This is a genomic window from Shewanella vesiculosa, assembly GCF_009994065.1.
GTDB lineage: Bacteria > Pseudomonadota > Gammaproteobacteria > Enterobacterales > Shewanellaceae > Shewanella > Shewanella vesiculosa.
Genome location: NZ_JAACSD010000007.1, coordinates 173,015 through 230,685 on the forward strand (window position 1 = coordinate 173,015; position 57,671 = coordinate 230,685).

Here is a 57,671-nt window from a genome sequence, read left to right on the forward strand (position 1 = left end):
CATCGATGTGTTATCTAGCAAACATGTTAAACGGGAAAATTTTGTTGCTGAAGTACGCAAACAAATTCCTGAGCTGATTCAATTTGTGAATGACAAGCAATTGGTAACACTTGATCCTAATAAGCCATTGGTTGTTCGTGAAACCCCTGAGTATATGCGTGGTTTTGCTGGCGCATCTATCAGTGCCCCAGGGCCTTATGATCAAGGTGGTAACACTTATTATAATGTGACGCCACTTGATAATATGAGTGCCGAGTCTGCTGAAAGTTACTTACGTGAATACAATCATTGGATCTTACAAGTGCTTAATATCCATGAAGCGATCCCAGGGCATTACACCCAATTGGTGTATTCAAATCAGTCGCCTAGTTTAGTCAAAAGTCTATTTGGTAACGGTGCCATGATAGAAGGTTGGGCTGTCTATGCTGAACGCATGATGTTAGAAGAGGGCTATGGTAATTTTGAGCCAGAGATGTGGTTGATGTATTACAAGTGGAACTTACGCGTTATTTGTAACACTATTTTAGATTACAGTATTCAAGTCAACGGTATGGGCGAAGAGCAGGTGATTGATTTACTTGAAAATGAAGCCTTCCAGCAACGTGCTGAAGCTGAAGGAAAATGGCGCCGAGCAACATTAAGTCAAGTACAGCTAACCAGTTATTATGCTGGTTATCGTGAGATCTATGATTTCCGTGAACAGCTAAAAGCCAATCAAGGCGATGATTTTGATTTAAAACAGTTCCATGAACAGTTTTTAAGTTACGGCAGTGCCCCGGTTAAATTTATCAAGCAGTTGATGCTAGAAAAATAGCTTAGCTTCTGCTGATTTGTGTGGCAAATATCTCAAGGCCTGAATTTTCAGGCCTTTTTTTGTTAATCAAACGGCGGCAACAAAGATTACATCTAGTTATACACAAATCAATATGATAATCTTAATGGTAATCGTTATCATTAAGTGATTTATCATGAACAATATCCTACTCATTGAACATAGCCTCTCCGATAAAAGCGACTTAGGTCAACAACTAAGTGAGCAGGGTTATAGTGTTCATCGCGTCAATAATGCCTTCGATGCATTGGTTTATATGGAAACCACTCAGCTCGAAGCGATATTATTAGACTACTCAGTGCCCAAAATGGATTCCTTTTGGTTACTCGTTACCAGAAAACCTTCAACGGCTATTATTGTGCTCGCAGACAGTCGCTGCGAACTAGAGCGCATTAATGCTCTTGAGTTAGGTGCCGATGATTATCTAGCAAAACCAATCAATATACGTGAATTACAATTGCGTCTTAATGTGCTTCATCGGCGCCTCCAAGCACCAATGAATGATAATTTTAATCATGATATTAGCTTTGATGACACCAGTTATACGATTCGTTTTGCTGAAAAGTCCCTGGTGCTGACTCAAACAGAGTATCGCCTGTTTAAATATTTGTTTGATCGCCAGGGTGAGGTGATCACTAAACAAGAATTACAACGCAGAGTATTACACAAAGAGTTGGGTCGATTTGACCGTAATTTAGATATGCACATCAGTAATACACGGCGTAAATTAGTTAAACGCAATTTGCCACGTGAGCTAATTAATACGGTTCGCGGTCAAGGGTACAGCTTTAACTTTTAAAGGTTCACAGCAATTGCCGCATTTGATAAGCTATGGCGCATAAAAAAGGCGATTACTCAGCCCAAAATAAGTGCAAGCACATTAAAGGATAATCTAATGCGGATTACAGCAAACTTCGACGGCGGCAACATTAACGTCATTAATATTGATAAACATGACGATATACAACTCGCCATTCGTCCCGACTTCGGCGGTGAGTTTTATCAGTGGTTTAACTTTCGTCTAGAAGGTGAAGTTGGCCAGACATATACCCTTAATATTATCAATGCAGGTGATGCCTCATACCCGAAAGGTTGGGAAGATTACCAAGCGGTTGCCAGTTATGATCGCCAAACTTGGTTCAGATTGCCAACCCAATATGTTGATGGCAAGTTAACCATTCACGCAGAGCTAGATTGTGAAGCGATTCAAATTGCCTATTTTGCTCCTTATAGCTACGAACGTCATTTAGATTTAATCAGCGAAGTACAATTGCATCCAGCTGTCAGTCTTGAGCACCTTGGCTTAACCCTCGATGGTCGTGACATGAGTTTGCTTAAAATTGGTGATGCTAATCCTGATAAGAAAAATATCTGGATCACTGCGCGTCAACATCCTGGCGAGACCATGGCTGAATGGCTAGTCGAAGGCTTGTTAAATCAATTGCTTGATAGTGATTGCCCAACGTCCAAAGCTTTGTTAGACAAAGCCAATTTTTACATTGTGCCTAATATGAACCCAGATGGTAGCGCTCGTGGCCATTTACGGACTAATGCCGTTGGTACCAATCTCAATCGCGAATGGCAGACTCCGAGCTTAGAGAAAAGTCCTGAGGTGTATTATGTTGTCAATAAAATGCACCAAACTGGTGTTGATTTGTTTTACGATGTTCATGGCGATGAAGGTCTTCCTTATGTGTTCCTAGCGGGCTGTGAAGGTGTACCAAACTACAACGATAAAATGGCCGCATTACAACAACAATTCCTGAGTGCATTAACGATTGCCAGTGCTGATTTCCAAACAGAGTTTGGTTACGACAAGGATGAACCGGGGCAAGCAAATTTAACCGTAGGGTCTAACTGGGTAGCGAATACATTCAGTTGTTTATCAAACACGTTAGAGATGCCATTTAAAGACAATGCTAATTTAGCCGACCCATTTGTGGGCTGGTCTCCAGAACGTTGCGTATATTTAGGTGAAGCGTCTTTAGTCGCGATGTTAGCTGTTGTTGAGCAGCTATAATTTCCACATAAACGCTAAATTTAATGTTAGATGATCAGCAGGTAGAGTAAATTATGGCCTTAGTTGCATGCCCTAAATGTCAAAAGCGTATTTCAAGTCTGGCTAAACAATGTCAACATTGTAAAACAGCCTTGGATGGTAATACTGAGTCTTTAAAAATTATCAGTCATATTGAGCGTTCTAATCGCTTAATGACCCAAAGCTTTATTTTTCTGACATTGTTTATCGCAGGGGTTGTCGTGTGGTTTTGGGGAGGAGAGCCTGCTCAGGGCACAACTTCTTATCTCGCGATTGCAAGTTTTGTTATTGGCTTTACGGGCTATCTTATTACCCGAGTCAGAATAGTGTTACATAAACGGAAATCAGTATGAACGATATCAATAAAGTCATTGATGAAATGCCTGAAGAAGTATACCTGCGCTTATTGTCTGCGTCTGAGCTAGGTAAGTGGGATGATGGTACAGTATTAACTCAGCCTCAGCGTGAATCGACTTTGCAAGTAGTGATGTTGTATCAAGCACGTAAGCTTCAGCAAACTGAACATTTTACTATTGGTGCGGGTGGGAATATTAATGAGTTGTCTAAATCAGAGCTGAAAAAACAGTTTAAAGGCGATCCTATCGCCGAGTTTAAAGAAGCTGATTTATAAACTCATTCAAAAAACGAGTTATAGTCAACAAAAATGCGAGCTACAGAGCTCGCATTTTTGTTTTCAGATTTTGCTATTAGGCTGCAGACAAGGCAACTTAATCGACTGTTAGCTCACCAATAAGGTTTTCCTGCATGCGTTGTTTGATTTGCGCTGAGGTTAATCCGATTGAAAGCAAATAATGCAGTTTTGCTAATGCAGCTTCAATGGTCATGTCTGCACCGCTTATCACCCCAGCTTGAGCTAAAGCATTACCGGTAGCATAACCGCCCATATTCACTTTGCCCTGAAAACACTGGGTTAAATTGACCAATATGATGCCGCGTTCATCAGCTTGTTTGAGGGTATCAAGCAACTTTTTATCTTGTGGCGCATTGCCCACTCCAAAGGTTAATAAAATCAGTGCTTTTACCGGTTGTTGTAAAATGTTATTAAAAATGTCCGTAGAAATACCAGGGTAAAGCGTAACCACACCAACGGGTTGCGGACTAATGGTCACAACCTCTAAAGGCTCTCCTGTTGGCTTACTAATTTTACCTGCTTTGAGGTTAATTTTAATACCTGCTTCAAGCAACATAGGGAAGTTAGGCGATGCAAATGCATCAAAGCCATCAGCATGCGCTTTCGTGGAGCGATTACCACGAAACAGCTTGTTATTAAAAAATAAACACACTTCAGCAACAGGATAATTGGCGGCAATATACAGTGAATTGAGCAAGTTAGTTTGACCGTCTGAGCGCAATTGCGCCAATGGAATTTGGGAACCGGTGACGATGACAGGTTTAGACAAACCTTGGAGCATAAATGACAAAGCCGATGCGGTATAAGCCATGGTGTCAGTGCCATGCAAAATAACAAAACCGTCGTACTTCTCATAGTTTGCTTGAATATCGTTTGCTATCATTTGCCAATCGGTTGGCGCCATATTAGATGAGTCAATCAGTGGACTGTATTCATGAATCACGAATTCAGGCATTTCGTTATGATAAAACTCCGGCATAGACTGAACACAATCGGTTAAGAACCCAGACACAGGCACAAAACCATTGGCTGTTTTTTGCATTCCGATGGTACCGCCTGTATAGGCTACGTAAATCGATCGTTTTGGCATAAATATAGGACTCTTATTTAGCGATAATTGCAGATTGTGTAAATTATACGAGCTTATTTAACGATCCCCAATAAAAAAGCCTGCTAGGCAGGCTTTTTTTGAATAATCTTCATATTACGGTGATGCAATAGGTTAATAATTACAGTTTTCGCAATACAAATAAGCATGGTTAGGATCATCAAACATTGACAATGTTTCAAATGCACCAGCCCACTGACTGACAAACTTTTCAACTATGCTGGTCTGACGAACGCTGTCTGGTACATAAGCGGCCACAGCCCCCATGAATTGCTGCATAATTTGTTGTTCAGCGCTGAGTTCTTGTTCAATCACTTTCACATCAAATTTGTCCATTTTAGCTAAATCAGCCGCTTTGGCTAATGCAATATCCATGTCACCTAGCTCATCAACTAGACCTAAGGTTAATGCGCGTTTACCTGTCCAAACACGGCCTTGAGCAATTTCGTCAACTTGCTCAAGCGTCATATGACGCTCTGTAGCCACAAGAGAGATAAACTCATGATAACCACGTTCAATATGGCGTTGAATTACCGCTGCAACTTGAGGGCTTAGTTCCCGAACCGGCGACAATCCAGCCCATTCAGAGGTTGCCACGCCATCAGAGGTCACCCCAAAATGGCTCAGTGCTTGTTCAAATGTAGCAAACATACCAAAAATACCAATCGAACCGGTTAGGGTAGTTGGGGTTGCGACAATATAATCGGCACTGGCTGATATCCAATAGCCACCAGAAGCCGCTAAGCTACCCATGCTTACCACTACAGGTTTACCTGCCGCTTTTAGCGCTAACACTTCTTGACGAATTTGCTCTGAGGCAAATGCACTGCCGCCAGGGCTATCAACTCTCAGTACGACGGCTTTGACTTTGTCGTCAAAGCGAGCTTTCATCAGCAGTGCAGAGGTACTTTCGCCACCAATTTGTCCAGCAGGTTGTTTACCGTTAAGGATGGTACCTTTGGCAACGATAACCGCTACAGAGTCATGCTCAATAAATTGAGGCATTGGCGCCGTTAATTTGCGGTAGTCATTAAAACTAATTTGTTTAAAGTTTTTACCTTCTTTATCACTACCAACACGCTCAATCATGGCAACGCGAAATGCATCTGCAGAAACCAGCTCGTCGACCCATTTCATGTTTATGGCCATTTTAGCACTGTCACCTTCAGCTTTATCAAGCTGAGCCAAGTACTCATCAGTGGTTAACACTAATTGGTCGGGGGCAATTTGACGGTTACTAGCCACAATGGTTGAGTAGCTCTGCCAAATATCATTTAGTAATACCTTGCTGGCTTGTTTATCCGCATCAGACATATCATCACGGATAAAGGGTTCTACAGCAGATTTAAACGTACCAACTCTGAATACATGAGTCGTAATTTTCAACTTGTCCAATGCCGCTTTGTAATATAAACGGTAACGACTTAACCCATCAAGCGACACCATACCTTGGTTATTAAGGTATATTTTGTCCGCAAAGCTGGCTAAAAAGTATTGGTTTTGATCATAGCCATTGGCCATGGCTATCACCGACTTATCAGCCGCTTTAAACTGATTTAATGCTTCACCTATGGCGGTCATTTTACTGATGCCAGCATCTTGAAGATTGGCCAAATCCAACACTATGCTATTAATACGTTTATCTTCAGTGGCGTTATTAATAGTATAAAGAATATCTGCTAATAACATTTCACCTTCGGGATCATTAGCTTGTCCCTGTTTTAATGCCATTTCAATCGGATCAACATAATGTTTTTGATCGACTATGCTGCCAGATAAGTTTAGTACCAAGGCTGTTTGATCTTCGATGACAATCTCATCTTCGCTATTGAGCAATACCACAGCGATGACGGCTAACAAACCAAAAAATATGATGTTGATGATTAACTTGCGGATACCGTTTACTGTATTCCATAACAGTAAAAACATCCTTTTTAAAAACGAGGGTTTAGCGGACATTTGCCACTCCTTTATCAGTCTAATGTAGTCATCCTAACTGAAAATCAATATAAATGTGAAATTCAATTGTAAAGGTTTTTAACAAGGGAGCGTTTAAATGATTGAGCAAAATTTACTGTCAGGGTATGCTGATTTAAATCACTTGTTTAAAAAGGATGTTTGAATGTCGTTTCCACACTTATTAGAACCTTTAGATCTCGGCTTTACAAAGCTGAAAAACCGCGTGTTGATGGGCTCAATGCACACGGGTTTAGAAGAAGAAAAAGGCGGATTTGAGAAACTGGCAGCTTTTTATAAAGAGCGTGCTCAAGGTGGCGTAGGGTTAATCGTTACCGGCGGTATCGCACCTAATTTGCGCGGCCGTCTTGCGCCACATGCTTGTCAATTAAGCTTTTCTTGGCAAGTCGGTAAACATAAAATCGTCACCGATGCCGTGCATGAAGCGGGCGGTAAAATCTGTATGCAAATTTTGCATGCGGGCCGTTACAGTTATCATCCTTTTAGTTTAGCGCCGAGCAAAGTTAAATCACCTATTACCCCTTTTACTCCTTCAGCGATGTCTGCACGCCAAGTGCGCTCAACCATTAAGGATTACGCAACCAGTGCCGCATTGGCAAAAAAAGCCGGTTATGATGGTGTTGAAGTGATGGGCTCTGAAGGGTATCTAATCAATCAATTTATCAGTTCGCGTACCAATAAACGCAGTGATGAATGGGGCGGCAGTTATGAAAATCGGGTTAAATTCCCGATTGAAATCGTCAACGCTATTCGACACAAGGTTGGCAGTGATTTTATTATTGTGTTCCGCTTATCGATGCTCGACTTAGTCGACAATGGCTCAACGTGGGACGAAGTGGTACAGCTGGCTAAATCCCTTGAACAAGCGGGTGTGAGTATTATTAATACTGGCATAGGTTGGCATGAAGCGCGTGTTCCGACAATTTCGACCAGTGTGCCGCGTGGTGCATTCTCTTGGGTGACTGAAAAACTCAAACAAGAAGTCAAAATACCGTTAATCGCCACGAACCGAATTAATACCCCAGAAATTGGCGAGGCAATTATTGCCTCGGGTCAAGCTGACATGGTGTCAATGGCCCGACCATTTTTAGCTGATGCTGAGTTTGTGAATAAAGCTGCTGCCAATACCCCTGAATTGATTAATACTTGCATTGGTTGTAATCAGGCGTGTTTGGACCATACCTTTTCGATGAAACGAGCAACCTGTTTAGTTAATCCTCGCGCTTGTTATGAAACCGAAATTAATTTTCTACCTACCACCCATAAAAAGCGCATTGCTGTTATGGGGGCGGGCCCAGCAGGTATGGCTTTCTCTGTTTATGCTGCGTCTCGTGGTCATGAGGTCGTATTATTTGAAGCCAAGTCAGAGGTCGGTGGTCAGTTTAATTTGGCCCGTAAAATACCGGGTAAAGAAGAGTTTAACGAAACCATTCGATACTTTATGAATCAAATTAGGCTGCATAAGGTTGAATTGCGTCTTAACACTAAATTAGATGCAGCGGTATTAGCTACTGAGAAATTCGATGAAGTGGTCATTGCTTCAGGTGTTGTCCCTCGCGCTTTAAAACTACCGGGTTTTGATAATCCTAAAGTGGTCGATTATCAACAAGTATTAACTGGCCAAGTTGAGATCGGTAAAACCGTAGCGCTAATTGGTGCTGGCGGTATCGGTTTTGACATGGCGCATTTCTTATGTGAATTAGAATCGAGCACCTTGCAACCCGATAAATGGTTAAAGCAGTGGGGCATTGATAAGAGCTATCAACACGCTGGCGGATTAACTGCAGAAGCTGAACATGTCCCTGGTCGTGAAGTGTATTTATTGCAACGTAAAACCACCAAAATGGGTAAAGGCTTAGGTAAAACAACCGGCTGGATCCATCGTAGTGTGTTAAAACAGCATCAGGTTCACATGAAAACCGGTGTAAGCTACGAAAAGTTTGATGAGCAAGGGCTGCACATTAAAGTCGGCGAACAATCTGAAATTCTGGCTGTTGATAACGTGGTGTTGTGTGCAGGACAAATGTCTAACCTCAGTCTGGTTGATGAAATGAAGAGCAGTGGCTTGCCAGTGCACTTAATTGGCGGGGTAGATGTGGCCGCAGAATTAGACGCTAAACGGGCTATCCGTCAAGGCGCTGAGCTTGCCATGAGCATCTAATCATTGTGAAATGCGAGTATTTACCTGATTGCATTGAGAGCACTTTCATAACGTGAATTAAATAAAAAGCCTTCTGTGTTGCAGAAGGCTTTTTAATACGCTGACGAGGTTAGCTCATCAGCTATTATTTGTGGGCTTAGATTAAGGCTTTAATGCTAATACGGCATCAATGTCTGCTACGCTGTGACGATTTGGTAACATTTCCCATGGTTCGCCCCATGAAGTGTTGACTATTTTGCCACGTTGAACAGCCGGGCGCGCTAATACTTCATTAGCCCAACGAGTTACATTCTTATAGCTGGCAACATCTAAAAACTCAGCGGCACTGTATAAATTACCTAAGACTAAGTTGCCATACCAAGGCCATATGGCGATGTCTGCAATGGTGTATTCTTCACCGGTTACAAAGGTGTTACTTGCCAGTTGTTTATCCAACACATCTAATTGGCGTTTCACTTCCATTGCAAAACGGTTAATCGGGTATTCCTGCTTTTCATCGGCATAAGCGTAAAAATGACCAAAACCACCGCCAAGGAATGGGGCAGAGCCTTGGGCCCAGAACAGCCAGTTAAATGTTTGCGTTCTGGCTTTGCCATCTTTAGGCAGGAATTGGTCAAATTTCTCTGCTAGATGAACCAAAATTGAAGCTGATTCAAACACTGTCACATCTTCATCAGCAGATTTATCCAATAAAGCAGGAATTTTTGAGTTTGGATTGACTGCAACAAACCCTGACGAAAATTGATCTTTTTCTCCGATGTTAATCAGATAAGCATCGTATTCCGCTTCTTTAATACCTAATGCAAGTAACTCTTCTAACAAAATAGTCACTTTTTGCCCGTTGGGTGTACCAAGAGAATAGAGTTGTAAAGAATGCTTACCGACAGGCAGTTTTTTATCGAATCGGGCACCCGACTCAGGGCTATTAATGCTCGCCCACTTGTTAGCTCCATTGGTATTATTTTGCCAAACTTTAGGTGGAGTATATTGGTTAGTCATAAAATATCCTTGTACAACCTGATAGCAGGTTATGTAAATTTATAATGCGCTTAGCACAATATTATGAGTGTAGCGTGTATCGCTGTAATGTATTAGCATCAACGCGTATGAGTTATGCTTTTATTGTTTAAATGCAACATGTTAGTTATTTATTACCTGGCTTTTAACTGTTCACTTAATTCGATTAAATTGCTGACGGTTAAGTCAGGCTCAATGCCCCAGGGATCAAATACTTTTTTACTGTCGCGTTGGATCCAAGCTGTGTTAAGTCCAGCAGCTTTTGCACCAATAACATCCCAGGGATTGCTCGATACCATCCAACAATGAGTGGGATCAGTTTGAGTGCGGTTGATTAAATAATGGTAAACCGCAGGATTAGGTTTAAAGGTCTGTAGGTCGTCCACGCTGATGACATCATGTAATTGAGGTAACACGCCAGCATTATGCATTAAATTGCGCACGGCTAGTTCTGGACCATTTGAAAATGCGACTAGGGTATAGCCTTGATTGCGCAGTAATGCTAGGCCAACAATAACATCCTCAAAGGCCGATAGTTGACTAAATTTTGCCAGCAGTTGCTGTTGTGCACTTGCTGTGAGGGTAAGGTTGTAAACCGTCAAACAATATTGCAGTGCTTGTTGAGTACAAACTGCAAAATCTGCATATTGCTGCATTAATCCGCGACGGAACGCATACTCGACTTTTTTATCGTGCCACAGTTGCGCAAACTCTAGCGCTTTATCGCCAATCAGTTGTTGCAGATGTTGGCCCATCTCTAGCGGATCCACTAAGGTGCCATAAACATCAAATCCAATGACTTTATTCATGATTATTGCTCTGTGAGTGTATGGTCAATGCTGAAGCTCTGAGTAAGTAGCCAAGCTAGGTTGTTAATATCCACATCTATGCGGTGTTTATTTTGCTAATGATACCCAAGTTCCCTTGACTATAAACTAACTGTAACATTCGTTCAAATATGATTTTGAGCGTTCGTTAAAATTAATAAATAATTAAAGGTGTTTGTTATACTTATCAGAAATTGGGTTGAATGATAAGCTTTGATACTAAGTTAATTCATTGTATTATATTGATTAAAAATCATTAAAGGTGATGTAAAATGGAATGTCCTCGTTGTCAGGGTGTGTTTGCCCGCAAGGCACTTAAACAAGTACGCAAAGGTAAACATGGCGTTGAAACACAATGTCCTAAATGCGAACAATGGCTGATGTTTGAGCCTAAAATGATGATGATCAAAAATATTGGTTTATTGATTTTACTGGTATTTAGTGTGGCTAATTTCTTTATCGACAACAATGACTATCGTCTGGTGTGTTCTTTCTTAGGTTTTGCAGGTGCCTGCATTGCCTTTTACGGCGTGTTTAAAAGCAAGCTTGTCGCGGCAGAATAATTTATCCGTTTTAGCTTGGTGATGCTTCGTGATAGTTCGTGATAGTGAGGCTATGATATTCGACGCACCAATGAGTACCTGAGACTGTGTGACCCAGTGTTTTAGCCATTTACCTACACATAGTCAACATTAATAAGCCAAAGGAGCAAGGCGATGTTTGCTCGGGATAAAATCATCACAAGCGTATAAAAACGCCGACAACATAGTGATATTATTTTCACTGGCCAATTGATGTCTATGGCTTTACAGAGAACAGCACAAAGCATAGCCCGATAAAGCCAAGTTTGAATGGTGTTTGTTTGGAAGTGGGAGTTAGGCGTTCTATTATGCTGATTGAGATGGCTAAATCTCATGTGCTACCGTGTCGTGTATTTAAAAAGAGAGGTGATGTTGATGACCTCTCTAAAGTGATATTGATTATTATCCCGAGCAGAGATTATTTAGACTTTCTCATCATTTCACGATGAGATTGAAACTCTTCAGCATCAATAAACTTATTGTGATCCAAATCGATACGTTCAAACATACCATCACGTGAGGCATTTTTTAACATGCGCCCTTCAGATTGATGCAACTCTTGCCGTGCTTTTTGAAATTGCACAAATTCCTCTTCAGATATCAATTTGTCTTGATTCTTATCAAAATCGGAAAATTCAGGCATCTGAGACATTCTCATGGCTCCATTTTCATTTCCAATAGCAGTAACAGGCAAAGAAGTAGTAAGACAAACGAGTAATACTGATACAACATGGCTATTCATAATATTCTCCTTGTTAACTTTCAATCTTATTATACACCTAATTAACCATGATAAAAGTAAGGTTATGTAAGGCGGGTAAATTGATTATTTTGGCTGTGTGCCAAGGGCAAGGTTCTCTGCTGACTATGATCTGATTTAGCCAGTAACGACATTATTGTATTTGTTCGTAATAGGATTAGCTATGGTTGCACAAATCGGAAGAGTTTAGGCCGCTAGCGTTTATATTTACACAACTTGCTGCTTAATTAACAAGGGGGGCGTACGTGATTCTGCGTTTTCATTAGGGCTAAAGAATAGGGAGACATTAACCAGACTATATCTTCTATAAAAGCTTCGATAATTTGTCCGTACGTCTCCCTAAGTATTCACATGAATGAACTATCGATTTAATACTCGTCGTTGTTCGCTTCGCTCATGCGCTCGCGTCTTTCTTGAGCTTCTTCAAAAGCAGCGTTGATTTCTTCTAATACAGAATCGACATCAGCGGCTGTGGTGTCTTCTTCAAACAAACCGGTTAACTGTGTTTCGGGTGTTAATTCACCTTGTTCATATAAGGCCCACATTTCTTTAGCGTATTTTGTCGCGGCTAATTCTGGAGCAAATTGTGAATAATAGTCAGTCATATTATTCACATCACGAAATAACATTGCTTTGGCATTATTGTTGGCTGAGGCATCAACAGCTTGCGGCAAGTCAATGATCACTGGACCATCCTTGTCGACCAGCACGTTAAACTCAGACAAATCGCCATGCACAATACCCGCACATAGCATACGCACAACATAACCCATCATAATGTAATGCTGGCTTTGTGCTTGCTCGACACTCATCTGTGTTACGTCGTTTAATCGCGGTGCAACATCACCATGAATATTGGTGATCAACTCCATTAATAGCACACCATCAAAGCAGCCATAAGGCACAGGTACTCTAATTTTAGCCGCCGCGCATTTGTATAATGCGTCGACCTCGGCATTTTGCCAGGCTTTTTCTTGTTCTTCTCGACCGTATTTAGAGCCTTTTTCCATGGCTCGACCACGACGACTGTTTTTGGTTTTTCGACCTTCTTGATATTGTGCTGCTTTTTTAAAGCTGCGTTTAGTGGCTTCCTTATACACTTTCGCGCAGCGGATCGCATCGCCACATCTGATCATATAGACCGTAGCTTCTTTGCCACTCATGAGTTGGCTTATCACTTCATCGACGAGACCATCGTCAACCAGTGGTTGTAATCGTATAGGCGTTTTCATAGCGTCGTTATACCTTACTTGCGCGCTGGATGATATATCTAAGGAAATAATTTTTACTTGCAGATGGATCACTGATTAAATGAGGCATATATTACTGAATTTGTCGTTTGTATACTCTTGTCTAATGAATCAAAATCCTGTAGCAACCCACCTAAATATAGCTGATGTTATACATTTCCCCCGAGTGAGTCCCATCGGCTGAGTTCGGAGTTATCATCAATATTAACCACTGAATATGCTATATTAGCAGGCATTATGAACACTAGTGGTATCATTGACGTAAATGATGCCAAATAGAGTATGTCTACAGTGATGCTTGAGGAAGAGATAATGGTTAAACTCTGACTCAAATAAGCGTTATATTCAGTAAGGCTTCAGTTTTTATTCAGTTAGCATTGAGTGATAGCGAGGATAATACTTGAAGATTTGATCGTTATTGAATTTGAAACCATTGTATCGACAACAGCTTTTACCTCTCAGCATTACGGAGCCAACTAATACAAGCTTGATTCAATCATTGGCATGGAAGTCATCATGCAAGCCTAATTCTTTTTACATTTAATAGAGTTTTTATGAAACGGACCTTACTTTTAGCACTATTTATTTTTTCTAACGCCGCCAACGCAGTTGAACCTCTTTTTGAAACCCCCAAAGACATGCAACCCACATGGATTGATAATATTTTGTCTGTGTTTGGTGCGGATGGTGAGTTTGATGACACTAAAGCCATTGATATGAGCTATTTGCCTACGGCTTATTACACCCCAGAGAAGAAGTTTGGTGTAGGGCTATTAATGGTGGGGTTATATAAGACCGATAATGCATCCAGTGAAGAGCAGCCCTCATCATTAGTATTGAACTCGTTTGCATCAATGAATCAATCCTATGGCGTTACAGTCGAGAACATGACGTTTTTAAATCAAGGTAAGCAGCGACTGCTGCTTGATTTAGAGCTGCACAATGAAGCTGCTGTGTATTATGGTGTTGGGATTGAACAAGGCGATCAAGACCTTAATCATCACGAATTCAAAGAACAACTGTATAGTTTTAAACCGCGCTGGATGACCGAAGTCGCCGATAACTATTTTATTGGCGTAGGTGCTGATTTTATTTATACCACAGCAGACAGTCTAGAATTAGTTGCCACCCAAGCCCCTGTTGATGCAAATAGCCTTTTGCCAGATAATTTTAGCTCAGGTGTTGTGATCACCAGCATTTATGATTCAAGAGATTATCGTTTAAATGCCACAAAAGGTTGGTTGTTTCAGCTGGATGCTGGATTATATCAAAATGACCAATTCGATTCGTTTTCTACCTATAATATTGAATTAGCGAATTATATCGATTTAGGGTCAACACCTGGATTAATCGCTTGGCAAGTTCAAGGTCACCTTACTAGTGGTGACGTGCCGTGGAATCTTTTACCTGACCTTGGCGGTTCAGATGCGATGCGCGGTTACATTAGAGGCCGATATCGCGATGAGCAAATGATGATGGGACAGGTTGAATATCGGTTACCAATATTTCAGCGCTATGGCATGGTATTTTGGGGATCGGTCGGCAGTGTTGCGCCTAAAGTCAGTGAGTTAACGGATACTCTATTAACCGCCTACGGCACTGGATTCCGCTTTAAAATTAAAGACAATATTAATTTACGTTTTGACGTTGGGGTAGGTGAGAATGACACTAACTTCTACTTAAATGTAAATGAAGTTTTTTAAGTCGATATTTCCTAAGGTCTTATTATTGCTTATAAGGCCTTCATGCGATTCCTATTTTTAAAGGAAAAGAAAACCGAAATGCTTTTTCTAGTAACATCAATGGCACCAATAAGACCGATACTGACAAGGTATTGTCATATTAATGTATCAACCACAGCTTGTTTAGCGGCAACGAGAGTACTGATGATTCTCGGTTTTTCAAGTGGATTGCTGCACAGTAGCAGTGCCATGGCCGCTGAGGTTGAGCAAGAGTGTCAGCGAAACTTTAGTTACTCTATTTTTCTCAGTGGTCTGCACATGGGCAACATGACCCGCACCGAGAACTGGCAGGGTAAATCAGCCGTTATTACCTCAACAAGTAAAGCCAGTATTTTAGGTATTGGCACTCAATACCAGCAGCGCACTGAGTTATCCTGGTCAAATTCCACTCATGAATGGCTAACGCATAAGTTTCATCAACAAGTGACTGGCTTTCGTGCCCGAGACATGCAAGTCACTCTAGACCATCACGGTCTCGGCTCTCGTGTTGATGTTGATGGTGAAGTCAGCCATTACCAATCAAATAGCATACCGCTCAGAGATGTTGATACCTTAGCCATTCAAATTCGTGAGTATTTACTCAACGGGCGACAGCAATTTGCGCTGATAAGACAAGCCTCTGATGCGGTTGAATCCTATCAGTACTATGTTAAAGACTCACTCACCTCTAACATCGCACCCTGGGGAGAATTACAACTTATACCCGTTGAGCAAACTGGGGCGGAAGAGGTGACTTACTATTTTGCGCCGAGCATAGATTATCAACTGGTAAAAGCACATTACCATGGGATTATTTTACAAGGGAATATTGAGTTAGACAGTTACGTGTCATCTTGCGACGCTTTGAGCAATAGTTAATCGCTAACGTAAAGAGGTGATAAGCGATGTCCTCTGAATAGCTTGTTGTCACCGATAACAAGCTTAAATGCCGCTCATTGATCCCTTCATGCTCCATATTATGGCGATTCAGTTTCAGTTATCAGTGTTAGTCATAGGGTTAAGCTGACGTTAGGTATATCAGTCGCGCTACAATCCGCTTTTTGCCTGCCCTATTTAACATCACTCCTTCAGGCTTTTCTTGTCCAATGCTTATCCCGAGTTCAGGTTAAATAGACAGTGTTACTGCTAAAAATAACCAAGTTGATGAAGAGACATATGTGCTTAAGAGGATAGTGTTAGCGGCGTTAAAACATACCGCGATCTGCTGTTATGGAGATAACTGAGGTTAAGATTATATTAGCATTAGATTAGCATTAGTGCTGGAAGGTTTAGATTCAGTTGGGTAAACAAATACCATTCATTTTCGCCCTGAATATCAGCGATTAGGTTAAACCTCAATAGTTAAATCCCAACAGTTAAGCCGTAATCCTAACCTTTGTATGTAAAGTTCAATACCGCCGCTGCAATCCATTTACTGCAAGATATTTGCTGAAGTCGCTTAACTGAACAGATCAACTGAAATACAAGAAACCGTACTGAAGAATTTATCGATTAACCTTCGTGAGCTAATTTTGGGGTTATCTGTAACTGCTGGGTTAATGCTGTTGTCTGTTTATGGCTACTATTTTCTGCCGCATATTGACGTTTAGCCACAATTTGTACGCCCTCAGTGGATAATTTGAGGTTTAAATCGCTTTCAGGCACACAGCAGCAGGGCAGACATTCGTTAGACTTAAGCTCTGCCAGAGGTTTGGAGAGGTAGCTGACTTCTCCTGATATGACTGTGGTTTTACAGGCGCCGCAAAAACCGTTGCGGCACTCTGAAAATACTTTTACTTTTTTCGCTTCAAGCGCTTCTAGTAAGCTTGAGTGTTGGCCGTCAAATAAAATAACCGGCTGTCCTTTCAAGCTTACAATAGGCGCTTTTTTGAAAAATGTTTTATAGGTCAAAATCTAAAAACTCATCGCCATCAACAGAAGAATCAATTTGTCCTACAAGGTATGAAGACACTTCAACTTCTTGTGGGGCAACCTGTACTGCATCACTTTCTAACCAGTTTTTCATCCACGGAAGAGGATTTGACGATTCTTCGTATGGCTGTGGTAAATGTACCGATTTCATCCGCTGATTAGTAATAAATTCAACATACTGGCACAAAATCTGTTCGTTAAGACCAATCATTGATCCGTCTTTAAATAAATACTTGGCCCATGCTTTTTCTTGTTCTGCCGCTTTGACAAATAAGTCGTAGGCTTCTTGCTTACATTCAGCTGCAATCTCGGCCATTTCAGGATCGTCTTTGCCGCCTTGCATTAAGCTTAATATGTGTTGCGTACCGTTAAGGTGCAAGGCTTCATCACGGGCAATCAGGCGAATGATTTTAGCATTTCCTTCCATGACGCGACGCTCAGCAAAAGCAAATGAACATGCAAAACTGACATAGAAACGAATCGCTTCTAAAGCATTAACCGACATCATGCACAAATATAATGACTTTTTCAGTATGCGTGAGTTAACGGTAATTTCTTTGCCGTCGATCACATGAGTGCCTTCACCTAACAGGTTATTAATCTGGGTAAGGTGAATTAAATCATCGTAATAAGCCGCAATATCACCGGCACGCTTTAAAATTTCATCATTTTGCACAATATCGTCAAACACCACAGAAGGATTGTTAACAATATTACGAATAATATGAGTGTACGAACGCGAGTGAATCGTTTCAGAAAATGACCAGGTTTCAATCCAGGTTTCTAATTCAGGTAGCGATACTAACGGTAAAAACGCTACGTTAGGTGAACGCCCTTGAATTGAGTCGAGCAAAGTTTGGTATTTAAGGTTTGACAGAAAAATATGTTTTTCATGGTCAGGTAAATCACCGAAATCAATTTTGTCGCGACTGACATCAACTTCTTCTGGGCGCCAGAAAAAACTTAATTGCTTTTCAATCAGTTTTTCAAAAATTTCATATTTTTGCTGATCGTAGCGTGCCACATTCACGGATTGACCGAAAAACATAGGTTCTTTGGTCGAATCGTTAGGTATTTGACAAAATGTTGAGTAAGCCATTATTTAGGTGTCCTGAAAACGCATTTTCCAAAAGCGGGGAAGACCCCCGCTAAATATACATAAAGTGAAGATTAAATTTTACACGCACCGCCACCGCAGCCATCGTCTTCTTCTTCGACAGCAATAATGTCGTCAAATTGATCAGAAGCACCGTCGCGAGTGTTATGATAATACAATGTTTTAATCCCTAGCTTGTAGACACTTAACAGGTCTTTAAGCAAGGTTTGCATTGGTACACGACCGCCTTCAAAACGGCTTGGGTCATAATTGGTATTGGCTGAAATCGCTTGATCGATAAACTTCTGCATTAAACCAACAAGCTGGATATAACCATCATTGTTTGGCATATTCCACAGCAGTTCATACTTGTCTTTAAGCAACTCAAAGTCTGGTACTACTTGCTTTAACTGCCCGTCTTTACTGGCCTTAACGCTGATCAATCCACGTGGAGGCTCAATACCATTAGTCGCATTTGAAATTTGCGATGAAGTCTCAGAAGGCATTAATGCAGACAAGGTCGAATTACGTAAGCCGTACTGCTTAATATCGCTACGTAAACCTTCCCAATTCATGTGCAATGGTTCGTCACAAATTTTATCTAAATCGCGCTTATAGGTGTCGATAGGTAAAATACCTTTCGAATAAGTTGTCTCGTGGAATAACGGACATGCACCTTGCTCTTTAGCTAAGTTCATTGACGCTTTGAGTAAATAGAACTGAATTGCTTCAAAGGTTTTATGAGTCAGGTTATTTGCTGAACCGTCAGAGTACTTTTTACCATTTTTAGCCAAATAGTTGGCAAAGTTAATCACACCAATACCTAAAGTACGGCGATTCATTGAGCTGGTTTGCGCGGCTTTGATTGGGTAATCTTGATAATCAAGTAAGTTATCTAATGCACGCACAGCTAAATCTGCTAAAGGCTCAAGTTCAGATAAATCCTTAATCGCACCTAAGTTAAGCGCTGATAAAGTACATAAGGCGATTTCACCGTCTGGATCGTCAATGTTAGTTAACGGTTTAGTCGGCAAGGCAATTTCTAAACATAAGTTAGATTGCTTAATCGGTGCTACTTTAGAGTCAAATGGACTGTGCGTATTACAATGGTCGACGTTTTGAATATAGATACGGCCAGTAGAGGCACGTTCTTGCATCATCAGTGAAAACAATTCAACTGCTTTGATCTGCTTTTTACGTATGCTGCTGTCTTGCTCATACTGCAGGTATAAACGTTCAAATTCGACTTGGTCTTCAAAGAAAGCATCGTAAAGGCCAGGCACATCAGATGGACTAAATAAGCTAATGTAATCGCCTTTGATTAAACGTTGGTACATTAATTTGTTTAGCTGCACGCCGTAATCAAGATGACGCACACGGTTGTCTTCAACACCACGGTTATTTTTCAGTACTAGCAGTGATTCAACTTCTAGATGCCATAACGGGTAGAACAGTGTTGCTGCACCACCACGGACTCCGCCTTGGGAACAAGACTTAACCGCTGTTTGGAAATACTTATAAAACGGTAAACAACCGGTGTGGAATGCTTCACCGCCACGAATAGGGCTACCTAAAGCACGAATACGGCCTGCATTAATACCAATACCTGCACGTTGGCTCACGTATTTAACAATAGACGATGCCGTAGCATTGATTGAGTCTAGGCTGTCATCACACTCGATGAGTACACATGAGCTGAATTGACGTGTCGGTGTACGAACACCCGCCATGATTGGCGTTGGAAGTGAGATCTTAAATAAAGACGTCGCGTCATAGAAGTCTTTAATGTACTTCAAACGAATTTCTTTTGGATAACGAGCAAACAAACACGCTGCGACTAAAATGTATAAAAACTGTGCGCTTTCATATACTTCGTGAGTCACACGGTTTTGAACCAGGTATTTACCCTCTAGCTGCTTGACTGCGGCGTAAGAGAAATTCATGTCACGCCAGTGATCAATGTAGCCATCAAGGATATCTAACTCTTCACGGCTGTAATCCGCCATGATGTGCATGTCATATTTACCAATTTCAACTAACTTGGTGACATGATCGAATAGCTTAGGCGGTTCAAATTGGCCAAACGCTTTTTTACGTAAATGGAATACCGCTAAGCGGGCTGCCACAAATTGGTAATCAGGTGACTCAGGAGAGATCAAGTCAGCCGCGGCCTTAATGATCGTTTCATGAATGGCTTCAGTTGGAATGCCATCAAAAAACTGCAGATGAGATCGAAGTTCTACTTCAGATACTGAGACGTTTTTTAATCCCTTGGCTGCCCAAGTGATCACGCGATGAATTTTATCTAAATCGATCGATTCACGTTCGCCACTGCGTTTAGTGACTGTCATATTGCTATTCATTGAAGAGAGGCCTTGGTTCTATATCTAATCATGTGATCTGTTGTTGGATGCAGTGCTGCTGGGTTCGATCTGAACCCGTTACAAAACAATTCCATGTTAAAACAATCAACTTGAAGGTACTCACAACATGGCAGTAAACCACCAATACGTTCAGTTAACATCTATCTCCTTGTTATGCTGTGGAGTAGTGTTTTGATTGTCGGCCACACACAAGATATGGTGTTATTTAAAATCTAAGATACAAGATAGTGAGGTTTGAGTTTTTTTGCAAGCCACAATTATATTAACTTCTTGTGGATAACTTGAGGATAAACGGCGGGGTTAGTGACAGCTAACCCTAGAGCCCAAATTTATAACGTGTTTTTTATAAATGATATTTTTTCAACCATCAAAGAAGAAAGTTTTGATCGCTAAAATAAACAGCGATCGAAAATTTACCCTCAATTTTAGATTGATCTTTTAGGGCTTTTGATCGGTAAGAGATTGTCAGCATAATCTTTAGCCAATGATGCATTCAGAGGTGTATTTTCGATGAATCGATCTCAAAAAGACGACGGAGTAAAAAAGTGTTTTAATGCAGCACCATGTTCAAATTGGCATGTTGCTGGCCATGTATTCGGTGTGTCGCTGGCTGATAAATAGCCCCATAAGGCAATGCCACCTATCATACTTGCGTTGCGAGCGGCGACTAAATCACGCTCAGCATCGCCTAGGTATAAAATACTTTGAGGTGCGATGGCTATTTGTTGAGCGGCTAATAACATCGGCGCAGTGTGAGGTTTAGCGTGACAGGTACTATCGCCGCTGATCATGGTTTTCAGTTTATCGGTTAAGCCCAGCTTTTGTATTAATGGCCGAGCAAATCGAGCTGGCTTATTGGTGACGACACCGTAGGGAATGGCTTGGGAATCTAATAGGGTTAAGAGTTCGGGTAAATCGTCGAACAAACGGCTGTGATCGCCATTAATGCGTGCATAATGGCGCAGTAGTGCTTGTTGAATATCAAGTTGAACGTGTTCATCTGCCTGTGGAATAGCGGTCTTGACCAAATATAAACTGCCATGTGAAGCCGCATGGCGCATGGTTTCAAGCGTTTGAACCTTAAAACCGGCTTCGTCTAAACTCAAATTTAATGCTTGGACTAAATCAGGTGCGGTGTCGGCTAAGGTACCGTCTAAATCGAACAGTACCCCTTTAATGTCGTGCATATGCAAGAGTTAGCTCCTCACAGAGAAATGGCAGTAAATCCACGCAGCCTTTAGTAGCGTTAGCGGTATAACATAACGCTATTGGGCTTCATTTATATTTTTCACTGTTGCAACAGTGAAAAACATAGGTTGGCTAGTCTATTTTTTGTGTGGCTATCATATAGTTAACATCGACACTCTTGGTGTACTTAAATACACCTGATAGAGGATTGTAGGTAATACCTAATGCATCTCTGCACAATAAATCGGTGTTATCGACTAATGCCATCAGTTCAGATGGGCGAATAAATTTACTGTGATCGTGGGTGCCAATTGGAAGCATTTTTAATAGATATTCAGCGCCGATGATAGTTTTAAGGTATGACATCATATTGCGGTTAATCGTCGAGATAAACACAAAACCGTTGGGTTTTACCATGTCACAACATGCTTGAATTACCGATTGTGGATCCGGTACATGCTCAAGCATTTCCATACAGGTTACTACATCGTATTGCTCGCGGTGCGTATTGCGGTGTGCTTCGGCGGTAGTTTTAAGATAGTTAACCGCTACCCCAGAATCTAATGCATGCAGTTTTGCCACTTCAAGTGGTTCAGTTCCCATGTCAATACCATCAACGTGTGCACCCAGGCGAGCCATACTTTCTGACAAAATGCCACCGCCACAGCCGACATCAAGCACTTTCTTATCGAAAATACCGCCAGCGGTTTGATCAATGTAGTTTAAACGCAGTGGATTAAGTAAGTGCAATGGCTTGAACTCGCCATTGAGATCCCACCATGTTTGTGCCATGGCTTCAAATTTTGCGATCTCTTGCGGATCAACATTGGGTGTCGATTGTTCAGCGTGTGACATAACTTAACCTAAGTGTCTAATAAAGTATGATGGCTATTATAACGATAACCTTTGTGAATAGTAGTCAACAATGGCTTGGCTTGTTCACACTTGCTCATAAAACATCCACTTAAGCCCGCTTAATTGTAAAATTGTGCTCTTAACTGCTTAAAGCATCAGCAAATTGGCTTTGATTATGACTTATTTATCAGCCTATATTCATGTGCCAATAATATAAATTCGCTGAATATATTAGCTTTTTTATCATTTTTAAGAGTCATAGAGCATTTGACAGGTCTTTGTTCTGGCGACATTAATTATCTGTGTTAGAATGCCAAATCACGTTTTTAAGCTAGATAATAATATGGAAGTTTTATTGTCAGCTCACTTTAGAGGAACGCGCAGTTTATGACTGATCTGGCATCATCTATTTCGCCAATTAACATCGAAGACGAACTTAAGAATTCTTACCTTGATTATGCCATGAGCGTAATTGTAGGTCGTGCATTGCCTGACGTTCGTGATGGGTTAAAACCTGTTCACCGTCGGGTTTTGTTCGCAATGAGCGAATTAAAAAACGATTGGAACAAACCATATAAAAAATCCGCTCGTGTCGTTGGTGACGTAATTGGTAAGTATCACCCACATGGTGACACAGCTGTATACGATACTATTGTACGTATGGCGCAACCATTCTCGCTACGTTACACCTTAGTTGATGGACAAGGAAACTTTGGTTCTGTCGACGGTGACTCTGCAGCTGCGATGCGTTATACCGAAATCCGCATGCAAAAGTTGGCGCATTCATTATTAGCCGACCTTGAAAAAGAAACTGTGGATTTTGTGCCTAACTACGATGGCACTGAGATGATCCCTGCGGTGTTACCAACACGCGTACCGAACCTATTAATTAACGGTTCATCGGGTATTGCGGTTGGTATGGCCACCAATATTCCACCACACAATTTAACTGAAGTGGTCAAAGGCTGTTTGGCGTTAATCGAAGATCCAAGCTTATCGATTGAACAGTTAATGGAATACATTCCAGGTCCAGATTTTCCAACGGCAGCGTCGATTAATGGCCGCAAAGGTATTATTGATGCGTACAACACCGGCCGCGGTCGCGCGATTATGCGTTCTAAAGCGGAAATCGAAACGGAAGAGAATGGTCGTGAACGTATTATTGTTCATGAAATTCCATATCAAGTTAACAAGGCGCGTTTAATTGAAAAAATCGCTGAACTTGTTAAAGATAAAAAATTAGAAGGTATCAGTGGCCTACGCGACGAGTCTGATAAAGACGGTATGCGTATTGTTATTGAAATCAAACGCGGTGAAGTGGGTGAGGTTGTATTAAACAACTTATATGCTCAAACACAAATGCAGTGTTCTTTTGGTATTAACATGGTGGCATTGACCAATGGTCAGCCTAAATTGTTTAACCTTAAAGAAATGCTTGAGTGTTTTATCCTTCACCGTCGTGAAGTGGTTACTCGTCGTACAGTATTTGAATTACGCAAAGCCCGCGAACGCGCCCACATCCTTGAAGCACTTGCTATTGCACTGGCTAACATCGATCCGATCATTGCACTGATTAAAGCCTCGCCTACACCGGCTGAAGCTAAAGCTAAATTAGTCGCACAAGGTTGGGAGTTAGGCCATGTACAAGGCATGCTTGAAAAAGCGGGTGACGATGCAGCTCGTCCAGAATGGTTAGAGCCAGAGTATGGTATTCGCGATGGTCAGTACTATTTAACTGAGCAACAAGCACAAGCTATTCTAGAGTTACGTTTACACCGTTTAACCGGTCTTGAGCACGATAAAATTTTAGCTGAGTATGAAGAGCTATTAGTACTTATCGCAGGCCTGTTATTCATTCTTCGTAATCCATCGCGCTTGATGGAAGTGATTAAAGAAGAGCTAGAAGAAATTCTTGAGCAATACGGTGATGAGCGTCGTACGATTATCAACGCTAACGAAATTGATATGAGTCTTGAAGACTTAATCAATGAAGAAGACGTTGTAGTAACCTTGTCTCACTTAGGTTATGCAAAATACCAAGTATTGTCCGACTACCAAGCGCAGCGTCGTGGCGGTAAAGGCAAAGCGGCAACTAAAGTAAAAGATGAAGACTTTGTTGAGAAGTTATTGGTGGCGAACACCCATGACACCATCTTGTGTTTCTCTGACTTTGGTAAAATGTATTGGTTAAAAGTGTATCAATTACCTTTGGCCAGTCGTACTGCCCGTGGTCGTCCAATTGTTAACTTATTACCACTTTCTGACGGTGAGCACATTACTGCCATTCTACCGGTACGTGAGTATGCTGATGATAAGTTTATCATTATGGCTACAGCACACGGTACCGTTAAGAAAACTGCATTAACGGCGTACAGTAACCCTCGTGCAAACGGCATTATTGCTGTGAACCTAAAAGACGGCGACCAATTAATTGGCGTTGATATTACTGAAGGTAGTGACGACATTATGTTGTTCTCTAACGAAGGTAAAGTGGTTCGCTTTAATGAGAAAGCGCGTGATTCTGAAACCGGTGAAGTGAAGATTGATGCTGAAACTGGCGAAGAAGTGATTGCATTGCGCCCTATGGGTCGTACTGCAACGGGTGTTCGTGGTATTAAGCTTGATGCTGGCCAAAAAGTGGTGTCGTTAATTGTGCCTAAAGGTGACGGCGCTATCTTAACCGTAACCGAAAATGGTTATGGTAAGCGTACTGAGCTGAGTGAATACCCAGCGAAGAGCCGTGGCACTAAAGGTGTGGTATCGATTAAAGTCAGTGAGCGTAATGGTGAAGTTGTTGGTGCCGTTCAAGTAGGTACTTTTGACGAAATTATGCTGATCAGTAATAAAGGCACCTTAGTGCGTACTCCTGCAGAAGGTGTATCTATTATTGGTCGTAACACTCAAGGTGTGACGATCATTCGTACCGCAGAAGACGAGAAAGTCGTTGGTTTGCAGCGTATTGAAGAGATTCAAACCGAAGAGTTGTTAGACGCAGAAGGCAATGTTATTCCACCTGCGGACATTATCGAAGGTGAAGCTATTGACCTTGAGGCGGCTGAGTCTACTGAGTCTGACGTAGAGAGTGACGGACAAAGTGATGTAGAGAGCGACGAACAGGACTAACCTGAACGTTTACTTTGTAACATCAATAACGAGCGCCTTATGGCGCTCGTTTTATTTTACGGAAAATAATTCATCAAAATAGGCTGATAAAAGTCTATTCAATTGATGCTAAAGTCCTTAGTATTAATAGTCTTATGTGTGTATTAAAAACTGATTCAAGGAGTTGTCTGTGAGCGCGATTTATAATTTCTGTGCGGGTCCTGCTATGTTACCTCAAGCTGTAATGCAAAAAGCACAACAGGAATTAATCGATTGGAATGGCCTTGGCGTCTCCGTGATGGAAATCAGTCATCGCAGTAAAGAGTTTATTGCCCTGACCGAACAAGCAGAAGTCACACTGCGTAAGTTAATGAACATACCTAAAAACTATCATGTGTTGTTTATGCATGGTGGCGGCCGGGCGCAATTTTCTAACGTAGTCAATAATTTCTTGGGTGATAATGGTCGGGCGCTGTATTTGGTCAGCGGTCAATGGTCATCTTCTGCGGTAACAGAAGCGCAGAAGCTAGCCGGTGAGCACAGTATCGACAGCATCAATATTGTTGAGCAGGTCAATGGCCTTAATCAAGTGACATTACCTGACTTAAATGCAATCGATAAAGACTATCGTTATGTACATTATTGCTCAAACGAAACCGTTGACGGTATTGAAATTTTTGAAGAGTTTACTAGTCCGTGGCCGGTAGTTGCTGACTTGTCATCCACTATCATGTCGCATGAAATTGATGTCAGTAAATACGGACTTATTTATGCCGGCGCGCAAAAGAACATCGGCCCATCGGGTTTGTCGATTGTTATTGTGCGTGACGATATGCTCAAATTACCAAGTTTACCGCAGTCTTCAATAATGGATTATCGTGTCGCGGTTGAATACGGTTCAATGTTTAACACCCCTCCAACGTTTGCCTGGTATTTAGCTTCTGAAGTATTTGCTTGGTTGCAGGCTAATGGCGGCGTGAGTGCCATGGCAGAGATAAACCAGCAAAAAGCGAAGTTACTGTATGAGTGTATCGACAATAATCCATTTTATAAAAATGGTGTTGCGCCACAAAATCGTTCACGTATGAACGTTACTTTTCAATTAGTGAACGATGCTTTAGACAGTGAGTTTTTAGCCCAAGCAGAGCAGGCCGGTTTAGTCGCGTTAAAAGGGCACCGTATTGTTGGTGGTATGCGTGCCAGTATTTATAACGCCATGCCGTTAGCGGGTGTGCAAGCATTAGTTGATTTTATGAATAACTTTGCTGTAAAGCACAGTTAATTCGAACCGCTTATTTACCGTAAGCTCGGCTTAATAATGAAAAAAGCGAATGCCAAATAGCATTCGCTTTTTTTATGTCATCGATATAGGTGTATTTCAACGCTTCATTGCTGATCAAACAAACCTTGATAGCAAACATCATCGACAAAGTTTAGGTTCTTGAATGCCATATCATCATAAAGTAAAAAATAGCCGGTTTTATCGAGTCGATAACGCTCATCCTTACACCCAAAAATACCCATACTTAATCCCATATCGAGCAATACATGAATGGCATATTCAGACAATTTAAAATCTTGAGTAAATTGAATTAGCTCAATACCTTCGTTTCCGGCGTCATCAACTTTTGCCAGTAAGCCAAATTGACTTATGTAACGGGCTACTTAAAAGCTTATTGGTGCGAAGGCTATTTTTTGTGCTTCAAACTGGGCATCAAATGCAGACATTTTATGGGGATGGGTAAAAAGACATTAACTGTATTAACTCGAGGTAGGAGGTGATATGACTTTAATCGTAGCCAGATCATGCTAGTAAGGGGTTGAGCGACTTCTCGTTTTTGTTTTTTGATAAAGTTATAGCAATATATGCTAAAGGATAACACTCGTTTTTGGGATTATTATTTCCGGCAATCACCTCTTTATGTTCACTGCCGCATTAGCATGCGCTGAGCCGGCCGTGGAGAATTTGGCATTGAATAGCGTATTTACAATCAATTCTTGCTGAATTTCTATCGCGCCGTTCGCCTGAGTTTGTAGATATCACTCTGTCTCAATGAATAATTCGAGCGGGGCTGATCCCGCTCGAATTATCTTATTTAACTCAGTAAGCCAAATAGAATGGCCGTCATAGACAATAAACCAGTAATAACGACGAATATGTTGCTTACTCGGCCACGGTAGGCTTTAAGTGCTGGTACCTTGTGTATCGCATACATTGGCATGAGATACAGAATTGCTGCAATCACCGGGCCGCCAAGTGCTTCAATCATCCCCAAAATACTTGGATTGATAATCGCTACGCCCCAAATAGTGAAAAACATAAATCCTAAAATACATTTATCTAATGTTTTGCTATTGGCTGGCTTGCTGCTATTAGGCTGTTGCTTAGTGATAATGCCTTTCAAACCCTCAGTGGCACCCATATAGTGACCGAAGAAAGATGAAATAATAGCGATGAAAGCAATCACAGGAGCAAAATAGCTGATAAAGCCACTTTCGTGCACGTTGGCAAGATAAGACAAGATTGGCAGGTTATCAGCCTTTGCTTCTAACAACTGCGCCGGTGTTAACGACAGCACGCAAGAGAACACGAATAACATTACAAATCCCACTAGCATAATGGCTGTATTGCGCAGGATAGCGTCCGCCTTTTTCGAGGCATTGACACCGTGTTGTTTTTTTAGTGACACCGAAAACTGAGAGATAGCAGGTGAATGGTTAAAGGCAAACACCAATACTGGTATGGTTAACCAAACAGTGCCCAAGAAATTAGTGGGTGAAGGCACATCCATCAGTGCATCAAACTTCCAGTCTGGTATGAGATACAATGACATGAAGGCGAGGATCGCAACTAATGGATAGACTAAAAGTCGTGTCACCGAGAGCATAAATTTTTCACCCGCGACCATCACAGACATCATGCATAAGATTAGTGATCCTGAAAGTAACCAGCGCGGAATACCACTTATTTTATCAACAACTTGCACGCCTGCTTCAGTCAGCATAGGCGTTCCATCCAGCATGGCTCTTGGTACGTCGGTAAACATGCCTAATTGATTAATAATAAAACTATCAACAGTATTGGTTATCCCCACACCGTAGATTAACACTATTGGGAAAATGGCTAGAAAATATAGCCAGGTTATGGCTTTACCTGCGCCAATACCAAAATGTTCTTCTACTACTTGGGTGATGTCACTACCAGGAATGGCTGAAGAACACAGGAAACGCGATAAACCACGATGAGCAAAATAGGTCATCGGGCCTATTATTACTGCCATAAACACGAGTGGCCAAAATCCGCCCATTCCAGCATTGATTGGTAAAAATAAAATACCTGCCCCGACGGCTGTGCCAAACAGGCTTAACATCCAGGTCGTATCTTGGCGCGACCAGCCTGTGCTTGAAACAACGGTCGACTCGGGGATATCTTGTACACTTACGGCTTCATTTTGCATAACTGACTTACCTTTAAGGTAGATTAATCTTAACTCGGGGTCATAAACGGATATCGAACAGTCCTTTGTTTCGCTAACTGTGCTGCATTGACTTGCAATAGATCCGCTATTGTCTAAGCCAGTAATAAAAGACTGTGTCGTGTTAGTAAACCAAATGACAAGTTCAATATGAAATAGGCTGACTCTTGTTATTGTGCCTTACATTTCCCGAGTTGATGTTAGGTTAAATTCAGCGCCAGACTATATCTTTTTTCGAGGAATTAAATAGTTACCAAGTCGAAATGTTAATAAGGTTCATGAATTGGGAGCTGTATCCCGATGATGGTAAATCAAACATCACAAGCATTTTCAATTTATCTACAACCCTCATGTATAGATTTAACAGTGCAGTTACTAATCTTGCTGCAGCAAGCACTCATGACTCATTGATGGTATCGCGGGATGGCACTGTTGAGATTCAAAAATAAACACTAGTAATATGGCTTGCAGAAGAAAATGATAAAAGATGGGGGCAGATGCTATCAAACCAGTCGATGCTTATGGATAAATATATTTAGGCTGGTTTAACAGGCTTAAAAAAGGTCGCAATATGCGACCTTTTTGATGAGATCATGTGGCTTCAACGCACCTTGATGACAATAGCGTTTAGTTACAATACTGCTGCAATAGATTTAGCTAAATAATCCACATTAGTTTCACTGATACCGGCAATACTGATGCGGCTTGAGCCTACCATGTAAACGCTGTATTGCTGTTTAAGTATAGCTACCTGCTCAGGATTAACCCCCAAGAATGAAAACATGCCTTTTTGACGAGCGATAAAACTAAAGTCGCGATCAACGCCATTGGCTTTAAGCTTGTCGACTAAAATGGCACGATTACCATTAATGCGATCACGCATGACCTTTAGTTCGTCCAACCATTGCTGCTTAAGGGCTGGAGTGCCTAAAATGGTTTCAACAATCGCCGCACCATGTGCTGGCGGCATAGAATAAAGACAGCGTACTACATATAACAATACCGATTGGGTAATATCTGCAGTGGCGCTGTTCTTAGCCACAATGGAGCAAGCGCCAATACGTTCGCGATACAAACCAAAGTTTTTCGAGCAAGAACTGCATAAAATCATGCTTTCAACGGCCGCAGCCATTTGGCGTACGCCGTAAGCATCTTCATCTACGCCGTCACCAAAACCTTGATAAGCCATATCAATTAATGGCGTAAAGCCTTGCTTAACAGTAACCTTAACCACTTCATCCCATTGCTCTGTGGTTAAATCCATGCCGCTTGGGTTATGACAACAAGCATGTAAAAGCACCACGTCATCTTTTCCAATGCTATTTAAGGTTGCCAGCATTTGATCAAATTTAAGGGTTTTGCTGTCGTAGTCATAGTACGGATAGGTTTTAACTGTAATGCCAGCCGCTTCAAATAACCCCGTATGATTTGCCCACGTTGGGTCGCTTACCCATAACACGGCATTTGGATTACAACGTTTAATAAAGTCAGCTGCAACGCGCAGAGAACCGGTTCCGCCAGGCGTTGACACTGTTCGAACGCGGTTAGCGAGTAATGCGCTGTGACTGGCACCAAACGCTAATTCACCCATAAGTTGATTGAATGATGCTGAGCCTGTTGGGCCTATGTACACTTTGGTTGTTTCTGTGTCTAAACGAATTTTTTCAGCCGCTTTTACACAATCTAGAATAGGTGTATGACCAAGAGGATCTTTATATACGCCAACACCTAAATCGACTTTATTTGGGTGATTGTCTTCGCGGTATTGAGTCAATAGGCCTAAAATGGGATCGGCAGGCAACGCGGTTAATGAATTGAACATGAATAGACCTTCTTATTTTAAATTTACAGGCATTAGGGCGAAATAAGCTAACAAGATACATATTATGGTCTTTAGCATAACGTGATTTACATCAATAAAGAACTGCTAAATATACTGTGATGGGATATTAGAAAAGCGTAATTAGTGAATTTTGGCAACAATGGCTGACAACTGAAACAAGCATTATTATGCTCGCAATGACCTCCTTAATACCGACTTAATAGTAAATAAATTCAACTTGAGTATAAAAGTCACCTAAAACACAAAATAACGGTTGAATCCTTGCTGACAATCAGTAACGTAGGGCTACGAAGAATTATTTAGTAAATTATTAGTAAACTGTACCGAAACATTGCCAGTGACATGTATTTGTAAAATGTGCACCGCTCCATATTACATTAACAATGTCACGTTTATTTCTCCGGCTAAGCCTTTTACTCATATATCGGTCTATCGACGTTTAATGAGTGCAACACTAAGAAGAGTATTAATGAAACAATTGCGTCTAGACCACATTACCCGCATGAATGGCGAAATTAACATTCCTGGCTCCAAGAGCATTTCTAACCGCGCGTTATTATTGGCAACTTTAGCACAGGGTAAAACCACTCTGACTAACTTGCTCGACTCTGATGACATTCGTTATATGTTGGCATCATTAAAGCAGTTAGGTGTGCATTACCAATTGTCTGACAATAATACTGTTTGTGAACTGACCGGTTTAGGGGGCGCAATTTCATCTGTAAATGCACAGAGTTTATTTCTTGGTAATGCTGGTACAGCAATGCGTCCATTATGTGCCGCACTGACATTAGGTCATGGCGAATTTACTTTAACCGGTGAGCCTCGTATGGAGGAGCGTCCAATTGGCGATTTGGTCGATGCGCTGCGTCAATTAGGCGCTGATGTCACCTATCTGAAAAATGATGGTTTCCCACCATTAACGATTAAGGCAACAGGCTTAAATGGCGGTGATGTTGACATTGCCGGTGATTTATCAAGTCAATTTTTAACCGCATTACTCATGGTCGCGCCACTGACCAAAGACAGCGTCAACATTAATATTAAGGGCGAGCTTGTTTCTAAACCTTATATTGATATCACCATTGCGCTAATGAAGCAGTTTGGTGTCGAAGTGCTCAATCATCAATATCAACGTTTCGAAATAAAGGCCGGTCAGCAATATGTCTCACCAGGTAAAGTACTGGTAGAAGGTGACGCTTCATCGGCATCTTACTTCCTCGCTGCTGGCGCTATCCAAGGCGGCGAAGTGAAGGTCACTGGTGTTGGCCGCTTAAGTATTCAAGGCGATGTTAAGTTTGCCGATGCATTAGCCCAAATGGGTGCCGATATAGAGTGGGGCGATGATTTTATTATTGCCAGAAAATCCACTCTTAGCGCCATTGAAATGGACATGAACCACATACCTGATGCCGCCATGACCATCGCCACTGCAGCTTTATTTGCCACAGGCACCACAAAACTGACTAATATTTATAACTGGCGCATTAAAGAAACCGATCGTTTAGCGGCGATGGCGACTGAATTACGTAAAGTGGGTGCGATTGTTGATGAAGGTTATGATTACATTACTATCACGCCGCCAGCGATATTAAATACCGCAGCGATTGATACCTATAACGATCATCGGATGGCGATGTGCTTTTCAATGATGGCTTTTGCTGACAGCGGTATAACTATTAACGATCCAGACTGCACATCTAAGACATTTCCAGATTATTTTGCGCAATTTGCTCGTCTAGCAAAATAATCCACCTAACCAGATTGTCACTTGCTCTTTTATGTTGTCTTGCAATATAAAAGAGCGATCTTGGTTTTAATAACCGAAAATTCATCAGTAATTAACATTTTTTTGTTATACAATGCGCGCGCTTATTTTGATGAACCCTTTATCTTTTTCAGGGACGATAGATTATTTTCGGAGGAAACTATGTCAGAACGATCTCCAGTGATCACAGTAGATGGCCCTAGCGGTGCAGGGAAAGGCACAATATGCCAATTATTGGCACAACATTTAGGATGGCATTTATTAGATAGCGGGGCGATTTATCGTGTTTTAGCCTTAGCCGCTATTCATCATGACGTTGAGCTAGAAAACGAAGAAGCACTTACCTTATTAGCTGCTCACCTTGATGTCCAATTTTTAACTGGCACCGACATTGATGCCATTAAAGTGATTCTTGAAGGTGAAGACGTTACCACGACCATTCGTACTCAAGAATGCTCTAATGCAGCCTCTAAAGTCGCGGCGCTTCCACGGGTACGTGAGGCATTATTGCGTCGTCAACGGGCTTTTAGTGCCGCGCCAGGTCTGGTTGCTGATGGACGTGACATGGGCACCGTAGTTTTTTCAAAAGCCCCGGTAAAAATATTTTTAACAGCGTCTGCCGAAGAACGAGCGCAAAGACGCTATAATCAGTTGCAGGACAAGGGCTTCGATGTTAAAATCGACCGCCTTTTAGCTGAAATTATTGAACGAGACGACCGTGATATCAATCGCGCCGCTTCGCCGCTGGTCCCAGCTGAAGATGCACTTGTTATTGATACAAGCGGCATTGGCATTGAAGATGTATTGAAGCAAGTGCTTGAGTACGTTAGACAAAAAATTACTGTTGCGTAACCGAATTGTCGATTACTGTGCAGTAGGTATTCGTGTTAAGGATGACACGAATAATATTACTAGACTCCACATCTAGGATGGATGGTGGTTTATTTAATGAAAGTAACCTAAAACATGACTGAATCTTTTGCTGATCTATTTGAACAATCCCTTCAAACCCTAGAGTTCCGTCCAGGTTCTATCGTTCGTGGTACAGTTGTTGCCATCGAAAACGGTATGGTACTTGTTGACGCAGGCCTTAAGTCTGAAAGCCCAATCAATGCTGACGAATTCAAAAACGCACAAGGCGTTTTAGAAATCCAAGTAGGTGATGAAGTTGACGTAGCCCTTGACTCTGTTGAAGATGGCTTCGGTGAGACTCAATTGTCTCGCGAAAAAGCTAAGCGTCATGAAGCTTGGATCGTTCTAGAAAAAGCGTACGAAGATGCTGAAACTGTAATCGGTATCATCAATGGTAAAGTTAAAGGTGGTTTCACTGTTGAATTAAACGGTATCCGTGCCTTCTTACCAGGTTCTCTAGTTGACGTGCGCCCAGTTCGCGACACCGCTCACTTAGAGTTCAAAGAATTAGAATTCAAAGTTATCAAGCTTGACCAGAAGCGTAACAACGTTGTTGTTTCTCGTCGTGCTGTTATCGAATCTGAAAGCAGTGCAGAACGTGATACTCTTCTTGAGAATCTACAAGAAGGCCAAGCTGTTAAAGGTATCGTTAAAAACCTTACTGACTACGGTGCATTCGTAGACTTAGGTGGTGTTGACGGTCTTTTACATATCACTGATATGGCTTGGAAACGCGTTAAGCACCCATCTGAAATCGTTAATGTTGGTGACGAAATCAACGTTAAAGTACTTAAGTATGACCGTGAGCGTACTCGCGTATCACTAGGTCTTAAGCAACTTGGCGAAGATCCATGGTTAGAAATCAGCAAGCGCTACCCAGAAAGCACTAAGCTAACTGGTCGCGTAACAAACTTAACTGACTACGGTTGCTTCGTCGAAATCGAAGAAGGCGTTGAAGGTTTAGTACACGTTTCTGAAATGGATTGGACTAACAAGAACATTCACCCATCTAAAGTTGTTAACTTAGGTGATGAAGTTGAAGTGTTAGTACTAGACATCGATGAAGAGCGTCGTCGTATTTCTCTAGGCCTGAAACAGTGTAAAGTTAACCCATGGGATGACTTCGCAACTCGTTACAACAAAGGCGACAAAGTATCTGGTAAGATCAAGTCAATCACTGACTTCGGTATCTTTATCGGTCTTGACGGTGGAATCGATGGTCTTGTTCACTTATCTGACATTTCTTGGAACGGTACTGGCGAAGACGCAGTTTCTGAATACAAGAAAGGCGATGAAATCCACGCTGTAGTGCTTTCAGTAGACCCAGAGCGTGAGCGCATCAGTTTAGGTGTTAAGCAAACTGAAGACGATCCATTCAACGCATACTTAGCTGACAAGAAGAAAGGCACCGTAGTTCACGGTACTGTTTCTGCTGTTGACGCAAAAGGTGTTACAGTTGAACTAGCAGAAACTGTTGAAGGTTACATTCGTGTAGCTGATATTTCAGCAGACCGCATCGAAGATGCATCTACTGTATACTCAGTAGGTGATGCTATCGAAGCTAAGTTCATGGGCGTAGATCGTAAGAACCGTTCTATCAGCTTATCTATCAAAGCGAAAGATGAAGCTGAACAGAAAGAAGCGATCGCTACTTTGAACAAGCAAGACGAAGTTGTAATGAGCAGCGCAATGGCTGAAGCATTCAAAGCAGCTCGTAAGTAATCGAAAATCGTCTGTTGTATGGGGACGTGGTCCCCATTAGGCGACTGTGTTTGGCTTGATAATATGGGATAGCTAAGATGACAAAATCTGAACTTATCGAAAAACTCGCCACTAGGCAGTCGCAACTGTCGGCGAAAGAAGTGGAAAGTGCAATCAAAGAGATGTTGGAGCAAATGGCAACAACATTAGAAAGCGGTGATCGTATAGAAATCCGTGGATTTGGTAGTTTTTCACTTCACTATCGTGCGCCACGTACTGGCCGTAACCCAAAAACTGGTACCTCAGTTGATTTGGAAGGCAAGTATGTTCCACACTTTAAGCCGGGTAAAGAACTGCGCGAACGTGTCGATGCTGTTAATCCTTGATTAACGCTTTAATAAAAAGCCTCCTCTTGGAGGCTTTTTTGTATCTAATGGCAGTCAATGCTGGTCAGCTCAGTAAATTTCTTGGATAATCATTATATTGATGCACCTTCATGGAGAATAGCGTGAGATCATTTATTGTCGTTGTACTAGTTGGGCTATTGTTTGTTTTAGCATTATTATTTGGTGCTAAAAATGAGCAAGTTGTCACCTTAAGCTACTTTATTGCTGAAGGGCAATATCGATTACCTATTGTGCTTGCCGTGGTATTTTTCAGCGGGTTTATTATCAGCTGGATATTTGCAAGTTACCATATCGTCAAGCTAAAGCTGGCGTTGCGTAAAAGCAATAAAGCCCTTAAAAAGCTCACTGCTGCAGATGCAACAAGTGTTGCTGTAATGCCTAAGGATCAAGCTGTCTAGTATGCTAGAAATCTTGTTCTTGTTATTACCTATCGCTGCCGGTTATGGATGGTATATGGGACGACGCAGTATTCGTCATAGCGATAGCCAGCAGAGTAAAAAATTAAGCCGAGATTATTTTACTGGGCTTAACTTTTTACTGTCTAACGAGTCTGATAAAGCGGTTGATTTATTTATCAGCATGCTGGATGTCGATGACGAAACCATCGATACTCATTTATCGTTAGGTTCGTTATTCCGTAAAAGAGGTGAAGTGGATCGTTCCATTCGTATCCATCAAAACTTGATTGCCAGACCGAGCTTAACCAATGAGCAGCGCGATATTGCGATGATGGAGTTAGGTAAAGATTATATGGCTGCTGGGTTTTATGACCGCGCCGAAGAAATTTTTATTAACTTGGTCAGCCAAGATGATCACAGTGAAGAAGCCGAAACTCAGCTGTTATTAATCTATCAAGTGACTAAAGAATGGCAAAGTGCCATCGATATCACTAAGCGTCTTCCTCGTAAACGTCAGCAAGTGCTTAAGCGCACCACAGCCCATTTTTATTGCCAGCTAGCTGATGAAGCTCATAATGAAACAGATAAAATCAAAAAGCTGCAACAAGCCATTAAGCAAGATGCTCAATGTGGTCGAGCTTGGTTAACTCTCGCCAAGATTTATCTTGATGCTGGCCAAGTTGACTTATGTAAGCACGCGTTACAAGAGCTGAAAGTGGCTGATATTGATTTATTTGCCGATGGCGTTTCAATAGCAAAACAAGTTTATCGCGACACACAAGATCCTAATGGTTTTCACGAACTACTCGCCAAAGCCATTGCCGATGGCGCGGGAGCAAGTGTAGTGGTGGCGTTAGCTGAGCACAAAATAAGCCTAGATCAACATCAAAGTGCTGAAACCATGATGCTGGATAATTTATATCGTCATCCAACTATGAAAGGTTTTCAGCATTTAATGAAGTTACACATTCAACAAGCTGAAGATGGTCAAGCTAAGCAAAGTTTATCTATGCTTGAGCAACTTGTTGAACAACAAATTAAATTCCGCCCAAGTTATCGCTGTACTGCTTGTGGTTTTCCTTCTCACGGTTTGTATTGGCATTGTCCATCATGCAAACAATGGGGCAGTATCAAGCGGATAAAAGGCCTAGATGGTGAATAACGTGGCCATCGTAAAATACCAACCCTATAATTAATGCAGTAACACCATATTACCGCTGGAGTTCCAATGACTGAGAAATCAATTGTAGTCGCCCTCGACTATGACAATAAACATGACGCATTGACCTTTATTGATAAACTCGACCCAGAGATATGTCGGTTAAAAATTGGCAAAGAAATGTTTACCTTATTTGGGCCTGAGTTGGTTAATGATATTCACAGCCGAAACTTTGATTTATTCCTTGATTTGAAATTTCATGATATTCCCAACACCGTTGCCAAAGCCGTTGCCGCTGCTGCTGATTTAGGCGTGTGGATGACTAATGTGCATGCCAGTGGTGGACTTGCTATGATGCAGGCCGCTAAAAAAGCACTAATACCATTTGGTAAAGAAGCGCCTCTACTGATTGCGGTTACCGTATTAACCTCAATGTCAGATGAAGACTTAGCCTTATTGGGTATCAATGTACCAGCATTTGAACATGTACTGCGCTTAGCTAAACTGACTCATCAAGCTGGTTTAGACGGGGTGGTATGCTCAGCTCAAGAAGCTAAATTACTAAAATCATCATTTGGTCAAGACTTTACCTTAGTGACCCCAGGGATAAGACCGGCTGGCAGTGATGCCGGTGATCAACATCGGGTGATGACGCCTCCACAAGCCATTGCTGCTGGGTCTGATTATTTGGTGATCGGTCGCCCAATCACTCAAGCTGCCGATCCCTTAGCGGCGCTCAAGGCTATTTACCAATCGCTACATGTTTGATGTAAAGGCATTATTGAAACAGAGATATTCTCTAGCAATGATGCCAGCAAAGTACACTTATCTACATCAAGCAATCACACAGAAATAAAGGATGACTATGTCTGATAATACAAGGTTTGATTACACGGCTAAAAATGTTGTCGTGGTGGGTGGTACCTCTGGCATTAATCTTCAAGTTGCGATTCAATTTGCAAAAGCTGGCGCCAATGTTACCGTTGCCAGTCGCAGTGTTGATAAGGTCAATGCCGCCGTTGAATTACTCAATCAAGCTAATCCAAATGCTATTCATTTAGGGGTGAGTTTTGATGTGCGCGACAACGATGCGTTAACCCTTGGGTTTGATAAAATTGCTTCCACTTATGGGCACATTGATGTGTTGATCAGTGGTGCTGCAGGTAATTTCCCTGCCAGTGCGGCAAAATTGTCTCCTAATGGTTTTAAATCGGTTATTGATATTGATTTAATTGGCAGCTTTCAAGTATTGAAACATGCTTATCCATTGTTATCTCGTCCAAATGGCAGCATTATTCAAATTTCTGCGCCACAAGCTTATATCGCCATGCCATTGCAAGTGCATGTTTGCGCCGCTAAAGCCGGTGTTGATATGCTCACTCGCACTTTAGCGTTAGAGTGGGGCGTTGAAGGCATTAGAATTAACTCTATTGTGCCAGGGCCTATAGCCGATACTGAAGGCTTTAACCGTTTAGCCCCCACTGATGAGTTACAGCAACGGGTGGCAAATAGCGTGCCGTTGAAACGTAATGGCCAGGGTCAGGACATTGCTAACGCTGCCTTATTCCTCGCATCAGATATGGCATCATATATTACCGGCGTAGTATTACCCGTTGATGGCGGTTGGTCATTAGGTGGCGCCAGTATTGCAATGACCGAATTAGGTGACATTGCCGCGAAGCACGGTTTATAAAAATCGATAAAATTAAAGGTATATAACATGGCCAATGCATTACAAGATCAATTGCTTAAAGCAGGTCTTGCCAGTAAACAAAAAGTGCGCGACGTTAAAACCCAAAAGCGTCGTGATAAAAAATCAAAGGTAGATGACGGCAGTTCAGCGCTCAAGCAACAGATTGCTGAGCAAAAATTAGCACAAGCCAAAAAAGATAAAGCCTTAAATGAGCAGCGCTTTGCCGCAGCAACTGAAAAAGGACAAGTCCGTGGCTTAATCAGCGAGTTTGCTAAATTTGCCATTACCGTTTCTAGAGATGCAGAGCTGAAATTCAACTACACCCTAGAAAACAAAATATATTCGGTTTACATCACCGACAAAATTCAAGCTGATTTATTAAATGGCACCTTAGGCATCATCCGTCATGAAGATAAAAGCTACATAGTGCCGCATAAGCTTGCTGAACGAGTGAAGTTACTTGTGCCGCAGTGGTGTGGTTATTTGTGGGATAAAGCGGCTAAAGATTCTGTGGCGCAGGTAAGTGGCGCTGATGATCCATATGCCGACTACGCAATTCCAGACGATTTAATGTGGTAATCATTAATCATTAACAAAAACGCCTCTAAATAGAGGCGTTTTTTGTGTGGTGTTTACTATTCTGCATTAGCCTGCTTGGCCGTTAACGCTATGACTTGCTGACAATAAGCAAGGTGATGGCGGATAGTGTCTAAGTATTGTGATGCTTGATAATCAATTAGGTACCAATAACTGGCTTGGCTGTCTGGGTATTGATTATAAAACAACGACTCAGCCAAGATTAAGTCGCTTTGATTGGCGTAGGTTAACCATTGCACACTAGGTAAGTTACTTAATGCGGCGAGTAACGCATATTGCACCTCAAGATTATCTGGTGTATCCGAGCTGACTTGCAGGGCTAAGCGTTGCGCGACCTTAAATTGTGGGTCGGTATTGTCTGGACTTAATAGCTTATTTTGCCGGCGACGGACCGCATCACTAAGTAATACTTCAAATGGATTAATATCAACGGGATCATTATCCTGCGGCAATAGGGGAGATGCATCATCGAGAAATAACGCTGGCCACTGAATATTATGGCTGGTGAGCTGTAATCCTAAAGCGATACGACGTTCGCCTAACCAATTATGCACCATGCAGGGTAAATACTCATTCGCCGGCATGTCATCAGGTCTGGCTAAAGAGGGTAATAAAGACATCCGCTGTACATTGACCTGTTGTGCCATCAGGGACATTAATAAAATAGTCACCAGTCCTGATGATGGCCAACAGGTTAACTGCACCTCGAGAGTTTCGCCTACTTCGGTAAGCAGTGACACTAATTGATCGTTATCCGGGCTATTACTGACCACAAAAGCATAATGTGAGCCAGCATAAGGCCCATTACAAATATTAATCACTTTATCGGCTTCATGTTGAGTGCCATTAAAGATGAAAGTATGTCCAATTTGAGCGGGTTGCCAATCACCACTTGCATTACCAATAACTGTTACTTGCTGAAAGTATTCAGATAAAATTGGTGATGAGGCCTGCGAGTCATTACGAGTATGCATAAAGTGTCACTTGCTATTATCTAATGCTAAGGTCTGTTTATTGTGGTGAACAATGTGCTTTAAACACACCATAGTTGTTAATTAAATAAGTTGCTCACCCAATCAGCGTTCGGCCAATTGTAACTCATTGAAACCCTATTGGGTTGAGAAACCTAAACAATCAACATAAAGGCAAGTGAGAAGCCAACATTCGTCAAAATATGGTTAGATAATTGCTAAAAAGCTTTTCCTTTTGTGACGCTTTAGTATAAATTAAAACAACTGTTTTAATTATTCGTTTAAGAGACTCTTATGAACCCATACCAAGCACCGTTAAAGGACATGCAATTCTTGTTGGCACAGGTATTTGATGCAAAAGCAACATGGGAACAGCTTCCTGCGATGGCAGATGTTGTTGACCTTGATACTGCATTCGCCATTCTAGAGGAAGCCAATAAGATCAGCCGTGATCTTCTTCACCCTTTAAATCGCAACGGTGACGAGCAAGGTGTGGTTCATAAAGGTAACGACATTATTACCCCTGATGGTTTTAAAGAAGTGTATCAGCAGTTTTCTGATGGCGGTTGGGTGGGATTATGCGGCGAGGCGGATTTTGGTGGCATGGGTATGCCCAAAATGCTCGGTGTACTGGTAGATGAAATGGGCTATAGCGCATGTAATTCATTTACGCTTTACAGTTCACTTACCGCAGGCGCTGCCTTATGTATTAATGCTCATGCCAACGACGAGTTAAAACAAACCTATTTACCTAATTTGTATACTGGCCAATGGGCTGGTGCCATGGACATGACCGAGCCTCATGCAGGTTCTGATCTACGTGGTATTCGCACTAAAGCAGAACCACTTGATGATGGCAGCTACGCCATTACGGGTAACAAAATTTTTATTACTGGCGGCGATCAAGATTTAACTGAAAACGTTATTCACTTAGTATTAGCTAAACTACCCGGTTCAAAAGGTATTTCATTATTTTTAGTGCCTAAAATTCGCGTTAACAGCGACGGTAGCTTAGGCGAACCTAATGGTGTAACGGTAGGTTCTATTGAACACAAGATGGGGCTGAAAGCATCCGCGACGTGTGTGATGAACTACGATAATGCTAAAGGCTTTTTAATCGGTGAGCCGGATCGTGGTTTAGTGTGTATGTTTACCATGATGAACTATGAGCGTTTAGCCATTGGCTTACAAGGTTTAGGTAACGCGCAAGCGGCTTATCAAATGGCCAGTGAATATGCTAAAGATCGTTTACAAGGTATCGCAGCAGCGGGTTCTGCCACGGGTGCAACATCTGATCCAATTATTGTTCATGGCGACGTGCGACGTATGCTATTAACGATTCGCGCTATGACCGAAGCGGGTAGAGCATTGTCGGTATATACCGGTAAGCAGCTGGATTTAGCAAAATATGCCAGTGGTGATGTACAAGTAAAAGCGGCTAGATATGTAGGTTTACTGACCCCAGTATCAAAAGCCTTTTTAACTGACCGCGGTTTAGATGCCACCATCATGGGCCAGCAAGTCTTTGGTGGTCATGGTTATATCCGTGAAACAGGTATTGAGCAGTTTGTGCGTGATACTCGTATTGCACAAATATACGAAGGCACTAACGGTATTCAGGCTATCGACTTTTTAGGCCGTAAAATTACCGGTGATGACGTTGCTACCTTGACTGAATTTGTCGCTGAAGTGAATGCGAGTCTTATTGAGTTAACTCAGGCAAATGGCGATCATAAAGCGATGGTAAGCCGAGTATTTGATGAGTTGCTGACAACCGCTAACTACATTAATGCTAACAAGAAAACTCAACCAGCATTAGTAAACTCTTGTGCGGTCGACTTTTTAGATGCCTTTGGTTACGCAGTATACGGTTACTTCTGGTTATTAATGGCCGATAAAGCATCAAGCCACGAAGATCAAAGCTTTGCGGCGCAAAAACAATTTGTGGCAGATTTCTACATGGATAAGCTACTATCAAAATCTCAATATCATTTATCACAAGTTAATCAAGGTGATAAATCGATTATGGCCATGCCTGCTGACATGTTCTAAGCCTAGTTACCGCAGAACTGAGTCGATAACTGAGTCCATTTTGCGCTGCTGATAAGTTGCTGCCACACAATAAGCCTTCCTCTGGAAGGCTTTTTTATTGCTGCTATACACTCACTAACTTGAGTTCAGGTTAACTCTGTTAAGGCAATCAGTTTGTTCTTGCTTAGCAATTCAGAGCCTAAACTGGCGTTACCTATCGCTTAACCACGAGTCGCTTGATTACTTACTTCGCTTCCAATAGATAAAGGCCACAATGGCCACAAGTACGATGGCTGGAGTGAGTTGAGTGAAATGATGAAAAAGTCCTACCCCTCCATGTCCCTCATGTGCCATGGCAATAGATGGAATGGTGGCAAGAATAAAGGCAAGAGATAAATATTTCATGGTGGAGTCCTTCTGTTGGGTTTACTTTTGTTATCATCGTTTTGATTGAGTTAACGCGTCGTTCAATAATCTGTTAATTGTTATCTGTATCAATGCTAGGTATCGAGCACCAACTGCATCAGCATCATGTCTTCACCATCGATCACTAGAGTGTTATTGCCGCCACACTCAGGGCATATCACAGTGCGCTCATTGACTTCTGATTGCGTTTTGCAGTCGCGGCATTGCAACACTAACGGTTGAATATTTATCATCAATTTAGCGTTATGGCATACGGTTTCAAGCTTGAAGGTGTCAAATGCTTGGGATAATAAAGCGGGTTCGACGCCACTTAAAATACCAATCTTAAGCACCACTTGCTCTATGCCTGTGGCTTGATGCTCCAAAGCTAAGGCTTCGCACTGCTCCATTAACGCCATCACAATCGAGTATTCATGCATTAGCAAATCCTTGGCAGCAATTCACCTTGTGGTAAATCTAAGTAGCGACTGCTGCCCCAAGGGGTTTGCAGCACCACTTTACCAGGATGCCCGTCAGTCACCTGGCCAATTATCGCCGCATGCTCACAATGACCATAACGCTGCATGACTTCAATTGCGCCTTCGGCTACATCCATTGGTAAGGCCATAATAAAGGTGCCTTCATTGGCTAAATCAAAAGGTTCAAAGCCAAATAATTCACATAAGCCTTTGACTTCATCACAAATAGGAATACTGGCTTCGTCAATGTTAATGCCAATTTGCGACGCTTTAGCCCACTCGTTTAATACTGCGGATAAGCCGCCCCGAGTGGCGTCGCGCATAGCATGAATGTTAATGTTGGCCACAAGTAACTGCTCAATAATAGGCCATAAAGTATCGCAATCACTGTGCAATTCAGACTCAAGCGTTAAGCCATCGCGAGCCATTAAAATGGCCGCGCCGTGGCAGCCAATATCCCGAGAGACAATAATCGCATCTCCGACTTGTAAGTTACGCGCTGAAATATCAGGACGTAAAATACGCCCTACGCCAGACGTGTTTATAAACAAGCCATCTGCACAGCCTTTAGGCACCACTTTAGTATCACCGCAGACAATTCGAGCGCCAGATTTACGTAACTCAGTCGCCATGCTGTTAACAATGGTTTTTAAGTCATCAAGAGGAAATCCTTCTTCAATAATAAAGCTGCAGCTCAAATATTCAGGTTGCGCGGCCATCATAGCTAAATCATTTACTGTGCCAGCAATCGCTAACTTGCCGATATCGCCACCAGCAAAAAACAACGGTGAAACCGTGAATGAATCGGTAGTAAAGGCAATATGACCACACATGTTCAATGTGGCCGCATCTTCTTGCGCGGTTAAAATGGGATTATCAAAGGCTTTAAAAAACAGCTCATGGATCAATTGGTCCATCTCTTTACCGCCACCACCGTGGCTAAGCTGAATGGTTTTTTTAGTCGACATGACTCACTTCTCCATAGCGATAATAAGCATTACAGGCGCCTTCAGAGCTCACCATACAGCTGCCAAGCGGGCTTTGTGGCGTACAACCTCGGCCAAATACTTTACAGTCTTTAGGATTGGCCAAACCACGCAAAATATCGCCACACATGCAGGCTTTATGATCATCAATTTCCTCTGTGGGCAATATCTTGGCATAAATACGTTCAGCATCACGGTGATGATATTCAGACCGCAGCGTCAGCGCAGAGTTAGCAATCGGCCCAAGTCCACGCCAACGGAAGCTGTCGCGAACCATAAAGTATTTGTCGACTAGTTGCTGTGCGGCAATATTGCCCTCGTAGCTCACTGAGCGGCTGTATTGGTTATCAAGTTCCGCTTTGCCTGCTACTTTTTGACGCACAATGCGCAAAATAGATTCCATAACATCCACAGGTTCAAAGCCAGACACCACAACCGGTGTCTTGTATTTATCCACAGTAGATTGATAAATTTGGGCGCCGCTAATCACACTCACGTGTGCTGGTCCAATAAAGGCATTGACTTGACAGCGGCTATCAGACATCACAGCATCAATGGCTGGTGGCACTAGCACATGGTTAATATGAAACAATAAATTGTCGATCTTTAGCGCTTCAGCTTGCGCTAATAATGCCGCTGTCATTGGCGTTGATGTTTCAAAACCAATGGCGAAAAAAATCACCGTTTTATCGGGATTATCACGGGCAATCGCTAGGGTATCTAGTGGATCGTATATTGGCCGAATATCACAGCCTTTTGAGCGAAATAGCGCCAAACTGCCCACAGAACCGGGAACTCTGATCATATCGCCTAAGGTGACTAATATGGTATCGGCTTGGGAGGCAAGGGCGGCTGCATGGTCAATGCGTTCTTTGGGCATAACGCAGACCGGACAACCAGGACCATGAATAAAGTGAATGTTGGCGGGTAATAATTGTAATAAGCCGTATTTCATAATAGTGTGCGTATGACCACCGCACACTTCCATGATGTTTATTTGCTCGTTGGTTTTAGCTGCTTGTTGCGCAATTAATTGCGCCAAATGACGAATCGTCAGTGGATCTCGAAATCCTTGATAAAAGTCATTGAGGGTCATCATTGCGCCGACTCCAATTGCATCGCGGTGACTATTTGACGATACAAATCGAGGCTTTCTTGGGCATCTTTATGGTCAATTTTATTCATCACAAAACCAATGTGAATCAAGACGAAGTCACCGATGGCGAGCGGATCACTGATTAAATGACAACTCACGCGGCGTTTTACGCCAAGCGTATCAACCGTTACTGTTTCATCGTCATGAATTTCAACAACTTTTGATGGGATTGATAAACACATAATTAATATTCCTGATGCTTATCAAACCAGCTCGCCAATGCTTTCATTGAATCAGAATTTTTCACTGATACCACTAATAATTCAACGTTGGGATTTAATTTACTTAACTGTGCTTTAGCCTCATCGATACTAAAATCAAAGTGAGGCAGCAGATCAGATTTAGTAATAACGACCAAATCGGCACGGCGAAACATCACTGGATACTTCTCAATTTTATCGTCACCTTCAGGCACTGATAACAACACAATATTTTTATGGGTGCCGACATCATAACTGGCTGGGCACACTAGATTGCCGACGTTCTCAACGAAACAAATCTCTACATCATCTAAATTAATGTGATGCAGTGCGCCGTGAACCATAAAAGCGTCGAGATGACAGGCTGAGCCGGTTTGAATTTGATAGGCATTGATGCCTTTGGCTATTAAGCGGTCGGCATCGCGTGAGGTTTCAAGGTCTCCTTCAATTACCGCATAACGAGCATCGAGATATTCATGTAAACACTCTAACAGACTGGTTTTACCGCTACCGGGACTGCTCATTAAGTTAAATGCGCTTACCTGATGAGCGGCAAAATGATCACGATTATGTTGTGCTTCTACGTCATTTTTATCCAATATTTTATGGATAACCGCTAACGTCTTTTTGTCGTTAAGCTGAGGATTACTATGAAGAGTATGGTCATGAGTCATTGAGCAACCGCAATCTTTACACATATGATGTTCCCTAACCTTATTGTTATGATTATCAATAAGTGTCGGTTAATTGGTTACTGCATTCTTTGATGCACATCAGATTTTGTAATAAAGACTGTGAACAAAAGTGCTATTGAGTAAATTATGTGATCAATAGCGCAATTATTGGCAGTTAAGCATTATCTAATTCACGGTAAGTTGATTGCAGAGGCAGGGTAAAAAACCTCTAGCATTTAATACTAAGCCATGTGATTAATGGCATACCACAATTGTCCCAATGCAATACCACCGTCAATTAGCAGTTAAGCATTATCTAATTCACGGTAAGTCGATTGCAGAGGCAGGGTAAAAAACCTCTAGCATTTAATACTAAGCCATGTGATGAATGGCGTACCACAATTGTCCCAATGCAATACCACCGTCATTGATAGGGATATGACCACTGGGTAAAAAGCGCCTGCCACCTTGATGACAATCATCAAGACATTGACTAAGTAAGAGTTTATTTTGAAATACACCACCACAAAATACCTGTGGTAGCTGCGGATACTGTTGAGCGACTTGATTAACTTGCTGGCTAATGGCATGAATAAAATGCCAACATATTTGCTGTTTAATTGAAGTGCTCTGTGAGTGAGTGAGCAAATGATTGATTAACTGAGCGATAAAGTCACTGCTGTGCCATTGCACTGGCTCAATTGCTTTATCCGCCTGATTACCCGTGCAGCTTAACCTGTTGAGTGTTACCGGTAAGAGTGCCGGTAAGCCCTCAATACCGACATTGTTAAGATAGTCATTTGCAGCGGCTTCAATCATCATACCGGCTTGGCCTTCATATTGTGAGCTGCCAATAAAGTCTAATGCCACCGCCAGTGCATCAAATAAGCGTCCTACAGAGCGACATTCAATACAATGGCTATTGTTACGCCATAACTGATACAAATTCATTACCTTATGTCGGCCTAAATTTTGTATCGCAGCAATGGGAAGTGTGAGCACGTGTTGCAGTGACATCTGCTCAAATAATAATGCCAGTAAAATTCTCACTGGCTGCTTAATCGCTTGTTCACCACCAATAAGCTTAAAAGAGCTAAAGTGTGCCAAAGTGGTAAAACCGTGTATATCTGCCAGCATCACTTCGCTGCCCCATAGTACGCTGTCATCGCCTAAGCCGGTTCCGTCAAAGCTAAATCCTACAACTTGATCAGTATGTTGATGCATTGCCATCACCGACAGTACATGGGCGAAATGATGTTGTACGCCAATACAATGAGATGGCGGCAGTTGATGCTCACATTGATACTTCACCGACCATTGAGTCGGTGCATATTGTGGATGATTATCATGCACAATATGGCTCGGGCTAAAATCATATAGGCGACTGAACGTTGCTAAACTTTGGTTGAAATATTGCTGTGCTTCTAGATTGAATAAATCACCAATGTGTGGCGAAACAATCAGATTATCGTCAAAGCCAAATGCAACGGTGTTTTTCTGTTGCCCACCAACCGCTAATACGCTGTGTTGACTATTGGATAGCATGGGAGAATGAAGGTTGATGGTCAGTGGCGCATAGCCACGGGCCAATCGAATCACTTGCACCTGCTCGTCGATCACTTGCACCACACTGTCATCACAGGCATTAATAATCGGCCTGTTATGGTCAAGTATCCCATCAATAACATGGGCTAGATATTTTTCGATATCAGTCTTATTCGTGATAATCGGCTCGCCGCTGCGATTGGCACTGGTCGCCACAATGGGCTTGTTTAAACGCTGCATTAATAAATGGTGTAATGGGGTGTAGGGCAAAAAGATCCCAAGGCGATCAATACCTGGTGCTAGCAATGAGCTAAGTTCGATAGCGTTATTATGTTTATTTGCAGCATCATTGTTATCACTCTTTGCACGAGTATGACGTTTATTCATCAAGGTAATGGGTTTCTCAGGGCTGGTTAATGCTTGCCATTCTGCTGGCGTGCCACTAACGCACTGTTGAGCTTGAGCTAAGTTGGTGACCATAATCGCCAAAGGTTTTGCTGGGCGTTGTTTACGCTGGCGCAGTGCTGCCACAGCGTCATTATTAGTGGCATCGCAGACTAAATGGAATCCGCCTAAGCCTTTAATGGCCACAATGCCGCCGCGATTAATCATTTCAACGGCTTGCTCTAATGCGATTAACATCGACGAGTCATAGAGAAATTCGGCGTTAGCATTGATGGTACTAAAGGTTAATTGTGGGCCACAGTGGGGACAACTCACTGGCTGAGCATGATAGCGTCGATTGAGTGGATCGGTATAAGCCGCGCGGCAGCGATCGCACATCACAAAATCCGCCATCGCGGTGTTGCATCTGTCATAGGGGAGTGAATCAATAATGCTATAACGCGGGCCGCAATTTGTGCAATTGGTAAACGGGTACTGATAGTGACGGTTATGAGGATCGTTAATGTCATCAAGACAATCTAGGCAAATACTCATGTCGGCTGAAATCGCGACGTTGGCATGTTCGCCGTCTAAAATGCTGCTATCGATAATACTAAAGCCGTCAAATTGACTTAATTGGCGGTGATTTATGACTTCAATGGCATCAATTCGCGCTAATGGCGGAGGTGATTGAGTCAAACTATCCATAAACTGCTCAATCAGCTGGTTACTGCCTTGCAAAATAATTGTCACCCCAAGATGATTGTTGAGCACACTGCCCACTAAATTCAATTGGTGTGCCAGCCTAAACACAAAGGGACGAAATCCAACTCCTTGTACAATACCTTTAACAATAACGGTAACTTGTCGTAATGGCTTCATAAAAACTCAATCTCAAACGAGGATAAGCAAAAACTGATATACCTAAAGATACCCTTTATCCGCGGCGTTGTTTGAGATATAGACCACCTATTGCGATATTAACGCCATCAAAATCCAATAACGGATTAACCACTAGGGGAAAATTTTTACCAATGCGTATTTGCACTCGTTCAGTTAACACCGGATTGGCAAAGTCACTGCCAGCAATCACTAATTGTTTTATGCCAATATTTTGATCTAAATGCTCTATCCAATGACTTAAATAATCTGCAAACGAATCATGAAATGCAAACGCTAATTTGGCTAAGTTAGTTTCACCCGCTAGCTTGAAACTCATTAATGTGCCTAACGTTTTACACCAATTGAGACCTCGATGCGCGGCTCCCTTGGTGAGCGGAAAGTCAATTCGCGGAGCGTTGTTACCCTGATGCGCCATTGCCAGGGCGATAAATTTATCGGCAAGTTCAGTGACAGTGACTCGCTGAGCGGTCTCAACCGAATAGCCGCCAATAATAAGCGTGGCAACCGCCATTAATTGTGACAATGCGCCATCATCTGCTTGAATGTGCAGATCCAACAGTTGGTTATACTCAGCAGGAAATAACTGCTTAAACTTATCCAACAGACTTTTTTGTGGCGACTCAGATAAGCGATGACAAATCTCATAACCAGATAAAGGCAGTTTGGGGATTTCAAAAAACAACTCAGGCTGACTTTGGCTGTCTAGGGTGACGATTTGGCTGGCATTATGTTGGCTGAAATATAGTACCGCAGCATGTTTTACAAATTGCGCTTTACGAATTTTTTTGGTCAGGTCACAACGTAATAGTGCGGCATTTAATGCACATAAACTGGTCGTTATTGAGGTGCTGACATCACTTGAATCGTCAGTTATGACATTCTCTAACACTGTTGCTGGTGGCTCAGCAGGGCTGACTTGCCAGTCTATGCTGGTGTTTGTGGTGTGAGCACGAAACGCAAAATGACCATCTTGATAGTTATTTTCATCATGTAAACAGGTGATAGTAGAGGGCAACGGCATAGTACCATTACTCAGGCTGGTAATGGGCAACCACTGATGATTAATCATCGCTAAACGCAATGGCGCTTTCAGTACGCCATCGTGGCTGGTTTGTTGATCGCTATTCTTGCTCACGTATAACCAATGAATGCCTTTTTGGCGCAGCACTTCGGTGAGGATCACCAACAAACGGTTTTCAGCGAATTGGATCTCATACAAGGGCGCCAATAAGCTAGGATGATCGCTACTTGCTCGAACGCAAATTAACGGTTTTTCGATACTCGATAAAGCTAATACTTGGCTGTCATTGACGATAAAATGGCTATTCAGTGAATTGGGGTTACAAATTAATATGTGTGGTCTTTGGTATTGATTCGCTTGGCGTGTTTCAGTCTGCGTTGGCGTTTTGGCTTGCTCATCTGTTAATGGGCTGGGTGGCGTTAACCACAAGGTTAACCCGAGAATAGGTAAGGGCAGTGATTTATGGCTAATTAAGCGGTTGGCCATTAACACAATATCGGCCTGAGTTAACGATTTTTCATCACGACTGAGTTTCTCATGCCCCATGCAGTGTTCACAGTGCAGGTTTATATTACCAAAAGAGGGCTGTTGATTATCGCCAAACAGTGGTTGGCAATGTTGGCAAAAATACAAAGGTGACCCTGAAGATTTGGCTGAGATCGCCAAAGGTTTTCGCTGGCCACTGTGCTGCTCAATACGTTCAATATGAGTGTTAAGTAACCAAACCGACAGTAAAAAATCACTGGCAATATCGTCTGCTAACGCTTCAAGTTGAGCTTGTGTGGCAAAGGCTTCAATAAAATAACGTGTGGTACTTGTTTGCGGGTCAGATTCTGTACCAATACTAATACTAAGTTCAGTCCGGTCCAGATATTGATTACACAAGTGCTCATATAATGGCACATGCCTCTGGCATACAAAGTCAAATCGAATGTTATGCATCGACATAGCAACCTCGCTTATAAGCGTCAGGAATCACCTGATCAATGGTTATATTATCCACAATTTCCAGGCTAAATCCTAAGCTGGCCAAATGGGATAATAGTGCGTGTTCCATCACAGGAATGGCGGCATGTAAATCTGGCGTCAATCCTAATGTCATTGGTTCAATTACCGTTGGGGTCACGCCGAGAACAAATGTGAGCGGTCTGTCACCGACAATGTCCATCATGTTGAGTGTTTGCAGCATTTCTACTTCATGGGCACTGCCTTGCCAATCAATTTCAGCAGGGGCGTGGTCAAAATCAAAAAAATACACTTCGCCAGGCTTCACACCAACACTGTTAACCGTATCAACCACTATTAAATGGTCATAACGACTGATCATTGGAATTAGCCCTTGGGCGAGGGTGCCACCATCGACAATATCCATACTGTCAGTTAGATGGCTAATTTGATATTTGTCTTTGATATAATTGACAAAATGCACGCCGACTCCTTCGTCGGCGTACAATACATTGCCTATACCTAACAGCAATATTTTTTTCACTATTATTGATTCATCCTATTTACGTACTTTGTGATAGTCGTAACCAGATACAATGGAATCGACTGAATTATGTTTAAAGCGAATACCAGACCACACCGCCATATACACATGGATCACCACAAAAATAATGAAGGCCCATGTTAGGTAATGATGATAAGTTCGCAGTGGTGCTAACCCGCCACAAAGACCGGTTATCCATGCTGATACATCACCTAGCATTCCGCCAACACCTAAGTGATACACATTGGCGTAAAGCACTAAGCCAGTGATGCACATAATCAAGGCAACAAACGAAATGGCCACATAAGTCATAAACTGTAATGGTCCGTAAACCCCAGCTTTGTCTAAACTGCCCATCCAAAAATAGGATTTTATTTGCGTTATCCAGCTTTTTACACTCAACACATCTTTAAACGAACGTCGTTCGATGCTATTTCGACTAAAGAAAAACAAGTAAAAACGCACTAAGGTAATGCTGGTTAACAAAAATCCAAAAATGATATGCGCAAAGCGGATCCAACCTTGCACCAAGACATCTGTGCTAGCCGGTGCCACCAGAAATGGCCACGCGATATAAAATCCGCTGATCACTAATACTAAAATAGACAGGGCACGTAACCAGTGAAATATTCGAATCGCTGGAGTAAATATCAACTGCCGGTCGTGGGTTGCAATATGTTGCATACTTTTTCCCTCCTAGTCCATTACCTCTGATTAAAACCCATTTGGATCAATTTTAAATTGACCTAGAGTCTGTTTCTTGTAATCCATCACGTGAACTGAACACGCCATACAAGGATCAAAGGAATGAATGATGCGAATGACTTCTAAAGGCTTAGTTGGGTCTTCAAGTTTCAAACCAATCAAGGATGCTTCATAAGGGCCCATTTTTCCATTAGCATCTACAGGGCCAGCATTCCAGGTAGTGGGGACCACTGCTTGGTAGTTTTCAACTTTAGCATTTTTAATGCGGATCCAATGACTTAACATACCGCGAGGTGCTTCAATCATCGCAAAGCCCTCATAAACGCGGTCTGGATCAATTTCAGGCTTCACATAAGTTGATTCATCTGACTGCATATTGACCAGTAAGGCATCAAAGGTTTGTAAACTCGCTTGACCGACTAATACCGTTTGCAGCATACGTGCAGCTGTTCTACCTAAGGTGGTAAATAGCGCCTCAAGAGGTAAGCCTGTACGGGCTAACAAGCCGTTTACCGCATCGACAACAACCTGATTTCCGCGGGCATAGTTAACCAGTAAACAGGCTAACGGACCTACTTCTAACGGCTCATCTTGATAGCGTGGTGATTTAACCCAAGAGTATTTACCGTCGCCATTAATGGTTGGCAATTTGCCGTACACAGTATCGCGCTCAATAAAGCCAGTGTAATCAGGAATTGTGGTGCCTACATATGGATGTTGCGGCCCATCAGCTTGATACCAAGCATGGGTGACGTCTTCCTTAATTAAGCTAGGGTCGATATCTGACACATTGGCTAAATCACCGTTTAAAATCACCCCTTGTTGGAATAAATACTCGCCATCAGAGGTAATAAAGTCTTCACCGCATAAGAAGCTGCTAACATTTACCCCGCCAAGTACACTGGGTTCAGAGCCAAATGCTTCTGCCGCCATCACAATATCGGCTTGATAAGCTCGCTCAATAAAATCTTGTACGATAGCGTGTTTTTGTTTCCATTCTTGTAAACGGGCAGGGCTTAACATGTCACGCACTGAGGTTACGCCGCCCACAACAATCGACTGTGGATGTGGCGATTTACCACCAAATATTGCTAACATTTCAGCGGCAACACGTTGCACTTCAAGGGCTTTTAAATAATGTGATAACGCAATGAGGTTTTGTTCAGGGCTAAAGCGATAAGTACTATTCCCCCAATAAGCATTCGCAAATGGCCCGAGTTTTCCGGTTTCAACCAAGCCTTTTACGCGGGCTTGTACGGCTTTAAGTTCACCTTCACCAGCAGCAATGGGCGTATCAGAGTATTTCATCGCCACTTGTGCCGCCAGTGCCGGATCGGCGCTCAATGCCGATACCACATCCACCCAATCTAATCCGTGTAGATGATAAAAATGCACAATATGATCATGCATATATAATGACGACTGCATTAAGCTGCGTAAGTATTTTGCATTAAGAGGGATCTTAACTCCGAGGGCATTTTCAACCGCCTCAGTACCGCAACGATAGTGCGAATAAGTACATACGCCACAAATACGTTGCACAATTAAGCCCACATCCATTGGAGTTCGGCCTTTTAAAATCACCTCAATGCCGCGCCATAAGGTCGACGAAGACCAAGCTTTAGTAATGACATTATTGTCATCCACTTCAACTTCGACACGTAAATGGCCTTCGATGCGGGTGATAGGGTCGATAACGACACGTTTACTCATGATTATTCCTCCAAAGGCTTAGCAAATACGCTTGCTACTGCATGGGCGCCAATACCGACAACGGTTGCGCCTAAAATGACTGCACCTATGGTGTCAGCTGTAGCATCAACACCGTGTAACAGTTGGCGTCCGAGTGGTTTTTCAAAATCGGCCATGTCATCCCAGAAATTAGGCTCAGAGCACCCCATACATCCGTGACCGGCTAACACAGGCCAACTCGTGTGATGGTTAAAACGCTCCGTTGGGCAGTTGTTGTAGGTGTAAGGACCTTTACAACCGACTTTATAAAGGCAGTAACCAGCTTTTGCGCCTTCATCACCAAATTCTTCAACAAACTCGCCGGCATCAAAGCGACCACGACGTTCACAATTATCATGTACCCGTGCGCCATAGGCCCATTTAGGACGATTAAACATATCCAGGGCTGGCAACTTACCGAACATAATGAAATACATTATTGTGCCAACAATGTTCTTTTCACTCGGAGGGCAACCGCCTAAGTTAATCACCGGCTTATCGACCACTTCATAAACCCCTTTTGCCCCTGTCGGATTTGGCGCTGCGGCTTGTACACCACCAAAGGCGGCACAGGTGCCAACAGAGACAATTGCCGCAGCATTTTCAGCCGCTTCTTTGACAATGTGCAGACCCGTATGGCCTTTACAGCCGACAGTTAAAAAGGTGCCATTGTTAGCCGTCGGCACCGCGCCTTCAACCGCAAGTAAATAGCGACCTTTGTAGGTTTCAAGGGCATTTTCTAAGTTTTCTTCTGCTTGCCAACCAGAGGCCGCCATCAGCGTCTCATGATATTCAAGTGAGATATGATCGAAAATTAACGTGTCAAGGTTGGGGGAGTCAGTGCGAATTAATGACTCGGAGCAACCAGTACATTCGGCTAGGTGTAACCAAATGAGAGGGACTCGGTCGGCTAATTCAGCTGCTTCAGCGACCAAGTTACTAAAGGGTAGGGGCAAGGCAAACATTGCAGAGACCGATGCGGTCCACTTAATGAAGTCTCGACGAGATATCCCAAGGTTAGCCATTTTTTCTTGTAATGAGACAGGCTGACGTTGGGCAAATTGGCGTAAATAATCAAGGCGATCTTGACCCTGTTTATAAAGGGCTGCATGTGTGTCCATGTTGATACCTTCTGCTTAAGTTAGCTCAGTTGCTAATAATGAGTTGCAATCTATCGGTATCAATTTTAGAACTCGGCTAAAAATCCTCTTTGATGTAAATCAACTTGTAAGAAATTTCCTTATCAAAAATAAGCTTGTAGCTTCTAATTTATGAGGTTGATCAAGTTAACAAAACTCAATTTGGACAAATTGTCTCAGATCATATTTTAGCTCAGGACGTGATCGCGCAGTGAACGACAGTGATTCAGTTGAGATTGTATGGCGTGACTGATTCATTTTGCTTATAGATCAAAATGAATCAGTGAAAATGAAAAAATTTTTGCGGCCATTATCAGCTAGATGGGGATAACGGGTGAAGCTTGATGCTTATTTTGAATAGCAATAAGCTGGCGTAAAATAACTGACTACTGCCAGAGTATGATGTATTTAAGAATACCCATCAGTTTGGGCAAGCTCTGCTAATCGGCCTATGTTCGCCGCGCTAGACTTGAGTTAGCCCTGTGCTTTGAGCAAAATCAAACAAGGCTATTGGCATAAGCTAACAGTATTATCGATGTCATCGAATGCGAGATCTAAATCAACCAGACTCTCACAGGCTGCATCAAGATGCCCTTGCAGATATTGATGCTTTATCCCATCAGCAATAAAATGAATCTTACTATGATGGTGTTCAAATAGTTGAATATATTGCGATTCAAATAACTGCCCTTGCTTTTCTCGACGGATCCAGTTGCCGCATTGACATGTCTGATCATCAAGAATGGGCCAAGGAATTCCTTCATCTGCAGAGGATAAAATCTTTTTGGCAAATTTCGCTCTCCACTGTGCAGTGATCAGTTTAAATATATCTAGGCTAGTTTGTTTGTTACTGTGATTTTGATTACCACCAATACGCCAACTTTTATTTGGAATATAATTGCTTAGCCATGGTAAAAAATCTTTTGCAGGCATAGGTTTGGCTATTCCATAGCCTTGAGCTTGCTCACAGCCCATGAGTAACAGCAGTAGGCCATGATTGGTTGTTTCAACGCCTTCGGCAATAACATTGCGGTCAAATGATTTCGTTAATGCAATGACTCCCTCAATGATGGAGTAGTCACTTGGGTCATCGAGTATGTCTCGCACAAAACTCTGATCTATCTTAATCGTATTCACCGGTAAACTTCTTAAATGAGTTAACGATGAATACCCGGTACCAAAATCATCCAGTGCAAAACTCACTCCCAGCCGGTTTTGGCATTCCTCAATAATATGATTAATGGTATTGATGTCGCCAAAAGCAGAACTTTCTAATATCTCTAGTTGCAAATATTGAGCATTATTATTGGGATACTGGCTTAAACTATCGTCAAGATGGGCAACAAACGTTGGCGTACGCAGATGATTTGACGAAATATTAACGCTAATTTCAAGTTTAATACCTTGTTTTTGCCAATCATCAAGTTGTTGTAAAGCCTGATTGATAACCCACTCGCCGATGTCGATTTCTAGTACGGTACCATCGATAAATGGTAAGAAATCTCCCGGTGAAGTGAGCCCTTTCTGTGGGTGGTTCCAACGTATTAAGGCTTCTACGCCAAATACATGTCCACTGACCATATTCACTTTCGGCTGATAGTAGAGCTGAAATTCATGGTTAGCAAATGCCTGTTGAATTTCTTCGAGGTGATGATTTTTTGGGATAATAAGCTGGTCAGAATCGGCACTGTACAATCGAGAACGATTTTTACCGGTTAATTTCGATTGGTACATAGCGTGATCAGCGTGACGCAATAACGTATCGATATCACCATTATCAGCAGGATATAAGGTCAGCCCACTAGAGACGCTAATACGATGTTGTATATCATCAATGATATAAGGTTCTGCTAACGCTTTATGGATTCGGTCTATGGTTACTTCATATTGTGAAGCAGACTTAATATCATTGAGTAATATGGCAAATTCATCGCCGCCTTGTCGCGATACGGTATCTTCTTCTCTAATACAGGCACTAATGCGGTTTGCGACTTCAATTAATAAGCGATCTCCAACATCATGACCATAGTTATCATTTACGGGTTTAAAATCATCTAAATCTAAGAAACACACCGCAAGTTGATGTCCTGTGCGCATACTATGAGCAATGGATTGTTGAAAACGATCTACAAATAACGCGCGATTAGGCAGTTTCGTCAGAACATCATAGTGAGCCATTAAATTCAGTTGGTCTTGTTGTAGCTTACTGTTGGTGATATCAGAAAACATCCCAACATAATGAGTCACTTCATTTTGGCTATTGGTTAATGATGAAATAGTGAGTAATTCTGCATAGAGTTGCCCTTGCTTTGTCCTGTTCCATACTTCGCCTTGCCAGTATCCATTTTCTGAAACTGCGTGCCACATCAGTGCATAAAATTGCGGACTTTGTTTACCCGAACTCAATATGTTTGGTG

General features: G+C 42.1%; 48 protein-coding genes and 1 pseudogene (2 of these 49 running past the window's edge). 21 read left to right on the plus strand and 28 right to left on the minus strand.

What is annotated here, in order from left to right:
* The 5 genes from GW828_RS08885 to GW828_RS08905 form a co-directional block, all read left to right on the plus strand.
* A protein-coding gene (locus GW828_RS08885) for a DUF885 domain-containing protein (RefSeq protein WP_182697274.1) crosses the window boundary here: on the plus strand, window positions 1–814 show its final stretch. It extends 980 nt beyond the left edge of the window; 814 of the gene's 1,794 nt are visible here — the last part of the coding sequence; the start codon falls outside the window, past its left edge; its stop codon occupies window positions 812–814.
* 154 nt (window positions 815–968) lie between these two features.
* The gene (locus GW828_RS08890) at window positions 969–1,631 is read left to right on the plus strand and encodes a response regulator transcription factor (RefSeq protein ID WP_124014741.1); all 663 of its coding nucleotides are present in this window, start codon (window positions 969–971) and stop codon (window positions 1,629–1,631) included.
* Window positions 1,632–1,727: 96 nt separating this feature from the next.
* Window positions 1,728–2,852 carry a M14 family metallopeptidase gene (locus tag GW828_RS08895; protein ID WP_124014742.1) on the plus strand — a complete coding sequence of 375 codons (1,125 nt, stop codon included), beginning with the start codon at window positions 1,728–1,730 and terminating at the stop codon, window positions 2,850–2,852.
* Window positions 2,853–2,905: 53 nt separating this feature from the next.
* The gene (locus GW828_RS08900) at window positions 2,906–3,223 is read left to right on the plus strand and encodes a zinc ribbon domain-containing protein (RefSeq protein ID WP_273058147.1); all 318 of its coding nucleotides are present in this window, start codon (window positions 2,906–2,908) and stop codon (window positions 3,221–3,223) included.
* Window positions 3,220–3,501, plus strand: a complete 282-nt coding sequence (locus GW828_RS08905) for a YeaC family protein (RefSeq protein WP_124014744.1) — start codon at window positions 3,220–3,222, stop codon at window positions 3,499–3,501. Before GW828_RS08900 ends, GW828_RS08905 begins: the two co-directional genes overlap by 4 nt.
* A 97-nt stretch (window positions 3,502–3,598) precedes the next feature.
* On the opposite strand, the gene ansA is transcribed toward GW828_RS08905, so the two are convergent.
* Entirely contained in the window at window positions 3,599–4,612 is a 1,014-nt protein-coding gene (ansA, locus tag GW828_RS08910) for an asparaginase (RefSeq protein ID WP_182697276.1), read from the minus strand.
* A gap of 132 nt (window positions 4,613–4,744) precedes the next feature.
* Window positions 4,745–6,589: a signal peptide peptidase SppA gene (gene sppA, locus GW828_RS08915; protein WP_124014746.1), complete on the minus strand. Its 1,845-nt coding sequence runs from the start codon at window positions 6,587–6,589 to the stop codon at window positions 4,745–4,747.
* Between the two features lie 163 nt (window positions 6,590–6,752).
* On the opposite strand from sppA, the gene GW828_RS08920 reads away from it, so the two are divergent.
* Window positions 6,753–8,768 (plus strand): oxidoreductase, encoded by a 2,016-nt coding sequence (locus tag GW828_RS08920; protein ID WP_273058146.1) that lies wholly within the window; start codon window positions 6,753–6,755, stop codon window positions 8,766–8,768.
* Window positions 8,769–8,909: 141 nt separating this feature from the next.
* On the opposite strand, the gene yghU is transcribed toward GW828_RS08920, so the two are convergent.
* Together yghU and GW828_RS08930 are read right to left on the minus strand one after the other, a co-directional pair.
* A complete protein-coding gene (gene yghU, locus GW828_RS08925) occupies window positions 8,910–9,767 on the minus strand; it encodes a glutathione-dependent disulfide-bond oxidoreductase (protein WP_273058145.1) in 858 nt (285 codons plus the stop codon).
* 152 nt (window positions 9,768–9,919) lie between these two features.
* Window positions 9,920–10,594 carry a haloacid dehalogenase type II gene (locus GW828_RS08930; RefSeq protein WP_273058144.1) on the minus strand — a complete coding sequence of 225 codons (675 nt, stop codon included), beginning with the start codon at window positions 10,592–10,594 and terminating at the stop codon, window positions 9,920–9,922.
* A 290-nt stretch (window positions 10,595–10,884) separates the two neighbouring features.
* Between GW828_RS08930 and GW828_RS08935 the strand changes: the two genes are divergently transcribed.
* Window positions 10,885–11,175, plus strand: a complete 291-nt coding sequence (locus tag GW828_RS08935; RefSeq protein WP_273058143.1) for a hypothetical protein — start codon at window positions 10,885–10,887, stop codon at window positions 11,173–11,175.
* Between the two features lie 436 nt (window positions 11,176–11,611).
* On the opposite strand, the gene GW828_RS08940 is transcribed toward GW828_RS08935, so the two are convergent.
* Together GW828_RS08940 and GW828_RS08945 are read right to left on the minus strand one after the other, a co-directional pair.
* On the minus strand, window positions 11,612–11,935 hold the full coding sequence (locus tag GW828_RS08940; protein ID WP_273058142.1) for an EF-hand domain-containing protein: 324 nt from the start codon (window positions 11,933–11,935) through the stop codon (window positions 11,612–11,614).
* A gap of 386 nt (window positions 11,936–12,321) precedes the next feature.
* A complete protein-coding gene (locus GW828_RS08945; RefSeq protein ID WP_124014752.1) occupies window positions 12,322–13,185 on the minus strand; it encodes a PA4780 family RIO1-like protein kinase in 864 nt (287 codons plus the stop codon).
* A 572-nt stretch (window positions 13,186–13,757) separates the two neighbouring features.
* On the opposite strand from GW828_RS08945, the gene GW828_RS08950 reads away from it, so the two are divergent.
* Window positions 13,758–14,906, plus strand: a complete 1,149-nt coding sequence (locus tag GW828_RS08950) for a BamA/TamA family outer membrane protein (RefSeq protein WP_182697281.1) — start codon at window positions 13,758–13,760, stop codon at window positions 14,904–14,906.
* 78 nt (window positions 14,907–14,984) lie between these two features.
* Window positions 14,985–15,803, plus strand: a complete 819-nt coding sequence (locus GW828_RS08955) for a hypothetical protein (protein ID WP_420542414.1) — start codon at window positions 14,985–14,987, stop codon at window positions 15,801–15,803.
* A 633-nt stretch (window positions 15,804–16,436) separates the two neighbouring features.
* Here the strand turns inward: GW828_RS08955 and yfaE are convergent.
* The 5 genes from yfaE to ubiG form a co-directional block, all read right to left on the minus strand.
* On the minus strand, window positions 16,437–16,835 hold the full coding sequence (yfaE, locus tag GW828_RS08960; protein WP_182722855.1) for a class I ribonucleotide reductase maintenance protein YfaE: 399 nt from the start codon (window positions 16,833–16,835) through the stop codon (window positions 16,437–16,439).
* A complete protein-coding gene (nrdB, locus tag GW828_RS08965) occupies window positions 16,825–17,955 on the minus strand; it encodes a class Ia ribonucleoside-diphosphate reductase subunit beta (protein WP_182697282.1) in 1,131 nt (376 codons plus the stop codon). Before nrdB ends, yfaE begins: the two co-directional genes overlap by 11 nt.
* A gap of 71 nt (window positions 17,956–18,026) precedes the next feature.
* A complete protein-coding gene (nrdA, locus tag GW828_RS08970; protein ID WP_273058141.1) occupies window positions 18,027–20,315 on the minus strand; it encodes a class 1a ribonucleoside-diphosphate reductase subunit alpha in 2,289 nt (762 codons plus the stop codon).
* A gap of 542 nt (window positions 20,316–20,857) precedes the next feature.
* The gene (locus GW828_RS08975; protein WP_124014757.1) at window positions 20,858–21,529 is read right to left on the minus strand and encodes an HAD family hydrolase; all 672 of its coding nucleotides are present in this window, start codon (window positions 21,527–21,529) and stop codon (window positions 20,858–20,860) included.
* Between the two features lie 127 nt (window positions 21,530–21,656).
* Window positions 21,657–22,379: a bifunctional 2-polyprenyl-6-hydroxyphenol methylase/3-demethylubiquinol 3-O-methyltransferase UbiG gene (ubiG, locus tag GW828_RS08980; RefSeq protein ID WP_273058140.1), complete on the minus strand. Its 723-nt coding sequence runs from the start codon at window positions 22,377–22,379 to the stop codon at window positions 21,657–21,659.
* 387 nt (window positions 22,380–22,766) lie between these two features.
* Here ubiG and gyrA point away from each other — a divergent pair, with 387 nt between their 5' ends.
* Entirely contained in the window at window positions 22,767–25,502 is a 2,736-nt protein-coding gene (gene gyrA / locus GW828_RS08985; RefSeq protein WP_124014759.1) for a DNA gyrase subunit A, read from the plus strand.
* Between the two features lie 169 nt (window positions 25,503–25,671).
* Window positions 25,672–26,763, plus strand: coding sequence for a 3-phosphoserine/phosphohydroxythreonine transaminase (gene serC, locus GW828_RS08990; protein WP_273058139.1), 1,092 nt, complete (start codon window positions 25,672–25,674; stop codon window positions 26,761–26,763).
* Between the two features lie 113 nt (window positions 26,764–26,876).
* Here serC and GW828_RS08995 read toward each other — a convergent pair.
* The 3 genes and pseudogenes from GW828_RS08995 to GW828_RS09005 all read right to left on the minus strand — a co-directional run.
* Window positions 26,877–27,234: pseudogene (locus GW828_RS08995) on the minus strand (SAM-dependent methyltransferase); the annotation flags it as partial.
* Between the two features lie 343 nt (window positions 27,235–27,577).
* On the minus strand, window positions 27,578–28,939 hold the full coding sequence (locus GW828_RS09000) for an aromatic amino acid transport family protein (RefSeq protein ID WP_273058138.1): 1,362 nt from the start codon (window positions 28,937–28,939) through the stop codon (window positions 27,578–27,580).
* 649 nt (window positions 28,940–29,588) lie between these two features.
* Window positions 29,589–30,779, minus strand: a complete 1,191-nt coding sequence (locus GW828_RS09005) for an amino acid aminotransferase (protein ID WP_182697288.1) — start codon at window positions 30,777–30,779, stop codon at window positions 29,589–29,591.
* 490 nt (window positions 30,780–31,269) lie between these two features.
* On the opposite strand from GW828_RS09005, the gene aroA reads away from it, so the two are divergent.
* From aroA to GW828_RS09050, 9 genes are all read left to right on the plus strand, one after another.
* On the plus strand, window positions 31,270–32,550 hold the full coding sequence (gene aroA, locus GW828_RS09010) for a 3-phosphoshikimate 1-carboxyvinyltransferase (RefSeq protein ID WP_182697289.1): 1,281 nt from the start codon (window positions 31,270–31,272) through the stop codon (window positions 32,548–32,550).
* A 180-nt stretch (window positions 32,551–32,730) separates the two neighbouring features.
* The gene (gene cmk / locus GW828_RS09015) at window positions 32,731–33,420 is read left to right on the plus strand and encodes a (d)CMP kinase (RefSeq protein WP_124014764.1); all 690 of its coding nucleotides are present in this window, start codon (window positions 32,731–32,733) and stop codon (window positions 33,418–33,420) included.
* Between the two features lie 114 nt (window positions 33,421–33,534).
* On the plus strand, window positions 33,535–35,202 hold the full coding sequence (rpsA, locus tag GW828_RS09020) for a 30S ribosomal protein S1 (RefSeq protein WP_124014765.1): 1,668 nt from the start codon (window positions 33,535–33,537) through the stop codon (window positions 35,200–35,202).
* Between the two features lie 77 nt (window positions 35,203–35,279).
* Window positions 35,280–35,567, plus strand: a complete 288-nt coding sequence (gene ihfB / locus GW828_RS09025) for an integration host factor subunit beta (RefSeq protein WP_124014766.1) — start codon at window positions 35,280–35,282, stop codon at window positions 35,565–35,567.
* A 122-nt stretch (window positions 35,568–35,689) separates the two neighbouring features.
* Window positions 35,690–35,986: a LapA family protein gene (locus tag GW828_RS09030; protein ID WP_273058137.1), complete on the plus strand. Its 297-nt coding sequence runs from the start codon at window positions 35,690–35,692 to the stop codon at window positions 35,984–35,986.
* A 1-nt stretch (window position 35,987) separates the two neighbouring features.
* Window positions 35,988–37,148, plus strand: coding sequence for a lipopolysaccharide assembly protein LapB (lapB, locus tag GW828_RS09035; RefSeq protein WP_124014768.1), 1,161 nt, complete (start codon window positions 35,988–35,990; stop codon window positions 37,146–37,148).
* 66 nt (window positions 37,149–37,214) lie between these two features.
* Window positions 37,215–37,913, plus strand: coding sequence for an orotidine-5'-phosphate decarboxylase (pyrF, locus tag GW828_RS09040; protein WP_124014769.1), 699 nt, complete (start codon window positions 37,215–37,217; stop codon window positions 37,911–37,913).
* A gap of 97 nt (window positions 37,914–38,010) precedes the next feature.
* Entirely contained in the window at window positions 38,011–38,838 is an 828-nt protein-coding gene (locus tag GW828_RS09045; RefSeq protein ID WP_124014770.1) for an SDR family oxidoreductase, read from the plus strand.
* 27 nt (window positions 38,839–38,865) lie between these two features.
* A complete protein-coding gene (locus GW828_RS09050) occupies window positions 38,866–39,417 on the plus strand; it encodes a DUF2058 domain-containing protein (protein ID WP_124014771.1) in 552 nt (183 codons plus the stop codon).
* A 56-nt stretch (window positions 39,418–39,473) separates the two neighbouring features.
* Here GW828_RS09050 and GW828_RS09055 read toward each other — a convergent pair whose 3' ends face one another.
* Window positions 39,474–40,409: a hypothetical protein gene (locus tag GW828_RS09055; protein WP_273058136.1), complete on the minus strand. Its 936-nt coding sequence runs from the start codon at window positions 40,407–40,409 to the stop codon at window positions 39,474–39,476.
* 291 nt (window positions 40,410–40,700) lie between these two features.
* Between GW828_RS09055 and GW828_RS09060 the strand changes: the two genes are divergently transcribed.
* Window positions 40,701–42,458: an acyl-CoA dehydrogenase C-terminal domain-containing protein gene (locus GW828_RS09060; RefSeq protein WP_124014773.1), complete on the plus strand. Its 1,758-nt coding sequence runs from the start codon at window positions 40,701–40,703 to the stop codon at window positions 42,456–42,458.
* A 219-nt stretch (window positions 42,459–42,677) separates the two neighbouring features.
* On the opposite strand, the gene GW828_RS09065 is transcribed toward GW828_RS09060, so the two are convergent.
* The 13 genes from GW828_RS09065 to GW828_RS09125 form a co-directional block, all read right to left on the minus strand.
* Complete coding sequence (locus tag GW828_RS09065; RefSeq protein ID WP_165870019.1) at window positions 42,678–42,842, minus strand: hypothetical protein; 165 nt, start codon at window positions 42,840–42,842, stop codon at window positions 42,678–42,680.
* A gap of 95 nt (window positions 42,843–42,937) precedes the next feature.
* Entirely contained in the window at window positions 42,938–43,282 is a 345-nt protein-coding gene (locus GW828_RS09070; protein ID WP_273058135.1) for a hydrogenase maturation nickel metallochaperone HypA/HybF, read from the minus strand.
* Window positions 43,282–44,289, minus strand: a complete 1,008-nt coding sequence (gene hypE / locus GW828_RS09075) for a hydrogenase expression/formation protein HypE (RefSeq protein WP_273058134.1) — start codon at window positions 44,287–44,289, stop codon at window positions 43,282–43,284. Before hypE ends, GW828_RS09070 begins: the two co-directional genes overlap by 1 nt.
* Window positions 44,279–45,406 (minus strand): hydrogenase formation protein HypD, encoded by a 1,128-nt coding sequence (hypD, locus tag GW828_RS09080; RefSeq protein WP_273058133.1) that lies wholly within the window; start codon window positions 45,404–45,406, stop codon window positions 44,279–44,281. Before hypD ends, hypE begins: the two co-directional genes overlap by 11 nt.
* A complete protein-coding gene (locus tag GW828_RS09085) occupies window positions 45,403–45,645 on the minus strand; it encodes a HypC/HybG/HupF family hydrogenase formation chaperone (RefSeq protein ID WP_124014777.1) in 243 nt (80 codons plus the stop codon). The genes hypD and GW828_RS09085 overlap by 4 nt, the downstream gene beginning before the upstream one ends.
* Before the next feature lie 2 nt (window positions 45,646–45,647).
* Complete coding sequence (hypB, locus tag GW828_RS09090) at window positions 45,648–46,361, minus strand: hydrogenase nickel incorporation protein HypB (protein WP_124014778.1); 714 nt, start codon at window positions 46,359–46,361, stop codon at window positions 45,648–45,650.
* Window positions 46,362–46,709: 348 nt separating this feature from the next.
* Window positions 46,710–49,148: a carbamoyltransferase HypF gene (hypF, locus tag GW828_RS09095; protein WP_273058132.1), complete on the minus strand. Its 2,439-nt coding sequence runs from the start codon at window positions 49,146–49,148 to the stop codon at window positions 46,710–46,712.
* 55 nt (window positions 49,149–49,203) lie between these two features.
* Complete coding sequence (locus tag GW828_RS09100) at window positions 49,204–51,138, minus strand: NiFe hydrogenase (RefSeq protein WP_273060399.1); 1,935 nt, start codon at window positions 51,136–51,138, stop codon at window positions 49,204–49,206.
* Complete coding sequence (locus GW828_RS09105; RefSeq protein ID WP_273058130.1) at window positions 51,125–51,679, minus strand: HyaD/HybD family hydrogenase maturation endopeptidase; 555 nt, start codon at window positions 51,677–51,679, stop codon at window positions 51,125–51,127. Before GW828_RS09105 ends, GW828_RS09100 begins: the two co-directional genes overlap by 14 nt.
* Before the next feature lie 15 nt (window positions 51,680–51,694).
* The gene (gene cybH, locus GW828_RS09110) at window positions 51,695–52,363 is read right to left on the minus strand and encodes a Ni/Fe-hydrogenase, b-type cytochrome subunit (protein WP_182697294.1); all 669 of its coding nucleotides are present in this window, start codon (window positions 52,361–52,363) and stop codon (window positions 51,695–51,697) included.
* A 30-nt stretch (window positions 52,364–52,393) separates the two neighbouring features.
* On the minus strand, window positions 52,394–54,097 hold the full coding sequence (gene hyaB, locus GW828_RS09115) for a nickel-dependent hydrogenase large subunit (protein WP_124014783.1): 1,704 nt from the start codon (window positions 54,095–54,097) through the stop codon (window positions 52,394–52,396).
* A 2-nt stretch (window positions 54,098–54,099) separates the two neighbouring features.
* On the minus strand, window positions 54,100–55,236 hold the full coding sequence (hyaA, locus tag GW828_RS09120) for a nickel-dependent hydrogenase small subunit (protein WP_124014784.1): 1,137 nt from the start codon (window positions 55,234–55,236) through the stop codon (window positions 54,100–54,102).
* A gap of 525 nt (window positions 55,237–55,761) precedes the next feature.
* Window positions 55,762–57,671, minus strand: the 3' end of a protein-coding gene (locus tag GW828_RS09125; protein ID WP_273058129.1) for a PAS domain S-box protein. 2,545 nt of this gene lie beyond the right edge of the window; 1,910 of the gene's 4,455 nt are visible here — the last part of the coding sequence; its start codon lies off the right edge, out of view — the gene reads right to left on this strand; its stop codon occupies window positions 55,762–55,764.

What these genes read in the sequence shown, in the direction of transcription:
- ansA (WP_182697276.1), bottom strand. Translation starts at nt 4,612, where the DNA reads ATGCCAAAACGATCGATTTACGTAGCCTATACAGGCGGTACCATCGGA.
- GW828_RS09045 (WP_124014770.1), top strand. Translation starts at nt 38,011, where the DNA reads ATGTCTGATAATACAAGGTTTGATTACACGGCTAAAAATGTTGTCGTG.
- GW828_RS09055 (WP_273058136.1), bottom strand. Translation starts at nt 40,409, where the DNA reads ATGCATACTCGTAATGACTCGCAGGCCTCATCACCAATTTTATCTGAA.
- GW828_RS08890 (WP_124014741.1), top strand. Translation starts at nt 969, where the DNA reads ATGAACAATATCCTACTCATTGAACATAGCCTCTCCGATAAAAGCGAC.
- lapB (WP_124014768.1), top strand. Translation starts at nt 35,988, where the DNA reads ATGCTAGAAATCTTGTTCTTGTTATTACCTATCGCTGCCGGTTATGGA.
- hyaA (WP_124014784.1), bottom strand. Translation starts at nt 55,236, where the DNA reads ATGGACACACATGCAGCCCTTTATAAACAGGGTCAAGATCGCCTTGAT.
- hypD (WP_273058133.1), bottom strand. Translation starts at nt 45,406, where the DNA reads ATGATGACCCTCAATGACTTTTATCAAGGATTTCGAGATCCACTGACG.
- hypB (WP_124014778.1), bottom strand. Translation starts at nt 46,361, where the DNA reads ATGTGTAAAGATTGCGGTTGCTCAATGACTCATGACCATACTCTTCAT.
- hyaB (WP_124014783.1), bottom strand. Translation starts at nt 54,097, where the DNA reads ATGAGTAAACGTGTCGTTATCGACCCTATCACCCGCATCGAAGGCCAT.
- gyrA (WP_124014759.1), top strand. Translation starts at nt 22,767, where the DNA reads ATGACTGATCTGGCATCATCTATTTCGCCAATTAACATCGAAGACGAA.
- GW828_RS09100 (WP_273060399.1), bottom strand. Translation starts at nt 51,138, where the DNA reads ATGTCGATGCATAACATTCGATTTGACTTTGTATGCCAGAGGCATGTG.
- nrdB (WP_182697282.1), bottom strand. Translation starts at nt 17,955, where the DNA reads ATGGCTTACTCAACATTTTGTCAAATACCTAACGATTCGACCAAAGAA.
- GW828_RS08900 (WP_273058147.1), top strand. Translation starts at nt 2,906, where the DNA reads ATGGCCTTAGTTGCATGCCCTAAATGTCAAAAGCGTATTTCAAGTCTG.
- GW828_RS09000 (WP_273058138.1), bottom strand. Translation starts at nt 28,939, where the DNA reads ATGCAAAATGAAGCCGTAAGTGTACAAGATATCCCCGAGTCGACCGTT.
- GW828_RS09050 (WP_124014771.1), top strand. Translation starts at nt 38,866, where the DNA reads ATGGCCAATGCATTACAAGATCAATTGCTTAAAGCAGGTCTTGCCAGT.
- GW828_RS09005 (WP_182697288.1), bottom strand. Translation starts at nt 30,779, where the DNA reads ATGTTCAATTCATTAACCGCGTTGCCTGCCGATCCCATTTTAGGCCTA.
- GW828_RS08930 (WP_273058144.1), bottom strand. Translation starts at nt 10,594, where the DNA reads ATGAATAAAGTCATTGGATTTGATGTTTATGGCACCTTAGTGGATCCG.
- nrdA (WP_273058141.1), bottom strand. Translation starts at nt 20,315, where the DNA reads ATGAATAGCAATATGACAGTCACTAAACGCAGTGGCGAACGTGAATCG.
- ihfB (WP_124014766.1), top strand. Translation starts at nt 35,280, where the DNA reads ATGACAAAATCTGAACTTATCGAAAAACTCGCCACTAGGCAGTCGCAA.
- ubiG (WP_273058140.1), bottom strand. Translation starts at nt 22,379, where the DNA reads ATGTCACACGCTGAACAATCGACACCCAATGTTGATCCGCAAGAGATC.
- GW828_RS08905 (WP_124014744.1), top strand. Translation starts at nt 3,220, where the DNA reads ATGAACGATATCAATAAAGTCATTGATGAAATGCCTGAAGAAGTATAC.
- cybH (WP_182697294.1), bottom strand. Translation starts at nt 52,363, where the DNA reads ATGCAACATATTGCAACCCACGACCGGCAGTTGATATTTACTCCAGCG.
- GW828_RS08940 (WP_273058142.1), bottom strand. Translation starts at nt 11,935, where the DNA reads ATGAATAGCCATGTTGTATCAGTATTACTCGTTTGTCTTACTACTTCT.
- GW828_RS08955 (WP_420542414.1), top strand. Translation starts at nt 14,985, where the DNA reads ATGCTTTTTCTAGTAACATCAATGGCACCAATAAGACCGATACTGACA.
- GW828_RS08945 (WP_124014752.1), bottom strand. Translation starts at nt 13,185, where the DNA reads ATGAAAACGCCTATACGATTACAACCACTGGTTGACGATGGTCTCGTC.
- GW828_RS08950 (WP_182697281.1), top strand. Translation starts at nt 13,758, where the DNA reads ATGAAACGGACCTTACTTTTAGCACTATTTATTTTTTCTAACGCCGCC.
- rpsA (WP_124014765.1), top strand. Translation starts at nt 33,535, where the DNA reads ATGACTGAATCTTTTGCTGATCTATTTGAACAATCCCTTCAAACCCTA.
- sppA (WP_124014746.1), bottom strand. Translation starts at nt 6,589, where the DNA reads ATGTCCGCTAAACCCTCGTTTTTAAAAAGGATGTTTTTACTGTTATGG.
- hypE (WP_273058134.1), bottom strand. Translation starts at nt 44,289, where the DNA reads ATGTCGACTAAAAAAACCATTCAGCTTAGCCACGGTGGTGGCGGTAAA.
- yghU (WP_273058145.1), bottom strand. Translation starts at nt 9,767, where the DNA reads ATGACTAACCAATATACTCCACCTAAAGTTTGGCAAAATAATACCAAT.
- cmk (WP_124014764.1), top strand. Translation starts at nt 32,731, where the DNA reads ATGTCAGAACGATCTCCAGTGATCACAGTAGATGGCCCTAGCGGTGCA.
- pyrF (WP_124014769.1), top strand. Translation starts at nt 37,215, where the DNA reads ATGACTGAGAAATCAATTGTAGTCGCCCTCGACTATGACAATAAACAT.
- aroA (WP_182697289.1), top strand. Translation starts at nt 31,270, where the DNA reads ATGAAACAATTGCGTCTAGACCACATTACCCGCATGAATGGCGAAATT.
- GW828_RS09070 (WP_273058135.1), bottom strand. Translation starts at nt 43,282, where the DNA reads ATGCATGAATACTCGATTGTGATGGCGTTAATGGAGCAGTGCGAAGCC.
- hypF (WP_273058132.1), bottom strand. Translation starts at nt 49,148, where the DNA reads ATGAAGCCATTACGACAAGTTACCGTTATTGTTAAAGGTATTGTACAA.
- GW828_RS09060 (WP_124014773.1), top strand. Translation starts at nt 40,701, where the DNA reads ATGAACCCATACCAAGCACCGTTAAAGGACATGCAATTCTTGTTGGCA.
- GW828_RS09065 (WP_165870019.1), bottom strand. Translation starts at nt 42,842, where the DNA reads ATGAAATATTTATCTCTTGCCTTTATTCTTGCCACCATTCCATCTATT.
- GW828_RS08920 (WP_273058146.1), top strand. Translation starts at nt 6,753, where the DNA reads ATGTCGTTTCCACACTTATTAGAACCTTTAGATCTCGGCTTTACAAAG.
- GW828_RS08895 (WP_124014742.1), top strand. Translation starts at nt 1,728, where the DNA reads ATGCGGATTACAGCAAACTTCGACGGCGGCAACATTAACGTCATTAAT.
- GW828_RS08935 (WP_273058143.1), top strand. Translation starts at nt 10,885, where the DNA reads ATGGAATGTCCTCGTTGTCAGGGTGTGTTTGCCCGCAAGGCACTTAAA.
- GW828_RS09085 (WP_124014777.1), bottom strand. Translation starts at nt 45,645, where the DNA reads ATGTGTTTATCAATCCCATCAAAAGTTGTTGAAATTCATGACGATGAA.